The following is a 56504-nucleotide window of genomic DNA, read 5'->3' as shown; positions in this document are numbered from 1 at the left end:
CCGGCTCGTCGACCGGTGAGAAGAGACTGACTGCGGAGACGGCCAGCACGAGCAGTCCGGTGGCCGCGGTGACGATGTTCCAGCGGTCCGCCGGGGAGGCGCTCACCTCCGCTTCCGCCGGTGCGGACGGCGGCGGGGGTCTGCGGGCCGCCAGGCGGACCGCGAGCGCGAGGACGGCAACCGCGGCGACCAGTCCGTCCACGCGCAGGACGCGCGTACGGCCGTAGAGGACACCACATTCCACGAGCCCGATCCGGCCCGCGAGCAGCACGATGCTCGCCACGACCAGGAACCGGAAGAGCCCCTTGCGGTACACCACGCGCGGCCGCGTGGAGGCTGCCCGCCTCTCCTCCGCGCGACCTGCATGCCCCGGCGACCTCGTGTACCGCCCCATGCGCGTCCCCCCACCCAGGATGGAGAGGGGACGATAGCAGCCGCCGGCGGCCTGCGGGCGGGAAAGCGAAAGCCCGGCAAGATCCCCCGGTGTCAGAAGTCCCAGACCTGGAACTCCGAGAGCTAGCCGGTCAACCCAAACCGGGCGGCCTTGCGCGGCCCGGACTCTGACGGCTCGCGGACGGCGCAGGTCATCAAGCCCATCACGGATTTTGACTGTCGAGGCTCGCGAGGGGTAGGTGCGTACCGCCTTCCAGCACCGTGCGAGGCCGGGCCTACGACTTTGTTCCCCGCCAACAGGCGGTGATGACCGGGCAGTTGCCCGCGCCCGAGCCGGCTGATCCCGAGCCCGACGACCAGGGGCAGAAGCCCGGTGGCCGCGAGGCGGTGGACATGACGGGCTGCGGGCCCTGCGGGAATCGCGCACACAGATCGCCCGGCACTCTCCGCAGACGGAGGAGTAGGCCACTCGCGGGGCGGCCGCTCTCGGCTGGCGTGCCACTCGGTGAGCGTGAGGCGGGAACCGGCGTGTCTGCGTGCTCCATGCGAAAGCTGTCGCGTATCTGGAGTCGTGCCGCCCCGCGCCGTTGAGACCGCGTGGGCGGTGTTTCGACGAGATCCCGGAGATCTTGGACACGACGTCCAAGAAGGACATCGTCGGCCGCATCGAGCGAGCAGTGAAGGTGCGTGAGTGGATGGAACGGACGGCCGCCGATGCGGGTTCATGAGGTCCGGCGCAGCCGGATGGACAGTCTGAGGAATTGACACTGATCTGAGACAGCCGCCAGCCGACACAGCGTGAGACTGAACGGGAACGCCCAGGTCAAAGCGTCGGCACATGACACCGAAAGCGAGAACCTACACCTGTAAGCCCGCATTTCGCGTGTCCCTTTCTCGTTGATCGTGGCCTTTGTCCGAGCCAAGGGGCAGCGTGGTGAGACGCACTCGCGTCTGATCGTTCACCCGTCGCAGTGCTGATCCTGGTCTCGGTCCATGCGGCGCCCGTCGCCCCACCACCGGCCGCGGTCAGCCGATGCCGCACCTCTGCGATCACGTCAGGTCGTCCCGGGTGCCCGCAGTACGCGGCGAACAGCGTTGCGGAGCCAATGGTGGGCTCCGTCGGCTGTGTGGCGGGGGTGCCAGGCCATGCCGATGGCCAGGGGCGGCAGCGGCAGGGGTACGTCGAGGAGGCGCAGGCCGAGGGCGGTGGCGGTGTGGGTGAGTGGTGATTCGGGGTTGCCGGGGAGTGCGGCGGGGACGAGGCATACGACGTCGCTGCGGGCCGCGAGGGCCATCGCCGCCAGGTGGCTGGGAAGGACGGCAGTGACGCGCCGCTGGAGGTTGCGTTCGGCCAGGGCGCTGTCGAGAGGGCCGATGAACCGGCCTCGTCGGCTGACCACGACATGTTCGGCGGCAGCGAGCCGCACCGGGTCCAGGGCTTCTTCGGCGAGGGGGTGCCCCGGGCGGACGGCCGCCACCATCCGAAGCGTGGCCAGTTCTTCGACCTGGGTCTCCGGGTCCACGTGGTCGATGGATCCGATCTCCAGATCGATCCGGCCGTCGCGGAGGGCCGGACCGGCCTCCAACTCCTCGGCCCGGAGCCGGAACGAGACGCCCGGCGCCTCCTGCCGGGCCAGGTGCAGCAGTCCAGGGGTCAGCGCCGCACCGACCAGGTCGGCGGTCTGGAGGGTGAAGGTGCTGCTCAGGGTGGTGGGGTCGGCGCCTTCGCCGGGGCTGAGCAGCGATTCCAGACGGCGCACCACTGCGGCGGTTTCGTCGCGCAGAGCCAGGGCTCGAGGGGTGGGAACCATGGTCTGTCCGGCCCGTACGAGGAGCGGGTCCTGGAGGGTGCGGCGCAGGCGGCCGAGGGTGCGGCTCATGGCGGCGGGGGAGGTGTGCAGGCGAGCGGCGGCGCGGGTGACGCTCTGCTCGGTCAGCAGGGCGTCCAGTGCGACGGCGAGGTTGGCGTCAAGGGTTGGACGTGGGCTTTTCACCAGCGTAATTCCATTCCAGACAATACCTCTTTGCTGAAGTTCCCATTGTGGCATCACCGTGGCGTTCCCCAGGATGGGCATACCGATCCGACACGGACTCCTGGAGTTTTCATGATCGTCATCACTGCCCCCACCGGGAACATCGGCCGTCACCTGCTCACCCGGCTCCTTGAGTCCGCTCCCGCCGCCGGTGAGGAACTGCGCGTGATCGTGCGTGACCCGGCACGGCTGCCGGACGCGGCACGCGGACGCGTCGAGGTAATCACCGGTTCGCACGGCGACGCCGAGGTGGTCGACAGGGCTTTCCAGGGCGCGGACGCCGTCTTCTGGCTCGTCCCCCCGGACGCCTCTTTGGCCCCGGAGGACGCCTGGTCCGGCTTCACCCGCCCCGCCGCGAAGGCGCTCGCCGCCCACGGGGTCGGCCACGTCGTCGGCGTTTCCGCGCTCGGCCGCGGCACCCCGCTCGCCGGCCGCGCCGGACTCGTCACCGCCTCATTGGCCATGGACGACCTTCTGGCCGGCAGCGGCGTCGCCTACCGGGCCCTGGCCAACCCGTCCTTCTTCGAGAACCTCCTGGAGGAGGCCGCCTCGATCCGCGAGCAAGGCGTCTTCACCGACACCGTCGATGCCGACCGCAAGGCGCCTCTGGTCGCCGTCGCCGACATCGCGGCCGTCGCCGCCAGCCTGCTGCTGGACCGCTCATGGACTGGCACCGGCAGCGTCCCGGTCCTCGGGCCGCAGGACCTGTCACCCAATGACCTGGCCCGCATCATGACCGAGCAGCTCGGCCGCCCCGTCCGCTATGAACGCCAGCCGCTCGACGAGCTATACGCCACCCTCGTCGGCTACGGCCTCAACGAGGCATTCGCACAGGGCGTGATCGACATGAAGCGGGCCAAGGACGAGGGCCTCGATGCCGGCGTTCCCCGCACCCCGGACACCGCCGGTCCCAGCGCCTTCGAGCACTGGTGCGCCCAAACCCTCAAGCCCGCCGTCCTCTCCTGAAAGCCACCAGTCTCTACGCCATCGCAATTGGCGCCCATGGCGTCAACGGACCCACCACCTGGGAGACACCACCATGCCCGTTAAGGAAAACGAACCGCCGGTCACCGCGTTCATGCTCGTCAAGACCACGCCCGAGTGGCTCGCACTGACCGTCCCGGAGCGGATCGCCGCCTTCACCACCCAGGTCCTTCCCACGATCGAGGCCAGGACCACCGGCGTCCGGTCACGCTTCTACGACACCGAGTTCTACTCCGCGCGCGTCACTGATGTCTGGGTCTGGGAAGCGGACGACCACCACGCCTACCAGCTCCTCATCGACGCCCTCCGCGAAACCCCGTTCTGGGACCGCTACTTCGAGGTCGTCGACATCCTCGTCGGTACCGAGAACGGCTATGCCCGCAACTACCACGTCGACCCCGTTGCCACCATCAGCACCTGACCGCCAGCGGTTGCCGCGCACCGGGCTCAGCTACCCGGTGTGCGTCGCAGGTCTCTCGGACGTCGCACCGCCTGAGGACAAGATCGTGAGCCGGAATGGCGCAGCCCCTGAATGAGACGACCGGGAACGGCCCAGGTCCCTGCTGCGGAATGGGACATTCCAAATGAGGACCTACAGTTCCCCCACGGTCAGGATGTCTGCGCCTCTGCGGGCGTCGGGTCCAGGGAGTCGAGGAGCTCCCCGAAGGTGATTTCCTCGTCGTCGTAGTCGAAGGTTATGGCGGTGGCGAGCGTCTCCCACCGGCCGGTGTTGCGTCCGCAGCGGTCCAGCAGAATCTTCAGGGCCACGTCGGGTTCGTGGTTGGCGAGGACTTCGTAGGCGGGGATCTGGCGCAGGTGTTCCAGGGTGCGGTAGCGGGACTTCACGACGGCGCGGTAGACCTCGGAGCGGGAGAGGACCTCCCCGGTGGCGGGGGAGTCGAGCCAGGAGTGCAGGACGGCTGCGGGGTCGGGGTGCTCGTGCTGTCGCCACCAGGTACGACAAGCTTGCCGTCCGCTGCGAGTCAACCGTGCTGGTCGCAGTCCTCAACGAGTGTCTATGAAACGCTTGAGCAGCGCCTGTGCCATGTAGTGGTCGTAGCGTTCAGCCATCTGCAGAGGTGTAACTCCATTGCTGGTTGGGAGCAGGGGGTCTGCACCGTAGGCGAGGAGAATGGCCGTCGCCGCGGTGTTCCACGGGTGTCCCGTCTGCAGGTGGCCATCGCCTTCGATATCAAGAGCGTGGACGAGTAGCGTGAAGCCCCAGCATGTTTCGTTCGGGTCTGTTCCAGACGCCAGATGAAAAGTGAGCAGCTCATGGTCACTGGTCTCCACGGCCCTGTGGGCAGGCGTCCAATTCGAGTCGTTGGGCATGTCGGTCACCCGATGAAGCTTACGAAGCCGTCGGGCAGGCACAGGCGTGGGGCTGCACTCTCACAACGTTGTACGCGTGTCTGACCGCTCGGGGCGACGCGTTGTTCGAGTTGTGCGATGCACTGTTGTGTACGGACGGACCGGTGCGGACGCTGGTCGACGTCGCGCTCGCGCCGGAACACCGTCATGGCCATGGAGCTCTGTACGGAGGGCTCAACCAGGGGCGGATCGACGTCGACCGGCTTCGCCGGGCCCTGGCCGGGGTGCCGCTGCCCCGGGCTGCGGACGGTCGGCTGGTGCTGGCCGTGGATGTCTCACCGTGGCTGCGGCCGGACGCCGGCACCTGTGCTGGACGCGCCTTTTGTCACACGTTCGGCCGCGGCCAGGGCAAGCACCAGATGGTCCCGGGCTGGCCGTACTCGGTGGTGGCCGCGCTGGAGACCGGCCGCATCTCGTGGACGGCAGACAGTGGCAGGAGGGTGACCCGGAGATTCTGGTGGTGCTGGACGCCGGCTACGACGCACCGCGCATCGCCCACCTGCTGGACGGTCTGCCGGTGCAGATCCTCGGCCGTCTCCGTTCCGACCGGGTGATGCGGCGCCCGACGCCGCCGCCCGACCCGAAGGGCGGCCGACCGCCCAAGCACGGCGGTGAGTTCGTCTTCGGTGACCCTGCCAGCTGGGCCACCGAGCGAGCCGTGACCACCACGGACACCCGCCTCTACGGCAAGGCGACCGCGCGGGCATAGGACCGGCTGCACCCCCGGTTGACCCGCCGGGCGGCCTGGCTCGACTACGACGGGCGGCTGCCCGTCATCGAAGGCACCGTCGTCCGCCTGGTCGTCGAGAAGCTGCCCAGCGGCGGGGTGAACAAGCCGGTCTGGCTGTGGTGGTCCAAGACCGGGGCCCCTCAGAGGACGTGGATCGCTGTTGGCAGTCGTTCCTTCGCCGCTTCGACCTAGAGCACACGTTTCGGCTGTTCAAGCAGACCCTCGGGTGGACCAAGCCCCGGCTTCGCAGCTCGGAAGCGGCCGACCGCTGGACGTGGCTGGTGATCGCCGCCTACGCCCAGCTCCGGCTGGCCCGCCCGCTGGCCACCGACCTCCGGCGGCCCTGGGAGAAGCCGGCTCCGCCGAACGGGCTCACGCCCGCCCGAGTCCGCAGAGGTTCAGAAACCTGCGCGCGAAGACCGGTTCACCGGCCGGTGCACCGAAACCGTCCCGCCCCGGTCCCGGAAGGCCACCTGGCTCGCCCACCACGCTGTCGGCACGAAGCCCCGGCGCCGGACGCTACCTGCACCCCGGAGCTGAACGCTTCCACACCTTCGGATTGGATTGCGGCATCGCGTGACGCGACTGCGGTCACGAGCAGGGGGTATGGGTTGTTCATCTTTGGTGTGCTGGCCCTGATGCTGTTCATCCTGGCCATCGTCTGGGCCGTCCTCGGAGTACACGGTCTGCTTCTTGGCCGCATGCCGGGCCACTGGCTCCAGCAACGAGTTCGGCAGCCCAGGCTCTGGGGAGTGGGCGCCCTGCTGATGCTGGTCAGCTGGAACGTGGACTCACCATCGCTTCTCGCCGTGGGAATCGGCCTCGTCGTACTAGGACATGTCGTGAAGCCCACGCGGTGACTCCGTTGGCCGTGCACCCTCCCGAAGTCAAACGACAAGCTGAGGGAGCCCCGGTCCAGCCGACCGAACGTCGCCACGGCCATGGGTGGAGCCCTGCTGGGCAAGACTCCTGCCGAGCGCACCGCGACGATCGAGACGAACGCCGGCAAGAGCACCCGTCAGGGGTCCCGCATGACAGATGTCATGCGGGACTCGCGACGCCGGACACTGCCACCCGGCCCCGCCGACCGGCGACGATGGGAGGCATGAACACAGACGCAGCGGTCACCTTCGCCGCCGTGACGAAGTCCTACGGCGCCGTCAAGGCCGTCGACGGCCTCAGCCTCACCCTGCACCCGGGGGAGACCGTCGCTCTGCTCGGCCCCAACGGCGCCGGCAAGTCCACCGCCCTCGACCTGCTGCTCGGCCTGCGCCCCGCCGACAGTGGCGACGTCCGGGTCTTCGGCGCCGCCCCGCGCGACGCGATCGTCCAGGGCCGGGTCGGCGCCATGCTGCAGAGCGGCGGGCTGATGGACGAGGTGACCGTGCGGGAGCTGGTCCGGCTGGCCTGCGCCCTGCACCCCAAGCCGTACCGGGCCGATGACGTGCTCGCCAGGTCCGGCGTCACCCAGATCGCCGACCGCAAGGTCAACAAGCTCTCCGGCGGCCAGGAGCAGCGCGTCCGCTTCGCCCTCGCCACGGCGGGCGACAGCGACCTCATCGTCCTCGACGAGCCGACGACCGGTATGGACGTCTCGGCCCGCCAGGCGTTCTGGGCGACCATGCGGGAGCAGGCCGACCAGGGCCGCACCGTGCTGTTCGCCACGCACTACCTGGAGGAGGCCGACGCGATCGCCGACCGCGTCCTCGTGCTGCACCGCGGCCGCCTCCTCGCCGACGGGACCGCCGCACAGATCAAGGCGAAGGCGGGTGCCCGCAAGGTCTCCTTCGACCTGGAGGGCGAGATCGACGCCGCCGCCATCAAGGCGCTGCCGTTCCTCACCGCCGTGGACATCTCGGGCCAGATCATCCGCATCCAGTCCACCGATGCCGACGCGACCGTGCACGCGCTCTACGGGCTCGGCGTCTACCCGCGCAACCTCGAGGTCGCCGGACTCGGTCTCGAGCAGGCCTTCGTGGCCATCACCACAGCGGAAGAAGCCGCCGAGGAGGCGAACGCAGCGTGAACAGCCTCATCAAGCTGGAGATCACCCGCGCCCTGCGCAACAAGAAGTTCCTGTTCTTCTCAGTGATCTACCCGTCGGTCCTGTTCCTGCTGATCGCGGGCAGCGCCGACAGCACCACGATCGTCGACGGCACGGGTCTGAACCTGCCCGCGTTCATGATGGTCTCCATGGCCTCCTTCGGCGCCCTCACGGCCGTACTCATGGGCAACAGCGAGCGCATCGCGAAGGAGCGGGAGAGCGGCTGGGTACGGCAGTTGAGGCTGACGACGCTGCCGGGCCGAGGATACGTACTGGCGAAGACAGCGAGTGCCGCGGTCGTCTCCCTGCCCTCCATCGTGATCGTCTTCGTCGTGGCCGCCGCCTTCAAGGACGTACGTCTCGACGCCTGGCAGTGGTTCGCGCTCACTGGCGCGATCTGGGCGGGCAGTCTCTGCTTCGCCGCGCTCGGGGTCGCCATCGGTTACCTCGCATCCGGCGACGCCGTCCGCCCGATCACGATGATCGTCTACTTCGGCCTCTCCATCCTGGGCGGCCTGTGGATGCCGACCACGACGTTCCCGCAGTGGCTGCAGAACATCGCCGCATGGCTGCCCACGCACGCCTACGCCGCTCTGGGCCGGGCCATCGAGCTGGGGAACGCGCCGCACGGCAAGGACGTCATGCTGATCGTCGTGTACTTCCTGCTCTTCGCGGGCGGCGCGGCCTGGCTGTACCGGAAGGACACGTTGAAGGCGTGAGCACGCAGATGGACGGTCCGCCCGAGGTCCCGGGGATCGGCAGACCGCCGGAGACCCGCCGTGAGTCCTACGTGAAACTGGTGTGGATCGCGATGTGGCTCGCCTTTCTCGGCAGCCCGGTCGCCGACCTGCTGCGGGGCGACCACGGCCCGGTGGGCACGGTCCTCGGCTGGCTGGGGCTCGTGGCGTTCGCCGGCTGCTACGTGGGCCTCGTCCTGCGGCAGACCGGCAGGCCGACGGAGCCGGTCGTGGTCCGCGGCTGTCTGACCGTGCTGGCGGTCTTCGCCATCGCCCTGCCCCTCACGCTGGGGGACGAGTGGCTGGTCCTGTTCGTGTACGTCTCCGTGGCCTGCGGCGCCGTACTCCCGCTGAAGTGGACCCGTACGGCGATCCTGACGACGACGGCCGCCCTGATCGCCACCGGGCTGCTGCTCGGCGCCGACCCGCAGTACTGGCTCCTCATCCCCACGCTGCTGGGCGGCTTCTCCATGATCGGGGTGCGCGAACTGGTCCGTACGACCCGCGAGTTGCGCGAAGCCCGCGCCCAGGTAGCCCAGCTCGCCGCGAACGAGGAGCGGCTGCGGCTCGCCCGCGACCTGCACGACCTCCTCGGCCACTCCCTCTCGCTCATCACCCTCAAGAGTGAACTCGCGGGCCGCATGCTGCCCGATCACCCCGGCAAGGCGGCCGGCCAGGTCGCCGACATCGAGAAGGTGAGCCGCCAGGCACTCGTCGACGTGCGCGAGGCCGTCACCGGGTACCGCAGACCCCGGCTGGCCGCCGAACTCGGCGGCGCACAGGCGGCGTTGGCGGCAGCGGGCATCGCGGCAGAGGTGCCCGCCGACGTCCCCGACCTGCCCGGGACGGCGGAGGCGACGCTTGCCTGGACGCTGCGCGAAGCCGTCACCAACGTCGTACGGCACAGCGGGGCGCGCCACTGCACGGTCACCGTCACCCGGCGCGAGACCCTCGGCGGGCCGGTCGTCGAGCTGAGCGTCGAGGACGACGGCGCGGGCCCGTCCGGGGCGCCGCCCGGCAACGGCCTGAACGGCCTCGCCGAACGCCTGGCCGCGGTCGGCGGCACCCTGGAGACAGGGACCGCGCCCGCGCGCGGCTTCCGCCTGGTGGCCCGGGTCCCGGCCGCCTCCGTAGGATCCGCCGCATGAGCACGGAGAACGGCAAGGGCGACGGGATCAGGGTGCTGCTCGCCGAGGACCAGTCGATGGTCCGTGAGGCGCTCGCCGCGCTGCTCGGCCTCGAGCCGGACATCGAGGTCGTCGCGCAGGTGGCACGCGGCGACGAGGTGGTGGCCGCCGCCCTCGCGCACCGGCCGGACGTGGCCCTGCTCGACATCGAGATGCCGGGCTGCACGGGCATCGAGGCGGCGGCCCGACTCCGTGCGGAACTGCCTGAGTTGAAGGTGGTCGTCCTCACCACGTTCGGCCGCCCCGGCTATCTGCGCAGCGCCATGGAGGCGGGCGCCAGCGCGTTCCTGGTGAAGGACGCCCCCGCGGCCCAACTCGCCGAAGCCGTCCGCCGAGTCCTCGCGGGCGACCGCGTCATCGACCCCACGCTCGCCGCGGCGGCCCTCGCGGAGGGCGCCAATCCGCTGTCGGATCGCGAGCGTGAGGTGCTCCGCGCGGCGGCGGACGGCCGCACCAACGCCGAACTGGCCGCAGCCCTGCATCTCTCACAGGGCACGGTCCGCAACTACCTGTCCATGGCGATCCAGAAACTGGCGGTCCGCAATCGCGCGGAGGCGGTACGGACCGCGCGGGACAAGGGCTGGCTGTAACCGTTCGGTTCAGCTTCGACCGGGCCGGACCGCCGGGCAGACCCGCCGCCACGAGGACACAACAGTCACTAGTACTCCACACAGACTTCGGTATATGTCCTGGTCATCGGCGTGAGCGTGGAGATCACCGGCCCGGAACATGTGATTGTATGGGAGTTGTAAAGAACAAAACAGCCCATGCGACGCGCTTCGGGGCGTGCGGGGCTGTGTATCGGAAAGCAGCACGAATGAAGAGCACTTGGCGTGTCTGGCCCATAGGCACCGCCGGCATAGCCGTCCTGACCGCAGGGGCAGTGCTTGTCTCCACCCCCAACGTCGCCACGGCAGTGGGGAAGCCGAACGCCGCGGAGAAGGAAATCGACTCCGTCGCCACACAGTTGGAGCGGACGCTCGCGGCCCTCGATGCTCATCCCATCACGGAGGCCGAGACGGTGGAGGCGGCGCTGGAGGCCGCCAAGACGCAGGGGCGCCGGGTGGAGGTCCTGCAGATGCGGACCGAGACGGACACGGTGTACGCGAACCCCGACGGCACGTTGACGACCGACGTGGCCGCCGGCCCCGTGCGCATGGTGCGCGACGGGAAATGGGTCGACGTCGATGTCGACCTCAAGCGCTCGGCCGGCGGTGGCGTCGAGGCCGTGGCCCACCCTGAGAACCTGAAGCTGGCCGGCAAAGAGGGCACGCCGGCCAGGTCGCTGGCAGCCGTGGCGGAAGCAGCCCCGGCACAGGCGAATGACCTGGTGTCCATCGGACAGGGGCAGGGCAAGATCGCCCTTCAGTGGAAGGGCGGGCTGCCGGCGCCCCGACTGGACGGAAACCGGGCCACCTACAAGGACGCCGTTCCCGAAGGTGACCTGATCGTCGAAGCCACCCGTACGGGCTTCGAGCAGTTCCTGCGCCTCAACGAGGTGCCCAAGGACGGCGCACCGATGGTCGTTCCGATGACCGTCCCCGACGGCACCAAGGCCCGGCAGAACCCTGACGGGTCGGTCACCTTCAGCGACTCCTCCGGTGAGAGGACCGCGGTGATGCCCGCCCCGACCATGTGGGACAGCCGGCGCGATTCCCGGTCGTTCGAGCGGACCAACAGCCGTCGCGTCGACACGGAGATGAGCCAGGACGGCAATACCGTCACGCTCACCCTCACCCCGGACGCCGATTGGCTGAACGACCCCAAGACGCAGTACCCGGTGACGATCGACCCCGCGGCCGACGCGCTGGACGTACTGTTCGACACCTTCGTCCAAGGCGGCGACACCACTGACCAGTCGGCGAACACCGACCTCAAGCTCGGCTGGCCCGGTGACTACGAGGGCAGCACCAAGCGCATCGCTCGCTCCTTCGTCACCTTCAGGACCTCGCCCTTCGCGGACTCCCTGGTGTCGAAGGCGAATCTGAAGCTGTGGAACTACCACTCGTGGTCTGCCGGGGCACGTGGCTGGGAGGTCTGGGCGGCCGATCCCGCGGACCGGAACACCCGTTGGACCAAGCAGCCGGCCATGACGGAGAAGATCGCCACCTCCACCGAGACCAAGCCCGCCACCAGCCCCGGCTGGGTCAACGCGGACGTCACGAAGCTCGCCCAGACCTGGGCCTCCATGAAGGCCGACACCGGCTCGGTGGCCCTCAAGGCGGTCGACGAAGCCGACACCTACGGGTGGAAGCGCTTCTACTCGGCCAACGCCACCGACCAGGACAAGATCCCCACCCTCGAAGTCACCCACAACTACCGGCCCGGCGCGGGGAGCAACCTCCAGGCCGGCACACCGTTCATCTCCAGCGGCGGCATCTTCAAGGTGGACTCCACCACCCCCACGCTGCGCGCCTCGATGACCGACAGCAACGCCGACGACAGTGTTCAGGGCACCTTCCAGATCACCGACGACGCCACCGGCAAGGTGGTCGCCACCGTCAACTCGGAAGAGGTGCCGTCCAACACCACCGCCTCCATCAAGGTGCCCGCCGGCAAGCTCACCTCCGGTAGGACGTACAGCTTCCGCACCACCGCGTTCGACGGCACCCACTACGCCACCGGCTGGTCTCCGTCGGTGAAGTTCTACGTCGACACCGCGTGGAAGCCGACGGACGCCGAGAACACGCTGGGCCTGGCCAACCTGTACTCGGAGGCGGCGGACGTCACCGCGGCCACCTCCTCCGACGACACCTACGCCTCCATCGCCGCCACGGAGGAGAACACCGTCCGCGTGCCGTGGGACGGCCAGAACAAGCCCGTGGACGTCGAGAACGAACAGATGCCCACCAAGCTCACCGTCCCCGGGGCGACATCCAAGGGAACCCGGGTGGGCGGCAACGTGGTGTACACATCCAGCGGTGCGGTCGACACCGTGGTCCAGCCGACCGTCGACGGCGGATCGCGCACCCTGACCATCATCAAGAACGGCTCCGCGCCGCACGACTACGAGACCGGCTACACCATCCCGGCCGGCATGAAGGCTGTCGTCCACGAAGAGGACGGGTCCGTCTCGCTCTACTCCGAAGGCGACGAGGACACCTCCAAGGCGCCGACCAAGGAGCCCGCCGGCTTCTTCGAAGCCCCTTGGGCCAAGGACGCCAACGGCAAGGATGTACCCACCAGCTACAAGGTCGTGGGTAACAAACTGGTGCAGCACGTCGAGTTCGACAGCAACAGTGCCTTCCCCATCGTCATCGACCCCTCCTGGTGGTCCACCACCAAGAAGATCTTCAACTGCGCCGTGCGGGGTATCGCCCCGATCGCCCTCACCTTCACCCCGTCGGGATCGACATACCGTGTGATCACCGCGATCCGGCTGGCCAAGAAGATCGGTTTCAAGAAGGTCGCCAAGCTGATCTACAACTACTCCAAGCGTCGCAAGATGAAGCTCTCCTTCCGCAAGATGGTCGGAACGCTCATCGGTATCGACGGCATCAAGAAGTACTGCAAGTTCTGACCACCGGAGATCCACGTTGCTCAACGTCATCGCAACAGCCGTCCTGCTGGCGGAGCTGGGCGTCCTGATCCGGTACCGCTTGGTGCGCCGCCGCCAGGAGCGCCCCTCCAACTGGCCTGAGCTGACCGACTATCGGTACGGCCACGTGGCCGCGGCCCTGGCGGCGGCTGTCGTCGGATGGGCGCTCGCCGGGCGGGACGTGAGCTGGGGCCCCATCGTCGGCACCCTGTTCGTCGGAGTGATCGTTCCAGCGGTGGCCGCTCTCGCCGCCACCGTGCTGTGGAACGCGCCGACCGCTTGGGCCGTCTGCCTCGTGGGCGGCTTCACCAGCGGTCTGGCCCTGTCCTGAGCTGACGACAGCGGCAGGCACTGATCGCCCGTTGCGGCATACGCGAAAGCGGCTGCCGCAACGGGCGATCACGCGTGGGGGGCCGGGCGCAGACCGGCAGCGGCCGGGTGCCTGTGCCGGCCGGCGCCCGACCGTGTCCGGTGTACGGCGTGGGCGCGCCCGGGGTCAGCCGCGGACGCCGAAGTCGAGGCGGTCGGCGAGCCCGGCGGTGGCAAAAGCGGCGACGAGCTCGTCGCCGCCCTCGGTGAAGTGGGCCCAGCTGTCGTAGTGGAGGGGGACCACGCGGGCGGCGTCGAGGATCTTCGCGGCCTGGGCGGCCTGGGCGCTGTCCAGGACGATCAGCCCACCGTCGAAGAGATCAGGGAAGCGGGGCGCTCCGGCGAAGAGGAGGGCGGTGTCCACCGGGGCGAAGCGCTCGGCGATCTCCTTGACCGCGCCGAGGGAGGCGTTGTCGCCACTCACGTAGACGGTGGGCAGTCCCTCGCCGGAAAGGACGAACCCCACGACCTGGCCGCAGATCGGCTCGACCTCCTCGCGCTTCCCGGGTCCGTGGATGGCGGGCACACCGGTCACGGTGACCGTGCCGGGCCCGCCGTCCCGGCGCTCGAACTCGACCGACTGCCAGTCGGCGAGGCCGGTGGCCGTCTCTCCGAGACGTTCGCCGCCGCCGGGGGTGGTGAGCGTCAGGGGGACGTCGGTGAGCAGGGCCCGGCCGGAGGTGTCGAGGTTGTCGGCGTGTTCGTCGTGCGAGAGGAGGACCACGTCGACGCGGCCGAGATCGGCCGGGCTGCCGTCAGGCCCCGCCGTCTTGGTCAGCACGACGGCCGGTGCCGGGTGGTCGCCGGGGCCGTCGAAGGTCGGATCGGTGAGAAAACGCAGGCCGGCGTAGTCGAAGAGGGCGGTGGGGCCGCCGAAGACCCGAACGGGGAACGGGGAGGTCTGCACGGACGGGGAAGTCACGGAAGAAGTTCCTCACGGATAGATGGCTCGTCAAACGTGAGTCGACTGTAGGCGTGCCTCACGGATGAACGCAACCCATACCATGAGGAGCATGGAAGAGCTCGTGATGGAAGAAGTCGCCCTCCCGTCGGCGCCGGGGGAGACGGAGCACCCAGCCCTGGCCCTGGCCAACAGCGCCGTCGCGCTGCCCGGCGGGCACACGGCCGACCTCCTGGGCACCCCGGCGCGGGCCGAGCAGTGGCTGGCACGGCATGAACTCGCCCCGGCCGACGCCGGCTTGGCGGAGGCGTGCGCGACACAGCTGCGCTCACTGCGCGAACAGGTCAGGTCCCTTCTGGCCTCCCGCGTCACCGAGCAACCCGCCCTGCCCGCCGCCGTCACGGCGATCAACGACGCGATGACTCGCGTCCCGACCGCGTCGCTGTTGCAGTGGGACGAGAAGACCGGCCCCTACCGCGCCGCACCCCACCCCACCACCGCGATCGTCGAGCACGCCCTGGCAGCCATCGCGGCCGACGCCGCCGACCTGCTCACTTCGCCCGACGCCGCCCGCCTGACCGCCTGCGCCTCTCCGCCCTGCACCCGCTTCCTGCTCAAGCACGGCCGCCGCCAGTGGTGCTCCACCCGCTGCGGCGACCGCGCCCGCGCCGCCCGCGCCTACGCCCGCCGCACCGCGACGCAGTGATGACGCCGCAGCCCCGACCCTGCCGGCCGCCGTGCGGAACGTCTCAGCACACGATCCTGGGGGGACCATGAAGACCCGCGCCGCTCTGGCCGTCATCGCCACACTTACCGCAGCGCTCACCGCATGCGGGAACGCCGTCCTCGACAAACAGGCCGAATGCCAGAAGGCCCTCAGCTCCACTGCAAGCCAGTTCGAAGCCACCGAGACCAACAGACCCAGCGGCTGCGAAGACCTCAGTCGAGAGGACTACGAGGCTCTCCTCAGGGCCTGGGCCCTCAAAAACGGCGTCACCGACAGGGAAGGCGACACCGACCCGAAGGCGATGTTGTAGGGCCCCCGGTTCTCGGCGTACTCGCGTAGCACCTGGCGTCGGTCTGCTCGCCGAGCGCGCCCCCGGCCTGTACAGACAAAGGGTGTGGGCTCGTTGCTCGTTGCTCGGTACAGTCGCGTCCATGGCAACCGTGGGGGCTCCGGGATGGATGGTGCAACGTGCGGGCGCGGGCGACGTGGCTGGGCCCGCGACGGACGGCGACCGTCGCCGATGAACCGGCCGAGCGACTCAGCAGGTGAAGAGCGGATCCGTGACCGCCGACCCGACGGCCCGCACGAGCGGACGAGCCTGGGCCCGGCTGCTCGTCCTGTGCGGAACGATCTTCCTTGAGGGCAGCGACGTCGCCATGCTGGCTGTTGCCGTGCCCACCATCCGCGCCGATCCCGGTCTGAGCACCGGCACCGCGGCGTGGGTGATGAGTGGCTACGTGCTCGGCTACGCCGGTTTCACCCTGCTCGGCGGCCGCGTCGCCGATCTGCTGGGCAGGCGGCGGATGTTCCTCACCTGGCTCGGCGTCTTCCTGGTCTTCTCCATGCTGGGCGGCTTCGCGACCGACGGCTGGATGCTGGTCGTGGCCCGGTTCGCCACCGGCGTGGCGGCGGCCTTCATGACCCCCGCCGCCATGTCGATCATCACGACCTCGTACCCGGAGGGGCCACAGCGCGACAAGGCCCTGCTGGTCTTCGCCGGTGTCGGCGCCGGAGGCTTCTCGCTGGGCCCGGTCGTCGGCGGGCTGCTGACCGAACTCGGCTGGCGCCGGCCGCCCCGAAGAACCGGTCGTGGAGGGCTGGTTCTTCCCGGCGGGGTACTGCCGTGTGTCCATGGCCTACGGATTCATGATCGGCCTCGACGGTGCGTTCGGGATCGATGGCCATCGCTGGACGCCCCTGCACGCGAGCACGGACGGATGGGTGGAGTCCCTGGCGCTCGCCGCGTACGCCCGCCGCTGGGCCAGGACCGTCACACGGCTTACCGGCAAGGCCGCCGCGGCACTGGGCCTGGGCGGTTACGAGCCGGTGCCTGAAGTACAGGGCGTGATCGACACCTGGTGGCGGGGCCAGGACTCGCTCGTGGCCCTGTACAGGGGCGAGGCCGTGGGGCTCGATGCCGTGCAGACACCACTCGTCGAGGCCGTCGAAGATGTGCTTTGCCGGTCCTGGCCGACTGCCTGGGCCTGGCCGATCCCGCCGTCGGCGAGCGTTCCTGACAGCTCACCCTGGATCACACCGCCGCCTCCTTCGACGCCCGCCAGCACGCCCAGGCAAGCTCGTTGCTCGATGGCCCGGCGGGCCGACCGCCGAGAGGCGGCGTTCGTCAGCGAGTGAAGCGAGCGCTCGCGGCGACGCCGTGCTCCCGCGGAGCGTGCCCGGTGACGTCGTCCGGCCCGGTGCCCGTGAGGATCGGTCCTGCAGCTTCAGGGTTGTCCCGCGGCGTGGGTGGCCGCGGGACAGGCGGACTTCTGAAGCGGAGATAGGCCGGCGTCATACGGCCTTGCTCGCGCCTCGGGGTGCTCGCAGCGTCTGTCGTCGCCGCTTCACGCCAGGTGCTGTGATGAGCGGTGGCGGTCTCAGGCAGTGCGGAGGCAGAAGGGATGTCCGGCGGGGCTGGCGTAGACGCGGTGGCCGGCCCCGCCGCCGGGGGTGGTCTCCGCGGTCGGTCGCAGGCGGGTGGCGCCGGCGTCGGTGGCGGTGCGGTCGGCGGTCGCGAGGTCTTCGACGCCGAAGTCGAGGTGCATCTGCTGGGGGGCGCCGTCCGGCCAGTTCGGGGCGGTGTGGCCGGGGGCGGACTGGACGACGACCACGGGCAGGCCGGGTGCCTGGATGAAGTGGTGGGTGGGTGTGGTGGTGGTCGAACCGCCGAGCAGACGGTGCCAGAAGGCGCCCTCCGTGTCGATGTCGGCGGCGTCGATGATCACGGAGGTCAGGGTGATGGGCATGGTCGGTTCCTGTTCTTCACGTTGATCGGTGTTCAGACGGTGGGCAGGATGCCGCCGTCGACGCGGAACTGGGCTCCGGTGAGCCATTTCGCGCGACTGGAGGCAAGGAACGCGATCATCTCGGCGACGTCCTGGGGGTCGCCGGGGCGGCCCATGGGGACGTTCAGGTGGTCCACGATCTGGCGTGTGATCTCGTCTTCGGTCACGCCCTGCTGTTCGGCCATGTGCCGCAGGTGGGCGGTGGCGCCGTCGGTGACGACGAAGCCGGGCAGCACGCAGACCACCCGCACGCCGTGCTTGCCGACCTCGGTGGCCAGTGCGCGGCTGTAGGTGTTCAGCGCGGCTTTGGCGGCGGCGTAGGAGGCTTCCGCGCGCTGGGGCAGCTGGCTGGCGATCGAGGAGACGTGCACGACGACGCCGGAGCCCCGCTCGACCATCCCTGGCACCAGCGCCCGGTCCAGGCGCACGGCGCTCATGAGGTTCATCCCCAAATCCGCCTGCCAGGACTCGTCGGACCGGCTCAGAGTCGGCACCGGAGGGCTCGCCGCGCCGGCGTTGTTCACGAGGACGTCCACACCGCCCACGTGGTCGATGACGCGCCGGCCGAGTTCGGCCACCCCCTGCGGTGTGGAGAGGTCCGCCGGTATGAAGGTGGCGCCGTCGTCCTTCGCGGGCCGGCCGCGGGAGGCCGTCAGCACGGTCGCACCTGCGGTGACGAAGCGGCGCGCGGTCGCCGCCCCCAGGCCCCGGCTGCCGCCGGTGACCAGGACACGCAGACCCTTCAGCTCTTCTCCGGTTTCCGGCATCGGTCACTCCTTCCATAAGATGAACCTGACTCCGGAAACGGTACACCTAAACGGAACCGGACTCACCTTATGGAGGTTTCCTTGTCGCCATCACGCCCGCTGCGCGCCGACGCGCGCCGCAATCGCGAAGCCTTGCTGGCCGCCGCCCGGGCAGCATTCCTCGCCGGTGACACCGACGCGCACGTGGAGGAGATCGCCCGCAGCGCCGGGGTCGCCGTCGGCACGCTCTACCGCCACTTCGAGACCCGCGAAGCGCTGATCGAGGAGGTCTACCGCAAGGAGGTCGACGACCTGTGCGCCGCGCCCGAGCAGCTGCTGGACCACCACCCCCCGCAGGAGGCACTCTCCCGTTTCCTGCTTCTCCTGGTCGACCACGCGGCCGTGGGCAAGGGAATGTCCGTCGCACTGGCAAGCATCATGGCCAGCGACTCGCCGGTCTTCGACGACGCCCGTGCCCGCATGGGTGACGCCCTCACCCGCCTCCTCGACGCCGGATCCGCGGCCGGCGCCATCCGCGGCGACGTCACCGGCCCCACCCTGCTGAGAGCCCTGGGCGGCATCTGCGCCATGGGTGTAAGGGACGGGTGGCTCGACGAAGCTCGCCAGATCACCAGCCTCCTTCTCGACGGCCTGCGCCAAAGTGCCCCCGCGCGGCCTGTGCCGAGAGCCGTCCGTCGTGCTGCACCTGCCAGGGGCCAAGATGTCCCGTGAGATTTAGACGGTGTCCTATGGTGAGGCGGAGGAGTCGTTTGTAGCAGCACAGGGCGGCGGCGAGACCGAGAATGGCCAGGTAGTTACGGGGATGGCGTTCGTAGCGGGGGCTGAGTCTGCGGTAGCCGGACAGCCAGGAGATGGTCCCGCTCGATGACCCATCTGCGGCGGCCCGGGCGTTCGCTGGACTCGATGCCTATGCGGGCGATGCGCACGCCGATGCGCTTGCCCCGTAACCATTTTCGCAGGTGTGGGATGTCGTATGCCTTGTCTGCATGGAGTCGTTGGGGTTTGCAGTGACGGCCGCGGTGGGGTCGTGTCTCGTTTGGTGACCCGCCACCATCGGCTTCAGGCCTTCGCCGTCGTGGACGTTCGCGGCGCAGACGCCGACGACCAGGGGCAGTCCGTTCGCGTCCGGCAAGACGTGCATCTTGGAACCCGGCTCGCCCCGGTCCACGGGGCTCGGACCTGTGTGTTCGCCCCTTTTTCAGCGCGTACGTGCGCGGAGCCGAGGACGACACGGGAAACGTCGATGAGGCCTGCGTCGTCGAGTCGGTGCAGGACCGCTTGGTGGAGCCGGCCGGCCCCAGACACCGGCTCTGGACCAGATCATGAACCGGCGGTGGGCCGTCGACTTCGATATGCCGAGCACGGCGGTAAAGCCCGCCAGGCGCAATCGCTGACCAGCACGTAAATGATCGCCGCGAACAGCGGCTCATCAGGCGTGTCTTGCGTGCCGCCGCCCTGCGGCCGCACCTTCGACTGTGGGATCAGCGGCTTCGCGATCTCCTACAGCCCATCCGGAACAATCCAACTCCACGTACCCCGCCGTGCGATATATGGAGGTCGTCCAGGTAGCAGCGACCAACGAGTGGCTGTAGTCGACCCCATACGATGCTGACCTGATCGGTTGCCGACACAGGGAGATGACCATCCGATGGGGGCCAGGGGTTACGGCGTGGTCAGCGAGAACGGCGACCACATTGAAGGTGCCTCCGAGGACGCCTTGTTCGAAATGGTCAGCGCCCTCAACGACACGGACAACACGTTCATCGTCATCGAACCCGATACGGACGATCCCACCTGGTTCGCGTCCGTGGCCGTTCTGGAAGAGGGCGGGTACGAGATCGTCTGCCGCGACTCGGCCCGCCACGAACACAAGGTTCACACGGAATCCGACATCAGCCGCATCGCGCTTGATCTCATCGTCTGGCTGGCTGCACGTAACATTGCGGGGCAGCGAGCCAGACGGGGCACCGACTTCCAAGACACGGCCTAACGCGCAGACCTTAGCCAGCGCGCGACCTGGCCCAGCAAGGGGCGCCACCCCCCTGGCGGCGCCTGCAGGAAGTACTGCGGCGACGACGGCCCGTAGGGGCACCGGACCCAGGAGTCCGAAGCCAACTGCTCATACCGGCGGCCCGGGTAGCCAATCCCGGCACGTCGGGCACGGCCGAGGCGACCGTGCCTATCACGTCGAGACCGTCACGCAAGCGCCGCAGCGGCCTGCGCGGCCACCACGACGGTGTGGCCGTGGCCCGTCAGCGCCAGGTCCACAACACATTCTTCAGCAGATCGTTCGTGCGGTCCTGGTCGGTCGGGCGCAGGCCGGACTTCGTGGAGTTCTTCCAGGTCATAGAGACCATGGGGGTGTCGCCGTCACCGACGTTCACCGTGGACCCGGCATACCGCTCACCGGTGGCCGTCCTGGCGCGCAGCTTCTTCGCGATCTTTCCGGCGGTGTCCTTCGAGGTGCTCAGAACGCAGAGCTTCTCGGTCGACGCAGATCCGTGGGCGCGACCGCCGATCCCGGCCAGGGTGACGCCCTGCTTGCGGTAACCGGGGCGCTTGCCGTACAGGCTGGCCTCGTACACGTCGTCGCCGAGGCAGGCGCTCACCGACTTGTACGCGGCGTCGTCCGCGACGGAGTGCTCGGGCCTCTCGAGCGGGAGGACGGGACCGCTGTCGAGCCACTTCGTGATGCGCACGGAACCGGACACGTCGAAGGTGGCCTGCCCCTGCTTGCTCAGGCGCACGCCGCCATCCTTGTCCGAGGACCGGTAGCCGTCCTTTTCCAAGGCCCTGCGTGCCGCCTCCACGTCGAACGTACCCGTAAGCCGCTGCGCCTGGCCCGCGCCCACCATCAGTGAGGTGTCGACGTCCTTCGCGGTGAAGCCGTACGACTTCTTGGCGGTGGCAGCGGTCGTGCGCCTGCCGCTCAGCTCCCAGATGCCGAAGTCGCCGAGCCCGGCGTACAGCGCCTTGTCCGCGGCGACGAGCCGGCGCCCGGCATCCACGTCGCGGTACGTCAGGGTCTGCTCGCCCGCCGACGCGGGGACACCGGACAGGGCCGAGGTGAGTCCGGTGCCCCCCTCGCCACTCTCTTTGCCGTCGTCACCCTCGGCTCCACAGGCCGCGACACTCATGCCGAGCATCCCGGTGAGCACCAGCACCACACACCTCTTCGTCCCCATCCGCATACGCGGCAGTCTGACATGCACCGGCGTGGGCCGGTGCATGTCAGCGCCTCCACGAGGTGGCCGGGGGAGTGCCAGCTGTCAGGTCTACTTGGTGCCGCTGCCTCCGAACGTCCACACGGCGTGGTCACCCGGACCGACGACGAGCCTGGAGTGGCCGATCCGTTCGACGTGACGGTGGGTCACGGACCGGTTGAGCGACAGGTCGATCCGCTGCAGACCCGCATCCTCGCGCGTGACGGTGTCGAACCGGATCGAGGTGGTGCCGCCTTCCGCGACGACGCCGCCGGGAATGCTCGTGACGTCGAAGCCGCCGGCCCCTAGCAGCGGTACGGTGTCGGCGAGGTCGCCTTCGGTCACTGCGAGGCGGACGGAGGTCACGTCCCGCATCAGATGGGTGCGGTAGTCGTCGGACAGGTAGCGCTCCCGGCCGACGTCACCGGGGAAACGTGCCGGCTCGGTGTTGCCGCGCGGGTCGGCGAAGTACTCCGGCCGGTACTCCATCGCCCAGGCCCCGAACGCGTCGTACTCGGGGGTGGTGAGGAGGGCGTCGAACCACGGGACCGGGATGCCGTCACCGAAGTCCCGTGTCTGGAGGAATTCGACGGGATCGGCGACGCCCTCGTCCTTCAGCCGGCCCGCGACCGTCGCGATGTCACCGGCACGCTCGGTCGACAGGCCCAGCCCGGCAGAGCCGAGAGTGCCGTCCTGGCCGGCGATGTCACCCACTCCGAGCAACTCGAGATAGGTCTCACGGCCCATCAGGTACCGGCCGGTCCACGTCTGTCCGTCGGCACCGGTGGTGGTGCGTATTTGGAAGTTGGCGAAGGCACGCAGGTAGTCCGAGTGTTCGATGGCGTCGGCGGTCTCCCGGTCCAGGACACCGTAGGAGTGGTTGTAGAACAACAACTGCCGAGCGTGCGACGACCGGCCGTCCTCGGCCTGCGCTGTCCCCACGCCACCCCCGATCGCGCCGGAGAGGGCCACAGCGAGCACGGTGATCATCCGTATGGTGCGGCGAATCAGCATGCCATCGATCGTAGGGCGGTCAGCACGGGGTCGTGGAGCTTTTCCGGATCAGACTGAACTGACGGCGGCCCACGGGGCGGTGCTCCCAACGTCCGGGCGTGGCAGGTGTTTTCGAGGTCACTGCAGGGCGATCGTGACGGCCTCAGCGTCGGCGGGAGAGGGCGACACCTGCAGGCAGAGCACACCCCCGACGAGTCCGTACGCGGTCGGGATCTCGGTGCTGACTCTTGCTCTGATGTCCGGCCGGCTTCTCAGTCCAGCGTCGTAAACCTCTTGCTATTATGGCTGTTAACGATGGAGCGCTGCGACAGTATGGTGAGGAGAGAGGTGCTTCGCAGTGAGGAATTGCTGTTCGTTTTGTCGAGAAGCGCAATAGGAATGCTGCACTGACCTGTGGAAATTGGACCGCGAGGGGCGGAGAAACGTGGCGTCCCTCCGCGAATACTGAGTGGGCTGCGCGTGCTGGGCATGCACCCGGGACGCCATATTGGACTTCTACACGGGCATCATTCCGCTCACCCTCATCATGGCGGGCATTGCCTTCCTCTACGAATGGTTGATGATCGCCTTCATTGGCGCCACCCTCGGCAAAGGGCGTGGTCGTCGTCCAGGTGAGGGGCTGACCCGCAACACGAACCGGGCGGTCGTCCAGCGAAGTGGACCCGTCATGAGGTACTGGCAAGCTCGCGCTGGTTACCGGTATGTCCGGAGTGGCCGGGTCAGCAGGGACCCGCTGCTGACCGGCTCGTTCGAGGTGGTGGCCCTCACCGGCCGCCGCGTGCTGGAGGGCACCGGAGCAGGCCGCGATCGACCTGAGAGCTCCCCGGCCCGGCCTGCGAGGCAGTGTCATCACAGCGTTGCCAAGCGTGCTGATGTGGTCGTGCATATGGCCAGGAGCGTGGACTACACCGCCTCGCCGCAGGAGTTGCACGCCATCAACGCCGACGGCGCAGCACAGGTGACCGCGTTGGCCGAGGCCGTTGGCTGCTCTTTGGTGTTCGTCTTGGCGGCGTTCGCGGAACGCTCCACCCAGGCTCCCCGTGAGCCGGAGGTCGGTGCGCTGAGCCCCGCCCGGCCCTCGGCCCATCGCCGCCGTCCGGGGCTCCCGACTCGTAACCCCGCCAGCCGGGGCAGCAGTTCATCGATGGTGACGTCACACGCCAACCTGGGGCCGGCCGTTCGAGTCATGCTGCCGATCGTCCGCACGATCAACGCCTTCATCCGGCGACGAGCAGACAGCCATACCCGGAGTCCTCGGGCGCACCGGTGCTACGAACCACCGGCGTGGACCGTGCCGAACGGTAGGACATGCCGGGCCCCCAGCACGCGCTGTGCCTTCAACACGGCGAGGGCGCCCGAGTGGTTGGCGTGGTGCGGTGAGTGAGAAGGAAGCTGTCTCCTCCCACAGGTCCGCCCGAAGCCAGTGCCCGGGGACCTGTGGGTCAGGACTTGCGGGCGCGGTAAACCGTACGGCAGGGGATCTCCGTCCGTGAGCAGGAGCCGGAGTCGCACTTGAGGTCGGCGCCGCCGAAGCCGTGCGGCAGCGGCTCCAGGCCCGCCGTCCGCAGCGCCCCGGTGACGTCGGTAGGGTCGAAGTACCAACTGGTGAGGGTCTGGTCCACCCGCTGGACGCTCTCCCCGGTGCCGTGGGCCCCAGAGACGCGCAGCATGCCGCAGCGGGTCTCGGTGTCCCAGACACCGCGCTTGACCACGGTCGATTCGGGGGTGTCGGCGAGTGTGACGTGGTTCCAGTGCAGGAAGTGCGACTGCTCGTACAGGTCGAAGACGAACTCGCCGCCCGGCTTCAGCGCGGCCGCCACCGAGGCGAAGCACTGCTGCAGATCGCCGGTGGAGGGGAGGTGGTTGAGAGCGCCGTCGAGGCTGACGCATGCGGAGACCCGGGTGGGCAGTTCGAAGGTACGGGCGTCGGACTCGATCAGGGTCAGTCCGCCGTCCTCGATGCGGTCGGCGTGCCGCAGGCGCGCGAGGTCGAGCATCGCCTTGGAGCCGTCCACCCCGTACAGCGTCCAGTCGCCGTCGAGGAAGTGGCCCGCGGTCACGCCGGTGCCGCAGCAGATGTCCGCGGCGGTGCGGTCCCCGCCGGACACCTCCGCCAGGTGTGCCACCAGTTTCGGCGAGAAGCGGTCGACCCAGCCGGTGTAACTGGTGTCGAAGAAGGCTGCGAAGCCCTTGGAGTAGTAGTTGGGCATGGGGTCTCCTGACGTGTTTCGTGGGTGGGCGGAGCGGTCGGTTCAGGCCGGGACGGTGGTGGGACGCAGCCGCGGGACGACGCGTTCGGCGAAGAGCGTGAGCGTGTCCCAGTCCACGGGTGGGCGCAGGCCCAGCGCGAAGTCGGTGACGCCCAGGTCGCGGTAGGGCAGCAAGGCCTCGACGCACTGCTCGGGCGTGCCGAACACCAGGTACTCGGGCCACACCGGGGAATCGGGCGGGTAGACCGCACGCAGCCTCTCGAGCCTGCCCGGCAGCTCCGACAGGTCCTCGACAAGCAGGGCGCGAAAGGTCATCGAGCGGCGGATCTCCGCGGGGTCGCGGCCCACCCGCTCACACGCGTTCGCCAGCAGTTCGGTGCGTCGGCGGTACCGGTCCGGGTCCGTGAGCAGGCTGTTCCACACGTCGCCGTGTCTGGCGATCACGTCGAGGACGGGTGCGCTCGCACCGCCCACGACGAGCGGCAGCCGGGACTGCACTGGTGCGGGCCGGCAGTACCCGTCGGTGATGCGGACGTGTTCTCCGGTGTAGGAGAACCGTTCGCCCGACCACAGGCCCCGCAGGACGGCAGCGGTCTCCTCCAGCAGCTTCAGCCGCTCGGCGCGAGGCAGCCGCGGGAAGCCGTACTGGTCGTGCGCGAGGTCGGCGCCGCCGACGCCGATACCCAGTTCCACCCGTCCGCCGCTGACGTGGTCGATGGTCGCGGCCACCGCGGCCAGCATCGCCGGGTGACGCCAGGCGACCGGCGCGACCATGAGGGCGCCGCGGATCCGCCGGGTCCGGGCGGTCAGCGCGGCGAGCAGGGTGGTGCTCTCGAAGCACGGACCGTCCGGGCCGCCCATGGGCGGACGCAGGTGGTCGAAGACCGAGCACCAGTCGTAGCCCAGCTCCTCGGCCCGCTGCCACAGGGCCAGGATGTCTCCGTACGTCTCGTACTGCTGTCCGGAGTGGACCCCGAACCTGACGCCTGGCTCAGACGGCGGCATCATCGGTCCCCGCAGGGGTTCCCGGGGCAGCATCCGCCGCGGCCTTCCGGGCTGCCGGCATCGAGGCGACCGCCCTGGTCAGAGTGGTCAGATTATGGAACGTGTCCGGGGTGATCAGTTCCTCGGGGAAGGTGACACCGAACTCGGTCTCGATGGCCACCATCGTCGCGATGGTGCCCAGAGAGGTCAGGCCGGCCTCGTGCAGCGGGAGGGTCGGCGTGAGGGGGCCCGTGTCGGGGGGAAGCTGGCGGGTGACGAGGTCACGGACGCTCGCGTACACCTCGTCGTCGGTTCGTTCGGCCTGCGGAAGGCCCATGGTCCTCTTCTCCTTCGTCGGCGGGCTCGGCACGTCGTTCTCAGTGCCGGTCGAGGCTCACGGTGACGGTCTTGGGCCGCTGGTACTCGCTCAGGGCGAGGACGCTCATGTCCGTGCCGTGGCCCGAACTGCCGCGTCCGCCGTGCGGCAGTTCGGCGGTCTGGTCCAGGTGGCAGTTGACCCAGACCTCCCCGGCGTTCATCTCGTCGGCGATGGAGAGCACCGTGGAGGTGTCCGAGCCCCAGACGCTGGCGGCGAGCGCCTGCGGCACGGAGTTGGCCAGGGCGACAGCCTCGTCGATGTCTCGGGCCGCCTGCACGGTCAGCACCGGTCCGAACACCTCCTGGACGATGGCCGGGTCGTCGGGGGCCAGATCGGCGAGGATCCGGCCGGGCCGCCAGAAGCCGTGCTCCTCGCCCGGCCGCGGGGCGACGTCCGCCACGTGGTCGACGCCCGCCCGGCTGCTGTCGAGAATGCGGTCGTACCGGGCCGCCTGATCCGCGTTGTTGAGGGGGCCGAAGTCTGCTCCGGCGCGCCGGTCGCCCATCGCCTTGGCCAGTCCCTCGACGACCCGGTCGTGGTTCTCCCGCAGGGTGATGACCCGCGCCGGCGCCGCACAGCTCTGACCGGCGTTGTAGGTGACCGCGCGTACCAACGCCGCACAGGTGTCCCCGAGCGCGTCCGGCAGCACCAGCGCGGGGCAGTTGCCACCCAGTTCGAGGCTGACCCGCCGCAGTGCCGCGCGGACCATGACGTCCTGGCCGCCCGCCTCGCTGCCGGTGAACGCCACGGCGTCGACGTCCTCGCCGACCAGCAGCCGGCCGGTCTCGCGGTCGCCCGGCAGGGTCACGAGCACATCCGGACCCAGCGTCGTGGCGGCGTCCCGCGCGAGTAGCAGAGCGGTGTCCGGCGTGGTCAGCGCGGGTTTGAGTACCACGGTGTTGCCGGCGGCGAGCGCCGGGGCGATGCGCCAGGCGGCCATCATCAGCGGGTAGTTCCACGGCACGATCGCGGCGACCACTCCGATGGGTTCCCACCGCACCCAGCTCTCCCGGTCTCGCATGCGCCGCCCGGCCGCGGGCGCGGTATCGGCGCGGTGGGCGCCGGCGAAGAACCGCAGCAGGTCCGCGCAGTTCTCCACCTCGCCCCGCGCCTCCTCGGTGGGCTTGCCCGTGCCGGCCTGCTCGGCCCGGGCATAGGCGGCGAGGTTCTCCTCCACGAGGTCCGCGAACCGCAGCAGGCGCCGGGCCCGCTCGCGGGGCGTCAGCCGGGCCCAGGCGGGCTGGGCGCCACGTGCGGCGGTCACCGCTGCGCGGGTGTCGGCGGCGCGGCCGACGGGGACGGCAAGCCGCTCCTGTCCGGTGCGCGGGTCGTTTATCGGTGCGGTGAGCTGGTCGTGCGGCATGGCGTGCCTCCTGTCCGGGATCGTGCGGTGCTCTTCGATCAGCCGAAACGGTGAGGGGAGTGCGGGCAGCCCTTCGCCGCCAGTTCCTCACCGCCGGAGGCCTCGATGTCGCAGAGGCGACAGGTGATCCGGCCGAGGTCGCCGAGGAGCGCGGCGTACTCGGTGAGTTCCTGCCGCTCGGGGCTGTCCAGGTGGCGGTGTGGGGCGCCCACGGACAGGATCATGTGGTCCGTGATCGCGCCCACCGCGTGGGTGATGGCCCCCTCGACCATGTACACCTGGCCGGGGCGCGTCTCGATGATCTCCCCGGCGACGCTGATGGTCCCGCTGCCCGCCAGCACGAACAGCAGGTGGTCGCCGGGGTGGGTGTGCGGGGCGAAGCCGCTGCCTGCCGGTACGTGCAGGATGTCGGCGCCGACGTGGCCGCTGGAGAGCAGCGAGCGCCCGGTGGCGTCGGCGGTCTTGGACACCCGGGTGGGGCCGGGGCCCATGGGGATGCCGAGCTGCTGGGTGGTTCCGTCGAGGCCGAGGTCGGTGGCCCAGTCGCAGATCAGGAGAGGCTTGCGCCCGGTCGTGTCACCGGGCATCGGTACGGGTTCCTCGGCCGCCTTGCTCCGGCCGAGGACCGTCAGCAGTTCCACCGCCTTGGCCTCCCGTTCGGCCGGCGCGAGGCTGTGCAGCTCCTCGCTGAGTACTTCGAGGGCCTGCTCGACGGGTACGCGGTGGGTCGTTTCGGTCATGTTCTCAATTCCTTCGGGTCTGTTGAAGGTCGTCAGGCGCCCGGGTGGCGGTCGTCCTGACGGTGCAGGACAGGGATCGGTGGGGCGGAGCGGTCAGGGCCGCCCGGCCGCGAACGGGGTGCGGTTCAGGGTCTGGGCGAGGTGGCAGGCGAGGGGGGCGGCGAAGAGTCCGTGCAGCAGCGGGGAGAACTCCTCGCGCGTCCGGCCGTGGACCGGCAGCACCTCCCGGGTGTCGAAGGAGCCGAGGTCGTCCCGGGCGGCGACGGCGATGACCCGGCGGCCCAGTTCGGTGGCGCGCCGTGCGACCCGGCGGGCGTCCGCGAGGCTGCGGCCGGGCGGAGCCACGACGAGTACCGGCAGGTCCCGGGGGCCGGCGAAGCGCTCCACGTGGCACCACTCCTCCAGGTCCCGGCCGACGGCGAAGACGCCGGAGGTCTCGATCACCTTTGCCGCCGCGTGCAGGGCGGTGCCGTGGGAGGGCCCGCTGCCGAGCACGGTCAGCACGGGTGCGTCGGCGATGCGCCCGGCCAGCAGCCGGGTCCGGGCGACGGCCTCGCTCACGGTGGCCTCGACCGGGTCGGCCAGCGCCCGCAGTTCGCCGCGCAGCTGGTCGGCGTCGGCGCCGGTCAGGTGTCCGCGCGCCGCGCCCAGCGCCGTCGCCAGCAGCAGGGCGCCGAGCAGACTGGCCTGGTAGGTACGGATGCCCGGCGAGGGCTCCTGGTCCGGCAGGTCGAGGTGGATCGTGCCGTGCGCGGCGCGGGCCAGCGGACTCGTGGCGTCACCGGTGAGGGCGACGACCGTGGAACCGTCCGCCCGTGCCCGCTCCGCTGCCCGGACGACGGGCGGGGTGCGTCCCGAGGCGGAAACGGCGATGGTGAGCACCCGGGGCGCGGACCCGGCGGCCGGCCGCCAGTAGTGGGCGAAGGGCAGTGCGCTCACCGGTCGGCAGTCCACCCCGGCGAGGGAACGGTACGCCATCTCCACGGCCCGCGCGGCGTGGTCGCTGTCCCCGTCTCCGACGAGGACCACCGACTCGACGTCCGCGAGGCGCGCGGTGCCGGCCAGCGCCCGCGCCTGCTCGTCGAAGGCACCGGCGTGCACACGTATGTCGTCCGCCAGCCGCCCGGCCTGACGCAGTGTCACCTCTGCGTCGATGGGTGCGGGGGCGGGTCGGGTGCGCGACGTCGTCATCGTCCGGACTCCCGGACGATGTCGACGTAGCGGCGCACCCGGTCGGTGTCGACCTTGCCGCCCCACCCCCCACTCTCCAGGCACGTCCCGACGAATGCGCCGTCGGCGGCGGCGAGCAGACGTGCCGCGTTGCCGTGGTCGGTGTGTCCGGCCAGGATCACCGGCAGTTGCGGAACAGCCTCCCGGACGGACTCGATCATGCGCAGGGCCGTACGCTCGTCGGGGTGGGACAGCGCCACCGCGTCGGCGCCGACGGTACGGGCTGCGCGCGCCACCTCCGCGCAGGTCTTGTCCTCACCGAACCACTTGAAGTGCATGGAGTCGATGTCCGCCACGATGCCGACGCTGTCCGCGTCGATCGAGCGGCGGTAGGCCATCACCTCCAGTGGGTCGGGCCGCACCATGCCATGGGCGGTGAGGGTCTGGCCCACCAGTGCGCCGGCCCGCACGAAGTCACCGCCGGCCACCTTCGCGACAGCGAGGGAGGCCCGGGTGGCGTTGCGCATCATCTGGACGCCGACACGGAAGTCCGCACCGGTCGCCTCGGTGACCGCGCGCACGATCAGGCTCATCGCCGCGGTGCGCGCCGGGTCGGAGTCGTCGGTGACGCCGTAGACACGGTCGACGGTCTGCACAAGGCAGCCGTCGGCGCCGCCGTCGTACAGGGCCCGGGCGGACGCCACCGCCGTGGCCAGGAGCTCGGGGAAGGTGTCGGGGCGGTGGAAGGGGGTGCCGGGCAGCGGCGCCAGGTGCACCATCCCGAGGATCAGCGCCTGTTTGCCCTTGGAGGGATACCAAGTACTCATGCGGCGTCCCGCAGGTACGCGTCGAGCCGGTCCAGGGCCGGCGCCATGTCCTGCCAGGGCCGGGCGGTGGTGATCCGCATGACGGATCCGGAGAAGCAGAAGGTGAGCAGGCCGGGGAACATCGATACGCCCGTCTCGCGCAGCACGTCACGGAAACAGTGGTAGGAGTCGTGCTTCCCGGGCAGCTCCACCGCGGTGTTGATGGAGAAGTGCGGGCGCAGTACTCGTGCCGGGGTGTCCGCCAGACGCACGGTCGCCGCGTCGCGCAGCGCGGTCAGGTCCGACACCCGCCGCAGCCGCTCCGTCCGGTAGGTGCGGAAGGCATGACGCAGCTTCTCCAGGTCGAGTCCGTAGGACGCCTCGAACTCCTTGAGTTCGCCGTTGCCGGGCTCGGTCAGTCCGGTGATCAGCCAGCGCTCCATGCGGGCCAGCACTTCCACGATCGTGTAGAAGAACGACGGCGGCCCGCCGAAGGACGACGAGGCGTACTCGTAGTACTCGGCGATGAACGCCGGGTCGGCGAGGAACCAGCCCGCCTTGAGGCCGGGTGCCGACCAGGTCTTGGAAAGGCTGGAGACCCGGACCACGTTCGGTGCCGCGCGCTCGGCGCAGCGCTCCTCGTACTCGCCCAGCCATTCGTGACACTCGTCCAGGACGATAACGGTGGAGGGGGAGGCCGCGCGGATGAGCCGGCGCAGACCCGACTCGGTGACGGCCGCCCCGGTAGGGTTGCCCACGGTCTGGAGCAGCACCAAGGGTGTGTCGGGGGTGAGCGCCGCGATGAGCGGGTCGATGTCGGTGCGGCCGTCTGCGCTGTCCAGCGGCACCAGTTGCACACCGTGCCGGCGGGCGATCGTCTCCACCAGCGGCGGGTAGTTGGGGACGGCGCACAGTGCGGGTGCGGTGGCCGGGGAGACCCCGTGCAGCACGAAGTCCGCGATCGTGCTGACGGCGAAGGTCCCGCCCATGGTCATCGCCACGTGCTCCGGCAGGTAGCGCACGCCGTCGAGCCGGGCGCTCTCGTAGGCGGCGATCGCCTCACGTGCCGGGTAGCGCCCCCGCGAGTCGGAGTAGCCGTACCAGTCGCGGTCCAGGGCGAAACGGATGCACTCCTTGAGACTGTGCGGCAGACCCCACCGCTCCTCGTCGACGGCGCCGCCGGAGAGGATGTACTGCGCTTGGTCGCGCAGCCCGCCGTACAGGTCGTCGCGGAAGTACCAGTTGAACAGTTCCTTGACGAACCGGACGGTGGCCCGGGAGGACAGCACCTGCGCCGGTTCTACCGTGCGCAGGGGACGGCTGCCGCGCCAGGCCTCGGCGAGAGCGGTGTGGGAGGAGTGCTGCCCCAGCTCGTGCTCCACCCGGCCCAGCCACAGGTCGCGCAGTTCCAGCGGGTCGTCGGGACGACGGGCGCGGGCGAACACGTCGAGCACACGCTCGTCGACGCGGTTGATGAAGGCGGGGGACAGGCCGGTGGGCCGCGGTATGCGCCGGGATGTCGCCAGGGCCTCCGGGGATGCGTGGGAGGGCCGCGGGACGGCAAGGGAGTCGAACAGTGTCATCAACTTCTTCGCCTTCGTTCAGTGGGGGTGACGGGCCTGCAGGTGACGACGACGGCCTGGCCGGGTCCTAACGGATACGGAGGCGCTGGAGGTGCCGTTGCCTCCGTGGCGGCGCGGCAGCGCCGGCGGTCCGGCCGTGGAAGTAGTAGGTGTTGTCGATCACCACGAGCAGTCCCCGCCGCCAGGACACACCGACGGCCTCGTCCGGCGCGTACATGGCGGTGAGCAGATCGCGCAGCGCCGCGTTCACCGTCCCGGGATCGGTGTCCGGATCGCTGTGCGTCCAGCGCAGCTCCTGGTCGAGGAAGTCCCGATAGGAGAACACCCACCGGCCGTCCAAGTGGCGCGCGACAGCCGGCGCCTTCGGGCTGTCGCGGTAGCGGGTGTGCGACAGCACCTGGAGCGTGCCGGGCGACAGCCGGCGTGCCACTGCTCGCATCGGTGTCACCACGGTTTGGGCGAGATCGCTCCGGTCACCGGGCTCGGCGCACATCAACACGATGTACCGGGGCTGGTCGCCGACCGCGGCACCGCTGCTCTCGGAGTGCAGGCTCAGCGAGTTGCGGGCGAAGGGCTGCAAGGCCACCTCGGCGGTGGGGGCGTGCTCGCTGCGCAGGTTCAGGACGACACCACCCTGCACGAAAGGCTGCACGGCGGGGTCGGACTCCGGTATCGCGGTGCCCAGGAAGCGGCCCAGCTCGGTGTAGCGGTCGTGCGGGAGTGGTTCGGCGAGCTGGACGGCGGCCAGGCCCCGGTCCCACAACTGCTCGCTGATCTCCTGGTGGAGGCCGTCGGCGTCGTCGCTCCGATGGCCCGGCAGCCGCCGCACCGTCGGAGCGGGCAAGGGCGTCGCGTTGCTCAGCAGCCGCTCCCGCAGCGCGACGTGGGGATCGGACAGCGACGTCCGGAAGCTCCCTCGGGTGGGACGGGGATGCGTCGTGGACAGGACGCCTGAGGGCGCGGAGACAGATCGTTCCATGGCTGTTTCCTCTGCTCGGACGTACGGCACGGATGCCGATGGCCGCTTCGACTTCGGCGGCCGGCGGAGCCGGGGCCGAAGCCGGTGGTTCACGCCGCCGGAGCGACTGTAGGGACCACGCCGGAACCGCCGGGCAACTGGACGGTTCCCCACCGGACCGGTAGCGATAGCCGGCCGGTTAACAGCGGATTCTCCTGAGCGCCTAACGTGGCGGCCGCTTTGAGCCGTAGCCGGCATCCGGCGGGAAATGAGGCGTTCATGGGATTCACACACGGGCGCCGTTTCGCGCATTGCCCGTACTGCGGCACCGCCTACGCGGAGGGTGCTGACTGGCCGCTCGACTGCCGTGCTTGCGGAGAGACGCAGTGGCGCAATCCGCTGCCGGTAGCGATCGCGCTGCAACCCGTGACAAGGGAGAACGGTTCCCGCGGGCTCGTCGTGATCCGCCGCGCCCTTCCCCCGGGGCTAGGCCGGTGGGCGCTGCCCGGGGGATATGTGGAGACCGGCGAGGACTGGCGGGACGCGGCCGTGCGGGAGCTTCACGAGGAGACGGGCTTCGAGGCGTCGGCGCGCGGCGCGCGGCTGTTCGGGGCGTACAGCACCCGGGACACCCTGGAACTGTTCGTGTTGCTACCGGAACGTGCGGAGGCGCAGTTACCCGAACCGGCCCGGACCAGCGAGACCCAGGGGTGTCGTGTGCTCAGCGAGGTCACGACACTCGCCTTCGAGGGACACACCCGTGCGATGGCCGCCGTTCTGACCGGACACGCGGAGATGGACGGACCGGGAGCCGGCGCATTTCCCAGGCCCTGCCGCTGATTCCACTTTCTGGTCCGGTCCTCGGCGGGGACGTGCACCCACGCCGGCACCGCGGACAACGCGAGCTCCGCATTCTGGCCAACGGGATGCGACGCGTCCACACAGCCATCCTCGCCGCCCTCACCACCACCGACACCTCAGGAGCGGTCGACGGCAACGTCACCGGGAACGAACCGCTGAAGAGTCAGGTGTACGGACGGGCCACCTTCGGCGTACTGCGACGACGCCGCATTCTCCTGGAGCCACGCGGGCCCTACGGTCCCGCCGGAGCCGGTAACGCACACGGCAACGGGGTGGAGTAGTACCGGCGGCAGGCGTTGACGAGGGTCCGCTCGGACAGCGTGAACACGTCGGCGAAATCCACGCCGTCCGCGCCGTCCTGGTCGCGCCCCACCACCCGTCCCAGCACCACGACCGTGTCCTCGGCCGCGATGACGCTCTCCAGTTCGTGCCGTCCAAGTGAAGCGGCCTGCGCAGCTTGGGCGTCGAGTACTGCATCGCGGCCGCTGCGCAGCGGGCTGCCGGGGTGGCTGAGGGTCACATCCTTCTCGGTGAGAGAGGCGTACCCGTCGATGTCCCCGATGTCCAGGTAGTGGTAGGTGAGCAGCACGTGTTTCACACCGGCCGTCACCGCCACCGCCGGGCCGGCATACGACATCCGCAAGAGGTCACCCTTCATGACTGGAAAGCCCTTTCGGAAACGGCAAGGGTGGCGACGCCCCCTCGAGACGCCCCCAAGTCATGATTCGACACCGGATTAACTCCCCGCTATCGCGCCGGTATCCCAGGCGGCCGACCGGCCGATGTCCACCGCCGTGGTCACCGTTGGTCCTGGTGCCCCGTCGGCGCCGTGCCTACCTGCCGAGCGTTGTCACCGACGAGGCGGTCGCTTTTATCAGGATCTCGATCGTCTGCCGCGGTGCCTAAGGCGTCGACGAGCACGATGGTGTACCCGCTTCGTGGACTTGCTTTCCACCTGGTGCGACTTCTTCTAGAACCTCGGGTCCCAGTCTTTAGGTGTCCATGATCAGGGGATGGTTCAACCTACACTCACGCCTGAGCGTGTTGGGTTATGTTGCACGTTGTGCGGGTTGAGGAGGGTGCATGGACGGGTGCATGGGCGCTGCGCAGGTCCAGCTTCGCGACCGGGGGGCGGGCTTCGCCTTTCAGGTGCTGGGCGAGCTGGTGGTGAGCAACAGCCGGGGCGTCGTGCGCGTCACGCCGGGCCGGCAACAGGTACTCCTCGCTGCCCTGTTGCTGGAGAGCGGGCGGTTGCAGAGCGTCGACCACCTCATCCGGTTGCTCTGGGTGGAGGAGCCGCCCGGGACGGCCCGAACCCAGGTACAGATCTGTGTGTCGCGGGTGCGCAAGACCCTCGCGGACGCCGGAGTCGAGGCAACCATCGTGACCCGTGCGCCGGGTTACGCCCTGCACATCGACGACTCCGCCCTCGACCTCACCATCTTCCGGCGCGCCGTGTCCGAGGCCGACACGCTGGCCCGGCAGCACCGGGGCGCCGAGGCGGCCGCTACCCTGCGCGCGGCGGTCGGGCTGTGGCGCGGTCCGTGCCTGAACGGTACGCCCAGCGACGCCCTCGCGCGGGTCGCCCAGCACATCGACGAGGAGCGGCTGACCGCCACCGAGTCCTACCTCGAACTGGAACTGGGGCTCGGCCGCCACCACCAGCTCACCGCCGAGATAGCCGCTCTGGTGCGCGAGGAGCCGCTGCGTGAGCGGCTGCGCGGCCAGCTCATGCTCGCCCTGTACCGCTCCGGCCGGCAGGCGGAGGCGCTGGAGACCTACCGGGAGGGACGCAATCTGCTCAGAGAGGAACTGGGCCTGGAGCCCGGCGAGGACCTGCGCAGACTGGAGCAGGAGATCCTCAACGGGGACGCCTCGCTGCGACTGGAACAGCCCACGGTCGCCACAGCCGCCGCCTCCCGGCTCGCCCTGGTCCGGTCGGCCGAAGAAGCGCCCGCGGAGACAACGTTGCCGGACGATCCCTCTTCGGCCAAGCGTGACCACGTACCGCGGCAACTGCCCATGGACACGGCCGACTTCGTCGGCCACCAGGACTTGATCGCGGAGGTGGAGTCCGTACTCACCAGCACCTCCCCCGACCGGGCCACGGGCATCGCCGTCATCGCCGGACGGTCGGGCATCGGCAAGAGCACCTTCGCCACCCGGGTCGCACACAAGCTGGCCGACACCCACTTCACCGACGGTCAGCTCTACTGCCAGTTGCGCGGCGGCCGCGCGGACCCGCTCACGCCGCGGGAGGTTCTCGGGCGCTTCCTGCGGGCACTTGGCCTGCCCGGACCAGCGATACCGGAGTCTCTGGAAGAGCGCGGCGAGACCTACCGCAGCATGCTGGCGGACCGGCGGATCCTGGTGGTCCTGGACGACGCGGTGAGCGAGGAGCAGATCTTGCCACTGCTGCCGGGCAGCCGCTCGTGCGGCGTCCTGGTCACCAGCAAGGCACGGCTGACCGCCCTGCCCGGCGCCCACCGCGTCACTCTCGACGTTCTCGACCAGCAAGAGTCGCTGCACCTGCTCGAGAAGGTCGTCGGCGAGAGCCGGGTACGCGGTGAACAGGAGGCGGCCGCGGCGCTGATCGACACCGTGGGAGGACTGCCGCTGGCGCTGCGCATCGTGGCCGCCCGCCTCGCGGCCCGCCCGCACTGGCCGCTGGCGTCCATGGCGCAGCGCCTCGTCGACGAGAACCGCCGTCTTGACGAACTGACCCACGGGCAGCTCACCGTACGGGCCAGTCTGTCCGTCACCTACGACAACCTCGCCGACGCCGACCGCAGGCTGCTGAGGCTGCTGAGTCTGACCAAGGGATCGACGTTCCCCGGCTGGATCGGCAGCGCCCTCCTCGACGCCCCCAACGCCAGCCCCTACCCGTCGGACCTGATGGAGCCGTTGGTCGACGTGCAGATGCTCGACGTCGTCGGCGCCGACGCCACCGGGGAGCCGCGCTACGGGTTCCACGACATCATCCGCCTGTTCGCCCGCGACCGGCTGCTTTCGGAGTCCGACGAGGGCGAACGCAGAGCCGCCATCCGGCGGATGGGCGGCGCGTGGCTCCTGCTGGTCACCAAGGCGCAGGAACGCATCTTAGGCACCAGCATCTACAACGGACCGGCCCCGCGATGGCACCCGTCCGAGACCCATGTCCGCCGCCTCCTGTCCGCACCGCTGGAGTGGCTGCACACCGAACTGGAGAATCTGAGCCTGACGGTGGAGAGCCTGGTGCAGGAAGGCGAGGACGACTACGCGTGGGAACTCGCCGTCAATCTCGCCCCCCTCTTCGAAGCCCGCGGCTACCTCGACCATTGGGCGCGCACCCACCGCAAGGCGCTGACCGCGGTGCGCCACCGCGGCAACCGCCTGGGCCAGGCGGCCCTGCTGGCCTCCCTCGGCACGCTGCACATCAACCACCACAACCTGCCTGAAGCGCGTAAGGCGCTGACGGCGGCGCTGGAGTTGTACCAGAGCCTGGAACACCACCACGGCATCGGCATGTGCCGCAGGGACCTGGGCATCCTGGAACGGCTCTGCGGCCGCGACGCCTCCGCGCTGGGGTACTTCCAGGAGGCGGAGGCGGAGTTCGAACGATGTCCCGAGCCCTGGGCACGGGCCTCCGTGATCGTCCAGCGCGCGGCCGTCCTGCTGCGACAGGGCGACGCCGAGCGGGTCGAGACGGAACTCGGCGAAGCGCTGGGGATCTGGCGCGACCTGAACTATCTGGGCGGACAGGCCCGCGTGCTCCAGCGCATGGGCCAGCTCCACCTCCACCGGGGGCAACTGGAAGACGCCAACAAGGCCCTCGCCGGGGGCCTGGACATCGTCCGCGACGACCGGGACGTGATCGGCGAGGGCTACATGCTCCTCGAACTCGGCCGGGTCCACGCCCGCCAGGGCGACCTCGCGCGGGCCGCCGGCCTCTTCAACCAGGCGCTGGACCTGCGCGCCGGCATGATGGACCGGGCGGGCGTGGCCTCCGTCCGGGTGGACCTGGCCGACCTGGCGCGGCGGGCCGGCGACCCCGCCGCGGCGCGCGCCCTGCTCGCCGAGTCCATGACGGTGTTCACGGCCACGGGCATGATCGAGGAGCACGATCGGGCTGCGGCCCTGGTGGCCAGGCTGCCCGCCCCAGGCCTGGCAGCGGAGCGGTGAACCGGGCACCGGTGCGTCGGCGGGTCAGTGGGCCAGGCCCAGTTCCTCGGAGAGTGACGAAGCCAGCTGTGGGCGCAACACCTTCCCGGTCGCGGTGCGCGGGATGCGCGGCACCGCCACGATGTGCGAGGGCACGAGCGCTCGCGGGAAGCGCGAGAGCAGCGCGTCCCGTGCGTCGGCGGTGTCCCCGGGCCCGTGCAGCGCCACCGCCGCGATGATGCGCTCACCGGTGAATCGGTCCGGGACCGTGACACAGGCCGCGTCCCGGACCTCGGGGAGGGCGCGCAGAACCCTGTCCATCTCCTCCAATGAGACGGTCTCCCCGGACACCTTGGCGATGTTCTTCAGCCGGCCGGTCAGCACGATCAGGTCACGGCCTTCGTCCGTCACCTGGTAGCCGAGGTCCTGGGAGTGGAACCACCCGTCGCGGAAGGCGTCGGCGGTGGCCCCGGCGTTCCCGGCGTAGCCGGACATGACGTTGAACCCGCGCATGCACACCTCGCCCACCTGCCCGGGTCGCACGGGCTGGCCGTCCTCGCCGAGCACCGTCACCTCGTTGCCGTACACCGGCACGCCCACCGACGGGATCTCCGCCTCCAGCACGAACCGCCGGTAGGCCGCCTCCGAGAGGTCCGTCGGCATCGTGGTGGAGAAGTTCGTGGTCTCGGAGAGGCCGTAGCCCTGGAGCACCCGCGCCCCGAGACGGTCCGCGACCGACCGTGCCGTGCGGGCGGTCAGCGGCGCCGCCGCCGAGACGAAGTAGTCGAAGTCCGCAGGTACTTCCACCCCCCGCCAGGCCTCCACGATCGCTTCCAACACCCCCGGAACCACACTCGCGATACGCGGACGGTACTGCCGCAGCGTCGTCGCGTACGTCAGCGGCGAGAACGACTCGGCGAGCACGGTGTGCGCCCCGGCCGCCATGGTGCCCAGCACCGTGAAGTGCGCGCCGTTGACGTGGTGGATGGGCAGACAGGCCAGCACCCGGTCGCCGGGAGCCAGACCGTGGTGGCGGCGCACCGCTTCGGCGTTGGCGACGGCGTTCACGTGCGACTGGGCGACCAGCTTCGACGCCGCGGTCGAACCGGAGGTCGCGAAGTACAGGGCGTCGGCCGCCGGGTCGAGCACCGGAAGGGGCCGGTCCTGCTCGGCCACGTCCTGCCAGCGGGGCAGCACCGTGCAGCCGGGACCGAATGTGTCGGTGTCCGGGGGGCACAGTACGGCCAGCGCGCCCGCGGCCTCGATCTGCTGCGCGCGGCGCTCCGGCGGATCGGCCGGCCCGAGCACGAGCAGCCCGAATCCGGCGCGCAACACGCTCAGCAGTGCCAGCACCGACGGCACGTCGTTGGCCGGGGCGAGGGCCAGCACGGCCGGCCGGCGGGTGCCGAACTCGGCGCACAGCCAGCTGGCGAGGGCGCGGGTGGCGATCTCGGCGGTGCGGTAGTCGAGGACGGTCTCGGTGCCGGCGTGGGACACGGCGGTGATCAGCGGGGCATCGCCCCGGCGGCGGGCGAAGAAGCGCAGCGCGTCGAACGGGGTGCGCCACGTCGAACAGGGGAAACCGGGGCCGGCCCCCAGGTAGGTGTGTGCGCGCAAGTGGTCGGTGGACGTCATGGTGATGGCAACTCCTCGTAAGGCGCGGCGGGAACGGGCGGGTGGGCGGTCCCCGCCGGACGGCTCAGGCTCAGGAACGGGTGGGGACGCGCAGGGCACCGGTTCGGGCGGGCCGTTGCGCCCAGGCCACCACCGCGCCGGTCGGCAGGGCCGCGAGCAAAAACGCCCCTCCCAGCACGAACCAGCCGGGCGTCCCCCAGTCGATCAACAGGACGGTCAGCGCGGTGGGCGCCAGCATCATCGCGGTTCCGTAACCGGTCATCGCGAACCCCTGGTACTGCCCCTGTTTGCCGGCGGGGGCGAGAGTGAAGGTGATGTGCCACGACGCCGCCGACACCAGCAGTTCGGCCCAGACGTGCAGGGCGCCCGCGGCCAGCAGCAGCACGTTCGAGGCGAGGGAGGATCCGCCTGCCGAGAGGGCGAAAAGCGAACAAGCGGCGAACAGCACCAGCCCGGAGGTCCGGCAGGCCCGGACCGCGCCGGGCATCGTGCTCACCCGGGAACCGACGCGCACCTGGAACAGCACGACGCTGACGGTGTTCAGCACGAACAGCACGGTCACCATCGCCGTCGAGGCACGGGTGTGGGTGGTGATCCACAGCGGCAGCACGATCTCCAGGAGCATCGAGTGCAGCGCGAGCACCGCCCCGAGCGCCGTGAACAGCGCGAACGGCCCGTCGCGCAGCACCGCCCACTTCGGCTCGCCGGGCGGCGACGCGGGTGACGGTGCCACCGCCGGCAGCGTCGCGAGCAGTGCCGCGGAGGCCAGGGACCCCAGCGCGTTCCCGCCGATGACGACGGCGAACGCCGTGGGGGTCGCGTGGTGCAGGGCGAGGCTTGCCAGCGCGGCGCCGGCCGCCATCCCAGCGTTGTTCGCCGAACGGATCATCCCTTGCGTCCGCACCAACCCCCGGCCTTGCGTCAACCCGGCGATGAGCGCCTGCTGCGCCGCCCGGGCCCCGCGCTGGAACGCCGTGAACGCGCACGCCACCACCACGAACGCCAGGAACGAGCGGACCAGCAGGTACCCGGCCGCGGCGAGCCCGTTGAGCGTCATGAACAGCACGGCGATGCGCCGGGGACCCCGACTGTCCGCGAGGTGCCCCAGCGGCACGCCGGCCAGCAGGCCGACCGCTCCCGCGATGGTCAGACCCAGCCCCATCGCGGTGGGTGACAACCCGGCGATCCGGGTGAAGTACAGCGCCGAACAGGTCAGGAACGCGCCGTTGCCCGCGGACATGAGGACCCCAGCGGCGATCAGCCGGTGCGCGGGGCCGGAGGTCGCTGACATCTGTGTGGAGCTGCCCTTCTCAAGTGATCGAGCGGCCGGTTCAGGACAGCAGCAGTCGGGGCCGGTGGACATCGAGCCAGGCCGCGAGGTTCAGACAGCGCTCCAGCCCGCCGCGCACGGCCGGGACCGTCTCGTCGTTCACGGCGTTCTCCAGCCACGCCCTGCTGACCAGGTCGAACACCGGGTGGTCCGCCGTGGCGAGGAGCTCCTTCGCCTGCCGGCGCAGCGCGGTCGTGTAGCCCGGGTCCTGGATGGAGGGGTACGCGCTCTTCACCCGGTCGACGACGGACGCGGGCAGCAGGTCCCGGACGGCCGCTCGCAACAGGCTTTTCTCCCGGCCGTCGAAGCTCTTCACGGCCCACGGCGCGTTGTGCACATACTCGACCAGACGGTGGTCGCAGAACGGCACCCTCACCTCCAGGCCGACGGCCATGCTCAGCCGGTCCTTGCGGTCCAGCAGCATGCGCATGAACCGGGTGATGCCGAGGTAGGAGGTGACCCGCCGCACACGGGTGTCCTCGTCGTCCCCTGGCAGGTGCTCGACCTCGGCCACCGCGTCGGCGTACCGGTCGCCGATGTAGGCGGGCAGTTCGAGGGCCGTGAGCAGTTCGGGCCGCAGCACGCCGCCGTCCCGGCCCTGGCTGCCCGCGGCCACCCCGTTGGCGGGGGACATCCACGGGAAGGTGCCCGCACGCTGCGCCGCCGCGGAGCGATGCCAGTGGTAGCCGCCGAAGACCTCGTCGGCGCTCTCCCCGGACAGCGCCACCGCGGAGTGCCGGCGGACCGCATGGAAGAGCCGGTAGAGGGAGACGTCCGTGTCACCGGTGCCGCTCGGCATGTCCCGGGCGGTGATGACCGCACGGCGCACGGCCGGATCGACGAGGGAGCCACTGTCCAGCAGGATGTCCGTGTGGGCGGTGCCCACGTGCGCGACCATGTCACGTACGTAGGGGGCGTCCGGTGTGGGCCGGGCCGCATCCGGTACGTAGTTGTCGCTCTGCCCGGCGAAGTCGACGCTGAAGCTGTGCACCTTGCCGCCCCTGCCGCCCAGCTCTCGTGCGGCCAGTGCGGTCACCGCGCTGGAGTCCAGTCCGCCCGAGAGCAGCAGGCACAGCGGCACGTCGGCGACCAGTTGGCGGGAGACGATGTCCTCCAGCAGCCCCCGCACCCGGGCGACGGAGGTGTCCAGGTCGTCGGTGTGCTCCGCGGTGGCCAGCGCCCAGTAGACGTGTTCACGCAGGCCCCGGTGGTCGACGGTGGTCACCGTGCCCGGCCTGGCCTCGCGCATCCCGGCCCACACCGCGTGCCCCGGTGTCTTGACGAAGCCGAACAGCTCCCGCAGCCCGTCGAGGTCGACGCTCCGGGTGGCCAGCGGATTGGCGAGCAGCGCCTTGGGCTCGGAGCCGAACAGCACACCGTCCGCCGTCGGTTGGAAGTAGAGGGGCTTGACACCCAGCCGGTCGCGGACCAGCACCAGCTTCGCCGCGCGGGCGTCCCATACGGCGAAGGCGTACATGCCGTTCAGCCGATCGGCGACCCCCTCGCCCCACTCCAGATAGCCGCGCAGCACCACCTCGGTGTCGCCGGCCGTCCGGAATATGTGTCCGCGGCCGCGCAACTCGTCGCGCAGCTCCCGGTAGTTGTAGACCTCACCGCTGTAGACCAGGGCCAGGCTGCCCGCGGGAGTGTCCAGGGTCATCGGCTGCGTGCTGTCGTCGAGGTCGATGACCGCGAGCCGCCGGTGGCCGAGGCCGGCGTGTCCGCGGGGGTCGGTCCAGGTGCCGACCGCGTCCGGACCGCGGCAGGCCATGGTCCCGGTCATCGACGTCAGGGTCGGCTGCTCCTGGTGCAGGTCGCGCTCGAACGCGACCCATCCGGCGATACCGCACATGTCACTTGTCTCCAGTGGGAAGGCGCGGGGGCTGGGTGGGCGGGCAGGGTCTCCAGAGCCGGCGGGCGGCTAGCGGCGAGCGCGGCGCCCGGCGTCGAGCGCGCGCCGGACACGGCGCAGGCTGCTGTCGCGGCCCAGCAGCGCCAACGTCTCGTACAGCGGGGGCGTGATCTGACGCCCGGTCAGGGCGATCCGCAGCGCGGCGTATGTCTGGCGTGCGTCGGTGCCCAACCCCTCCTTCAGCCGGAGCCGTACCGTGTCCGCCGTCCACTGCGCCAGGCCGGCCAGGAGGTCTGCGGCCTTGCCCAGCGCGATGGTTTCCGGGTCGCCGAGGTGCGCGGACACACCGTCATCGGGCAGGAACAGGAATTCCAGGGACTCGGCCGCCTCGACCAGCGTCTTGGCGGCGTCCTGCACCAGCGGGACGGCACGCTCCAGCAGCTCCCGCTGGTCCGGGGAGGGGTCCGGCGGGAGCGCTCCGGTGCGCACCATGAAGGGCAGGAGCGCCGCCGTGTAGCCGGCCGTGTCCATCCGTTGCAGATGCGCGGCGTTCAGGTCGGTGATGACGGCCGTGTCCAGCCGGACCGGACGCGTGCGGATGCGGCTGACGTCGTAGTCCTCGATCAGCTCCTGCCGGGTGAAGACGGTGCTCCCGGAGGAGTGCGACCAGCCGACGGAAGCGAGGTAGTTGACGACGGCCTGCGGAAGGTACCCGCGCTCCCGGTAACCGAGCACCTCCGCCTCAGGGACGGCTCGGGTGAGTTTCTTGCCCCGGGAGTCCAGGACCGCGGCGATGTGCCCGAACCGGGGGGTGAAGGTGCTGACCGCGATGCGTCGCAGCGCCGCGTACACGGCCAGTTGACGGGGCACGGAAGGCAGCAGGTCGTCGCCGCGCAGACTGTGCGTGATGCCCATCATCGCGTCGTCCACCGGATTGGCGAGGGCGAAGAGCGGGTCACCATTGGCCCGCACCATCACCGGGTCGGGAGTGCTGCGCGCCGGGAAGACGATCCTCCCGCGCACCAGGTCGTCGTAGACGATCTCCTCGTCCGGCATCCGCATCCGCAGCACCGGGGTGCGGCCCTCGGCACGGTAGGCGGCCTTGCGCCGTTCGGACAGTTCCCGGTCGCCGTTGTCGTACCCGGCCGTCGCGGCCCGGCCGGCCGCCAGATTGCGGGCCTCGATCTCCTCCCGCGAGGAGAACGACTCGTACAGCTCGCCCGCCGCGAACAGCTTGCGGGCGACCTCCAGGTGTATCTCCCGGCGTTCGCTCTGCAGGTAGGGCCCGTGATCACCTCCCACGCCGGGACCTTCGTCCCAGTCCAGACCCAGCCAGTGCAGCACCTCCGTCAACGGTTCGTAGTACTCGGCCATGCCGGTCGCCGCGTCCGTGTCCTCGATGCGGAGCACGAACCGGCCACCGTGGTGACGGGCCAACGCCCAGTTGACCACGGCCGCACGGATCAGACCGATGCTGGGCGGCCCGATCGGCGAGGGGTTGAAAGTGGTGCGCACGCTCGCGGCCGCCCCCATGGATGTGGGCTGCTGAAGGGGCATCACGGTCTCGCTTTCTGTCTGCCTGACTGACTTTTCTACCGGCTGTGCAACCGTCGCCGGTAACGGTGGGGCCACCGGCCGGTAACGCCGGGATCGGGGGCGACGCGGCGGCGGGGAGCGGTCCACGAGGGGCTGGTTACCGGGGCGTGCGCGCGGATTACCGGACCCGTTCGGCGGTGGCCGACACAATGGCGGCCCCATCCGGACGTGAGGAGATCAGGATGCCGGGAAGCGTGTTGACGACACACACCTGGGAAGTCGCCGCGGATGCCGACGAGGTCCACGAACTGCTGTGTCTGAGCGACCGGTACCAGGGGGAGCGGTTCGGCTCCCCCGTGCCCCGGCGCAACGTCGCCACCACCGCCTCGCTGGTCCGCGACGGCCTGGTGCATCTGATGCGCAGCGAGGGCCGGGCCGCCGCCATGTTCACCCTCACCCGGGTACCGGCCTTCGAGGAACCGCCCGGCACCTTCCCGTGGGCCCAGGCGCCCGCCTACCTCAGCAGGCTCGCAGTCCGGCCCGACCTCGTCGCCGCCGCCTCGCTCGCCGGACCGCTGTGCGTACGGCGGGCCCTGAAGCTCGCCGCCGACAGCGGCGCGGACGTTTTGCGGGCCGAGGCCAACCCCGATCTCACGGCCACCGTGGACTGCCTGGAGCTGCTGGGCTTCCGCCGCTGCGGCACGGTGTTCGGCGACACCGCAGGGCTGCGGCGGACCCACCTGTACCGCCCGCTGCCGTGACCCGTCAGTCGGTGTCACAACCGAAGCGGTAGACGGTGCGGTGCCGGTGGACCTCGCCGGGGTCGAGCCGTGCGGAGGGGTAGTCCGGGCGGTTCGGCGCGTCCGGCAGCGCCCCGGTCTCCAGGCAGATCCCACAGCGCGGCCGCTCGGGGAACCAGTCACCGGTGTAGACGCCGACGGCCGGCTGGTCCGTGGCCACCCGCAGCACCCGGCCGCTGCCCGGGTCCGACAGCTCCGCGAGGACCGGGCCGCCCCCGGCGAAGAAGCAGTTGTCGACGGTGACACCGTCGAGCGGGCGTTGCACGGTGAAGTCCCGCGCGGTGCCGCGCACGTCCTCCGCGGGACCGGGCAGCGGGATCAGGTCCGCATCGAAGCGCACCGCGTGCGTCGAGTCCAGCCGCAGGCGGTGCCCGTCGATGGTGCCCGCGCCCGCGAGATTCCAGAAAGCGTGGTTGGTCAGGCCCACCACGGTGGGCGCCGTGGTGGTCGCGGTGTACTCGACCACCAGCGTGCCGTCGGGACCGACGCGGTAGCGCGCGCCCGCCGTCAGCTCGCCGGGATAGCCCTGGTCGCCGTCCGGGCTGCGCACGGACAGCCGCACCTCCAGGGCCTCACCGTCCCGCGACGCCTCCGCCGACCACACGCGCCGGTCGAACCCCTCGGAACCGCCGTGCAGATGGTGCGCGCCTTGGTTGCGGTCCAGAGTGTGGCGCTTGCCGTCGAGGTCGAACTCACCGCCCGCCACACAGCGGCAGTAGCGACCCACGGTGGCACCGACGTACTGATTGCGCGAGCGGTCGAGGTATGCACCGAGGTCGGGCAACCGCACGCAGACGTTGGCGTACCGGCCCTCCCGGTCCCGGGCACGGACATCGACGAGGGTGGCGCCGTAGCTCCACACCGTCACCGCCGGCCCGGCGCCGGTGTACAGCGTGTACGACTCCACCTCCGCCGCGGGATGTCCGACGCGGGCGGGTGCGACACCGACGGTGGTGCGCTCGATGTGGGGACCTACGGCCACAAGGACTCCTTCCGGCACCGGCGACACGGTGCATGTCTACCCAGAGCGACGGGCGGGCCGTGCCCGGCCCGGCCGTTCGACGGTAGCCACGAACATCCCGCGCCCTGCCCACTGCGCGGTAACCGCGGCGCCGCGACCCGCACCGTGCCGGCAACCAAAGGGCCGCAGCACACCGGCCACGGCAGTTCCCGCGGCGATGGCGCCGCAGTTACCCGGCTGGTTTTCCCCCCGCGTTAGCTTTCGGAGCACGGCGACGGTCCGATTCCCGGCAGCACGTCCGATCGAGACAGGTGAGACGAGACATGAAAGACGGCCTTGCGCCCACCCAAAGCGCGGTGTTCGACCGCGTGCACACCCTCCTGTGCGACCTGTTGTTGTGGGAGTCGCTCCCGGCCGACTACGACCTCGGGAACAGTGGCGTCTTCAACTCCGCGAAGTTCCTGGAGCTGTTCGTCGCGCTGGAGACGGAGTTCGACATCTCCATTACCGGCGCCGACATCAAGCAGGACACCTTCCGCACCCTGAACTCGATCACCCGGTTCGTGTGTGCCAAGCAGGCGGTGGCCTGACGTGGTCGCCGGTATCACCCTCAGCAGTTGCACCCCCGCCGACCATGCCGAGGTCTGCGCCCTCCAGGAAGGGCTGTGGGCGGGCGGGCCGGCGAGCAACCAGGCGTACCTGGAGTGGAAGTACCACGCCAACCCCTTCCTCGACGACCGCTACACCGTGCTGGCCCGCACCGGCCCGGCCGACGGCTCCGCACTGGTCGGCGTGGTCGGCGTGTTCGGCTCCCCCTGGGAGTACCGGGGACGCCGCCTCACCCTGCCCTGTCTGACCGACACGATCCTCGCGGACAGCCACCGCAACAGCCCGCTCTTCCACGAGATGGTCGACGAGGTGCTCACGCGGCTGCGCCGCGACGGCATTCCGTGGCTGCTCGACTTCGGCGACCAGGGCACCGTACCGGCGCTGCTCATCCGCGGCTGGCAGCAGGTCGGCGTCTGGGGACAGTCCGTGCTGACGCGGACGACCGACGCTGACCCCGGCGGCCCCTGGGACGACCTGCCCGTCCTGCGCGGGGCGCGCTCCGGGCTCCGCATCACCGCCTCACGCACCCCGGACCTGAACGCCATGACCGAGGTCGTCCGCGACGTGCCCGACGACGGCCGGGTCCGCGTGGCGCGCGACGCCTCCTACTTCGCGTGGCGCGCCGCCAACCCCCTGGCCCGCTACTTCCACCTCGTCGCCCGTTCGGAGGAGGGAGGCGCGCAGGGCTACCTTGTCGCCCACCGCTCCGGCGTGGACGGCGACGACGGCCCCACCCCCACCACGGTCGTGGAGTGCGAGGCCCGCACCGAGGAAGCCTACGCCGACCTGGTACGCGCCGCCCACGAGACCCTGCCCGGCACCCGCGTGCTGATGTGGACCCGGGACACACCGGAGGCGGCCGCCAAGGTCCTGGCCGACCTGGGCGCCGAATTCGTCGAACCGACCGGCCGCCCCACCCGGGACCGGCCGCTTCCCGGCCTCCTGATCCGCGAGACCGGTGCCGCACCGGACCCGGCTGGACTGCCGGACCTCATTCGGCTCGACGCCTGGGACTTCCGCGGTGTCTCCGGCCGGGGCTGGCGTTAGGGCCCTTGTGACAGATACCCGCGGCGTCGTGACGCCCGGCGCCGGTTTGCGGCCGACCCGGGCCGTTCCACGAGACGAAGAAGGGCAATGACGTGACCGGTCACCAAGCAGGCGTGTTCCCGGGCGCCACTCTCGTCGGCGAACGCCGGCGACTGGCGGCATCCTCTGTGGTCGAGCTGATCGCCCGCCGCGCCGCCGACACCCCCGAGGCGGTGGCACTGGAGTGCGACACAACCACGGTCACCTACCGACAACTGTGGCGGCGCAGCATGTCCATCGCCGCCGGACTGCGCGAGAGCGGCGTGGAGGCCGGCGACATCATCGGTGTCATCGCCCGCCGCGACGCGGAGACGGTGGCGGCGATGATCGCGGTGATGGCCAACCGCGCGGCCTACGCGCCGATCGACCCGACCAACCCCCTGGGACGCGTGCGGCTCATCCTCGACCAGGTCCAGCCCCGCTGCGTCCTGTGGGACGGCACCGGTTCCGTCGAGTACGCCTCCGGTTCCCCGACGGTGGACACCACACACCTGCCCGACCTGCCGCCGGGGTCGACCGCCCCGCTGCCGGACGGCGGCCCCCGCCACGACGACCTGGCCTACGTCGTCTTCACCTCCGGCTCCACCGGAGTACCCAAGGGCGTGCTGGTGGAGCACCGCTCCCTCGTCAACTACATCGGCTGGGCGGCGACCCACGTCCTGCCGGACGCCGGCGGCGCCGCCTGCCCGCTGTTCGCCAGCATGAGCTACGACCTCGCGCTCACCACCCTCTGGGTGCCGCTGGCGCATGGCCGCACCATCGTCATGATGGACGGCTCCTGGGACTACGCGCGCCTGTACGCCGAACGGCCCCGCCCCTACGACTTCATCAAGGCCACTCCCAGCCACTTCCGCCTGTTCGAGCGAATGCTGCGGCCGCAGTACCGGTCGGCCGCCAAACGCCTGATGATCGGCGGCGAGCCCCTGGAACCTGCCATGCTGCGGGAGATGGGCGACCGGCTCGACGGTGTGGAGGTCGTCAACCACTACGGACCCACCGAGACCACCATCGGCTGCTGCGCCCACCGCTCCACCGTGGACCGCCTGCCCGACCTGCCCACCGTGCCCATCGGCTCCCCGGCCTGGAACACCGGCGCTTACGTGGTGGACGACCGCGGCGCCCCGGTCGGCGTGGGCGGCCACGGCGAGCTGATCATCAGCGGATTCGGCATCGCCCGCGGTTACCTCGGCGGAGGCGGCGGCGACCGCTTCCTCCATGATCCCGAATTCGGCGGCAGGTCCTACCGCACCGGCGACATCGTCGAGGTACTGCCCGACGGGGTGCTGCTCCACCTCGGCCGCAAGGACGGCCAGCTGAAGGTGAGCGGCCACCGCTTCGAACCGGCCGAGCTGCGCCGCCACGCACTGTCCCTGCCGCACATCGCCGACGCGGCGTTCGACATCATCCGCGGCGGCGTCCTGGACGCGGTGGAAGCCTTCGTGGTCCTCGACGAGGAGGGCACGCGGACCCCACCCACGGAACGCGCCATCCGCACCCAGCTCGCCTCCCTGCTGCCCGGTGAACTGGTGCCGCGGCGCGTGCACATGGTGCCCGCGATCGAGGTCAACGCCAACGGCAAACGGGACATCCAGGCCACCAGGGCGCTCGTCGAGGCGAGGACGGCCGTCCCCGGGGCGTGACGCCTGTCCGGGCCCGGTGTCCCGGTCCGGACACACGAAAGGAGAAACCATGCGGAACGTTCCGGCGCAAGCCGACCCGCGACCACCCGAGCACGACGTCGTCGTGCTGGGAGTGACGGCCAGCGACGCACACGCGGTGGCCAACCAGCTCATCGCGCACCACCTGCGCGCCGAGGGCTACACCGTGATCAACCTCGGTGCCTGCACGCCCGTGTCGGAGTTCGCCCGCACCGTGCGCGAGAACCCCGGCGTTCTCGCCGTGCTGATCGGCAGCCTCAACGGGCACGCCCACCACGACCTGCACGACCTGCCCGCCGCCCGCGCCGCCGGCGACCTGCGTTGCCCCGTCGTACTGGGCGGCAACCTCTCTGTGGGCAGCCACAAGCACCCGAGCGCGCTGGACGACCTCCGCAAGCTCGGCGTCGACCACATCCTCACCGACCTGGACGAACTGCTCCCCTTGCTGCGCGAACTGGCCCAGCGGCCCGCGCGGCCCCACCTCCCTGAAGCCGCATGATGAGCGACACGCACCGTCCCGCAGCCGCGCTCCTCGCGGCCGACATCGCCGACACGGACCTCCCCTCGCTCGCGGACACCGCCCGGCACGTCCGCGCCCGGGGCACGCCGACCGTCCGCGATGTCCTGGCCCGGTCGGCGAAGGACCAGGTGGTGGCCATCCAGCCGCGGTGCGGGGTGGGCGGGCACGCCGAGATGCGGGAGCTGCTGCGCGCCCTGGACACCGGCGCACAGCCGGACATCCTCACCATCACCATCGACTCCCACACCCGCTTGGGCCGCTTCGAGGCGGCCGCCCGGCTCGCCGCCACCGACCCGGCCGCGCTCAACGGCTACCCGCTGGTCGCCCACGGCTGGCGGCGCGGCCGGGAACTCGTGGAGGCGGTGTCCGTGCCGGTGGAGATCCGGCACGGCTCCCCGGACGCCCGGCGGCTGTTCCGCACCGCGATGGCCGCGGGCGCCACCTCCTTCGAGGGCGGCGGCATCTCCTACAACCTCCCCTACTGCAAGGACGTGCCGCTCGCCGAGTCCCTCGCCCACTGGCGCGAGGTCGACGCCATGACGGGCGACCTGGAACGCGCCGGGCTCACGGTGGACCGCGAGTTCTTCGGCAGCCTCACCGGGGTCCTGACCCCACCGTCGATCAGCCTGGCCATCGGCATCATCGAAGCCGCCCTCGCCGCCGCCGAGGGCGTCACCTGCCTGTCGCTGTCCTACCCGCAGGGAGGCAACATCGCCCAGGACGTGGCCGCGCTGCGCGCCATCCCCGAGCTGGCGCGGCGCTACTTGCCGACGGGCGTCGAGGTCTACCCGGTGCTGCACGAGTTCATGGGCGTCTTCCCGGTCCGACGGGCCCACGCCGAGCAGCTGATCTTCTACGGGGCGCTCACCGCCAGGCTGGGAGGCGCGGCCAAGCTCGTCACCAAGACCCACCAGGAGGCGCTGGGCATCCCCGACGCACAGGCCAACATCGACGGCATGCGCCTGGCCGCGCTCGCGAACTCACCGCTGCTGGATTTCGTCACCGTCAACACCGAACGAGTCGAGGAGGAACTGGCCTGGCTGCTCGACGAGGTCGACGACCTGGTCGCCCCGGTGATGGGCGCGGCCGACCCGGCATGTGCCGTCGTCGCTGCTTTCGCCGACGGCACACTGGACGTCCCCTTCAGCGCGAGCCGGCACGCCCGCGGCGACGTGCTGCCCTGCCGGGACGCCTCCGGCGCCGTCCGCTACGCCGTGACCGGTGCGCTGCCTCTGTCCGACGCCGCGCTGAAGCGGCACCGCGACGGGCTCGGGCTCGCCGACGGTGCGCACTCCATGCGAACCCTGGTCGAGCGGGTCACGCACGACATCAACCACTTCCCGCGCCTCTTCGGCGAGAGCGGGCCGTAGAGGTCCCCAGTACCTCCGGGCCGTTCGGCGCCACCGGCCGCATGTCGTCCAGCTCGTGCACCGCGGCGGGCCGGACACGGACCGCCTCCCAGCCCTCGGGGGGCTCGGGACCCACGTGGTAGGTGATGCCGGCCTCGGTCGCCCGGCGCGTCTCCTCGCACACCCGGACCTGCCCCCGGGGGGCCATCGTGACCAGTCGCAAACCCCGGTCGAGTGCGCCACCCGTGACGGTCAGATCGCCGCCCGACCCCGCCGGGGGCGAGAGCAGGGCCTGCCCGGTGGCCACGGCGACGTTCACCTGCACACCCGGGGCGTCGGCCGCGGGGCGGCCGCCGCCGAGCCGTTCCAACAGCGCGAAGGCGGCGCGCACGGCCCGGGTGGCGTCATCCCGGTGGGAGTCGTCAGCGCCGAACACGGCACAGAACAGCGGCGCGGCCGATGCCACGAGGCCCCCGTAACGGGCGCTCTCCTGCCGCAGCACCGCCTCGGCGTCCGCGAGGATCCGCTGGACACCGTCCGCGCCCTGCTCATCGGCCAGGTCGTGTCGGACCCACAGCAGGACGACGCTGACCCGTCTGCATCCGAACTCCGTGCTGTGCCGCCGGTGGCCGGGATCCATCAGCGACACCGTGCGGCTCGCGGGCGCGTCGCCGGGGGCATCGGCCGGTTGGCACGCTGGCTGCCGTGCCACGAGGGACGCGACCCGCAGACGCTCGGGCATCCTTCGGCGCTCGACCGCCGGGGAGGCGGGCCCTTCCAGACTGTCGGCGTGCGCCAGGATGGCACGTTCCAGTTCCTGGAGTTCACGGGACGGTTCGAGGCCGTACTCCTCCACGAGCTCGTGCCGTATGCGCCGGAACACCGACAGTGCCTCGGTCTGCCGGCCGCACCGGTAGAGGGCCAGCATGAGCTGAGCGCTCAGCCGTTCCCGCAACGGGTTCTCGGCGACGGCCTGTTGCAGGGGGCGCAGGACCTCGTGATGGTCGCCCACCGCCAATCCGCTCTCGGTGTACTCCTCGAAGGCGCTCAGCCGCTCGCTCTCCAGACCGGCCAGTTCGGGCCAGTTCAACCCGTCCTCGGCCATATCGGCCAGCGCCGCTCCCCGCCACAGCCCGAGGGCCTCGCGCAACGTGCGGGCCGCGGCCGTGTGCCGGTCCGCGCCGGCCTCGGCCCGCCCCTGTTCGACGGCTTCCCGGAACCGGAACAGGTCTACGGCTTGGGGGTCGACACGCAGTTGGTATCCCGGAGCACGCGTGAGCAGGTGCGCCCGGGCGTCCGGGTCCCCCTGGGCGAGGTCGAGCCGCAGGCCGCGGACGGCGTTGCCGATCATTTTGCGCGCGGTGCGGGGCGTCTCATCCGGCCACAGCACGTCGAGCAGTTTGTGCGTGGCCACGACCCGGTTGGCGTTCAGCAGCAGACAGGCGAGCAGTCGACGTTTGATCACCCCGCCGATCGGAACGGCCGTGCCGTCCACGCTCGCCTGGAGCGAGCCCAGTATGCGGAATTCCACTTCCACTCCATCTCCGCTGGGAGAACCCCCGTCCGCCGCGGCACCCGGGGCCGCGGCGCGGATGAGACCACTGCTTCAGGACCAGGGGTTGGTGCTGTTGTCCGACAGACGGCCCTCGGCCCGGGCGATGGAGACGTGCTGCGGCTTGGCGGTGGTCTCGGCGACCGTCACCGCTCCCAGCAGCGCAACGGCGGTGGCGATGACGGCGGCGACCCTGACGGACGCAGATGTGCCCACGAAGTTCGGCTTCATGACTGTTCCCTCACTTGTTCCGCCGCTGTCGGTTGGTTCGAAAGGAAGGTAGGAGATGCTGCAATCCCGCTCCTTTAACGTCGCTATCTCCGGCGGATACTGCTGCTATCAGTCATGAGAGAGGGACGCCTGGCTGTCGCCCCGCACAGCGGTGGCCGGTTCGCCACGACGCCGATTCCGATAGAGGGACTGAGCTTCTTCCCGGGGCCCGATCCGACGGGCCGTCATGGTGAGGAGAATAGGCGGGTACTGCCGTGTGGTGTGAGGCGGCGTGCGCGCTGCTGCGGCGGTTCAGTGGTATGCCGACCGCCCGTGGGACAAGTGGCATCGTCACCACAGCTGACGCTGGACCCGTGACGCACGCCTGACGTGGGTACATCTGGTGCATGGAGGTCAAAGCCCAGTGATGGAGGAACTGCTCCCCGAGCCGGTGGTGGCTGTGGAGAGCTACGGTGATGAGGGGGCCGAGGCCGCGTCGCTGTATCCCGAGGAGCAAGCGCTCATGACACAGTTCGCGGCGACGAGGCGGCGCGAGTTCGCGACCGTGCGGTTCTGCGCCCGACGAGCCATGGCGGAGTTGGGCGTTCCTCCGGCGCCGGTGCTGCCCGGTGAGCGCCGTGCCCCGCAGTGGCCGGCCGGTCTGATCGGCAGCATGACGCACTGCGAGGGCTACAGCGCCGCCGCTCTCGCCCACGCCACCGACCTGGCATCGGTCGGCATCGACGCCGAGCCCCACGACGCTCTTCCGCAGGGGGCCCTCGAAAAAATCGCACTGCCCTCTGAGTCGGCCCGGCTCGTCCGCCTCCAGGCACAGGGTCTCCCCGTGCACTGGGACCGCCTCCTCTTCAGCGCCAAGGAGTCGGTCTACAAGGCGTGGTTCCCGCTCACCGGCGAGTGGCTGGACTTCTCCGAGGCGGACATCGACATCACGGTCACTCCATGCTCCGCCCCCGCCCCTACCGCCCTCTCCGGCACCTTCCGAGCCCGGCTCCTCATTCCCGGCCCTGTGGTGGACGGGCTGCGCCTCGCAGCCTTTGCGGGCCACTGGACGATCAAGGACAACCTGGTCGGCACAGCGGTGACAACCCCGCGCGCCGGGAGCTGATCAAACCGCGCGGGACCTCGGCCGGCTGCATGCGACAGCCGACGTGGGCGCAGCGGCGGCGGGCCGCGGCAAGGGCCCGGCCGGGCCGCGCTACCTCGCGCCGGGCACCGAGCACCGGTACGGGCGTCACCCAAGAGGAGTTGGACGACGACGTACGACGGCCCGCTCCCCCCGTTCTGTTGCGACATGTGCCAAGTGGTGTCCGACGCCACCTCGACGAGCCGGCTCCTGGCCAACGCGGCGTATCCGCGGTGCGTGGTGCCTTCACCGTGCACGTCTGGGCGGTGGTGGTGCCGGGCTGTGCGAGGTGCCGGGGTGGCTGCACGGCGACGGCGGTACCTATGAGCAGTGCGTGCACTACAACCCCGGCCCCGCGGAAGATTTCAAGTCCAGTGAGAGGGTCGTGGCGCTATGAGGTGTGTGGTGCGGGCTCCTGGCGCTTGGCCGGGTCGTTGGTCCATGCCTTCTGGGGTATCTCGGGTGGTCGGGGGCGGCGGCCGAAGCGTTCGGGGTGGCGGGCGTATGCCTCGGCGAGTGTCACAGCGCGCTGGTCGCGGACATCCTCGGCGGTCCCGAAGTGGACGGAGGCCGGAGTGTGCCAGCCGATCCCGGAGTGCCGGTGCGCGTGGTTGTAGTACGTGAGGAACGCGTCGAACCACTCACGGGCGTGGGCCAGGGAGTCGAACCGTTCGGGATAGTCCGACGTGTACTTCGTGGTCTTGAACTGGGCCTCGCTGCAGGGGGTGTCGTTGGAGACCTTCGGCCGCGAGTGCGACCGTGTCACTCCGAGGTCGATCAGCAGCTGGGAGACCTTCTTGCTCGTCATCGAGGTGCCCCGGTCGGCGTGCACGGTCTGGGGCACGATGCCGTTGCGTGTGATGCTCTCGCGGATCAACTCCTCGGCACGCTCGGCCGATTCGGCCGCCTCGACGGTGTGACCGACGATGTAGCGGCTGTAGATGTCGATAATGACGTAGGCGTGATACCAGAAGCCCTTGGCCGGTCCGGCCGCCCTGGTGATGTCCCAGGTGAACACCTGCGACGGGGCGGTGGCGACCAGCTCGGGCACTGTCTTGGCGGGGCGGGTGGCCTGTCGGCGGCGTTCTCCGCACTGGCCCTGCTTGCGCAGGATCCGGTACATCGTGGAGATGGAGCAGTGGTAGCGGCCGGCGTCCAGCTCACGGGCCCAGATCTGGACGGGCGGCAGCGCGGCGTACTCGGCCGAGTTCATCAACTCCAGTACCGCCGCCCGGGCTTTTGCCGTCAGTGTCGAGGGCTGGAGGCCCGCCTTCCTGGGCTTTCGCTCCGAGGGGGGCGCATCCCGCGGTAGTGGGTGGCCCGCGAGCGGCCGGTCAGCCGGCACGCGGCGGTGATGCCCAGCTGGCGCTCGACACTGGCGAAGGCGTCGCCCGCGACCGGGCTCGGCGTCACGTGTCAGTCCGCGCTCTCGGAGATCATTTCCAAGAGCACGGAAGCTTTCCCCATGACCTCCAACGCGGCTTTGTTCCGCGCCAGTTCCTTCTGGAGGCGCACCACCTGGCGGCGCGGTTTCTCGTTCTCCGTCTCGGCGGCCGACTTCTTCGGCCGGGCGGGGCTCGTGCGCTTGTCGACCAGCTTCTCCAGGGCCCCGGCGTCCCGGGCGGCCCGCCATTCCTTGACGTGCGAGTGGTAGAGACGCTCGTGGTGCAGGACCGCACCCTTCTCGTTCTTCGGGGCGGCGCTTGGTGCGGGGCGAGATCAGCCCGCGCTCGATCGCCTCGGAGAGCGTGAGTTTGCAGGCGACGGGTCCGAAGACGGGGGAGTCCTCGCTCATGCCTGCCACCAGCCGCGGCTCCCCGCCACCCTGGCCCTCAGCACCGCCTGGAGGGACCCACACGCGCGGGGTTGCGGTCATGTACAGCCACCGGGCCGCATGCAGCTTGTCCTGGGCGTGCACGGCCGCCCACGGCTTCAGCCCATCCCCGCTCGTTCTGTGGGCCTCGTCGACCACTACCAGGTCGAACTCCTCAAGACCGAGCGCGTGCGCCTTGCGCACCACGTCGACGGACGCGTACGTGCCGAACAGCGTGACGGTCTCCAGGTCCCGCACCCAGGCGGCCAGCTCGTGCTCGTCGGTCGCGCAGGGCAGGCCGCCGGAGTCCTTCGCGGGTAGTGAGCACACTCCGACCATTGCCCCGCTCCGGCCGCCGTCCTGGCGCCAGGCGGTGGCCATCTGCACCAGCAGATCCAGCGTGGGCACCAGTACCAGCACCCGTTATTTGGTGGACCTCACCGACTGGTGAGGTTTGGTTCCAAGCGGGGCCCCAGAGCGACATCTCCCTCACCAACGCATACCGAACTGGTCGAGGTCGTCGCGTCGGCGCACGGTGAGTTTGTCGGCGCGGCGGCGGGTGTTGGCGAGGAACATGCCCAACGCGACGGGCACTCCCTCCCCGACGCGCTCGGCTCTGTGCGCGCTTCGGCCGGCCTCCGCGAGGGGTACGACTTCGGTGTGCTTGCGCGGCACGTTCAGGTGTCCTTCGCGGGCGTGGAAATAGTGCGCGGCACTCAGGTCGAGGTTCCATTTGTCGTCCTGGGTACGCCGCAAATGCCCTCTGGGTCCATGGCGCAGTACTCGGCGAAGCGTTTGGCCGGCCTGGGTGTGCCGGTCACCGTCAGGGCCTCGGAGTTGCCGTTTGCACCATGGGAATGCCCTGACCGGGGAGCCGTGGCGGGGCCGCAGCCGGGTCAGCCAGCGGCCCCCCGGCACGGTGAGCGGTCGGGGGGCTGCCCGCAACCCCGAGGGTGTGTGCGCGCCCGGCGG

The 56504-nt window shown here is 70.4% G+C and carries 52 protein-coding genes and 5 pseudogenes (1 of these 57 running past the window's edge); 27 read left to right on the top strand and 30 right to left on the bottom strand.

Annotated features, from left to right (window positions below):
- A protein-coding gene (locus ABZY33_RS25710) for a hypothetical protein (RefSeq protein ID WP_356494027.1) crosses the window boundary here: on the bottom strand, window positions 1–319 show its 5' end (the start). Its footprint begins 875 nt before the window's first position; only the first 319 of its 1194 coding nucleotides appear in the window; the start codon lies at window positions 317–319; its stop codon lies beyond the left edge, outside the window.
- A 1129-nt stretch (window positions 320–1448) separates the two neighbouring features.
- Window positions 1449–2396, bottom strand: a complete 948-nt coding sequence (locus ABZY33_RS25705; RefSeq protein WP_356494035.1) for a LysR family transcriptional regulator — start codon at window positions 2394–2396, stop codon at window positions 1449–1451.
- Between the two features lie 102 nt (window positions 2397–2498).
- Here ABZY33_RS25705 and ABZY33_RS25700 point away from each other — a divergent pair, with 102 nt between their 5' ends.
- Together ABZY33_RS25700 and ABZY33_RS25695 are read left to right on the top strand one after the other, a co-directional pair.
- Window positions 2499–3392, top strand: a complete 894-nt coding sequence (locus ABZY33_RS25700; protein ID WP_356494026.1) for an NAD(P)H-binding protein — start codon at window positions 2499–2501, stop codon at window positions 3390–3392.
- Window positions 3393–3465: 73 nt separating this feature from the next.
- A complete protein-coding gene (locus tag ABZY33_RS25695) occupies window positions 3466–3831 on the top strand; it encodes a darcynin family protein (protein WP_356494025.1) in 366 nt (121 codons plus the stop codon).
- A 188-nt stretch (window positions 3832–4019) separates the two neighbouring features.
- Here ABZY33_RS25695 and ABZY33_RS25690 read toward each other — a convergent pair whose 3' ends face one another.
- Both ABZY33_RS25690 and ABZY33_RS25685 read right to left on the bottom strand, forming a co-directional pair.
- A complete protein-coding gene (locus tag ABZY33_RS25690; protein ID WP_356494024.1) occupies window positions 4020–4397 on the bottom strand; it encodes a hypothetical protein in 378 nt (125 codons plus the stop codon).
- Window positions 4398–4415: 18 nt separating this feature from the next.
- Entirely contained in the window at window positions 4416–4742 is a 327-nt protein-coding gene (locus ABZY33_RS25685) for an ankyrin repeat domain-containing protein (RefSeq protein WP_356494034.1), read from the bottom strand.
- Between the two features lie 68 nt (window positions 4743–4810).
- Between ABZY33_RS25685 and ABZY33_RS25680 the strand changes: the two are divergent.
- The 9 genes and pseudogenes from ABZY33_RS25680 to ABZY33_RS25640 all read left to right on the top strand — a co-directional run bounded on the left by ABZY33_RS25680 (window position 4811) and on the right by ABZY33_RS25640 (window position 13348).
- Window positions 4811–5490: pseudogene (locus ABZY33_RS25680) on the top strand (transposase).
- An 18-nt stretch (window positions 5491–5508) separates the two neighbouring features.
- Window positions 5509–5703 (top strand): hypothetical protein, encoded by a 195-nt coding sequence (locus ABZY33_RS25675; protein ID WP_356494023.1) that lies wholly within the window; start codon window positions 5509–5511, stop codon window positions 5701–5703.
- A gap of 419 nt (window positions 5704–6122) precedes the next feature.
- Window positions 6123–6371 (top strand): hypothetical protein, encoded by a 249-nt coding sequence (locus tag ABZY33_RS25670; protein WP_356494022.1) that lies wholly within the window; start codon window positions 6123–6125, stop codon window positions 6369–6371.
- Window positions 6372–6616: 245 nt separating this feature from the next.
- Window positions 6617–7537, top strand: coding sequence for an ABC transporter ATP-binding protein (locus ABZY33_RS25665; RefSeq protein WP_356494021.1), 921 nt, complete (start codon window positions 6617–6619; stop codon window positions 7535–7537).
- Window positions 7534–8274, top strand: a complete 741-nt coding sequence (locus ABZY33_RS25660; RefSeq protein ID WP_356494020.1) for an ABC transporter permease — start codon at window positions 7534–7536, stop codon at window positions 8272–8274. Before ABZY33_RS25665 ends, ABZY33_RS25660 begins: the two co-directional genes overlap by 4 nt.
- A gap of 8 nt (window positions 8275–8282) precedes the next feature.
- Complete coding sequence (locus ABZY33_RS25655) at window positions 8283–9440, top strand: sensor histidine kinase (protein ID WP_356494033.1); 1158 nt, start codon at window positions 8283–8285, stop codon at window positions 9438–9440.
- Entirely contained in the window at window positions 9437–10069 is a 633-nt protein-coding gene (locus tag ABZY33_RS25650; protein WP_356494019.1) for a response regulator transcription factor, read from the top strand. The genes ABZY33_RS25655 and ABZY33_RS25650 overlap by 4 nt, the downstream gene beginning before the upstream one ends.
- Window positions 10070–10296: 227 nt before the next feature.
- The gene (locus ABZY33_RS25645) at window positions 10297–12999 is read left to right on the top strand and encodes a DNRLRE domain-containing protein (RefSeq protein ID WP_356494018.1); all 2703 of its coding nucleotides are present in this window, start codon (window positions 10297–10299) and stop codon (window positions 12997–12999) included.
- Between the two features lie 16 nt (window positions 13000–13015).
- Entirely contained in the window at window positions 13016–13348 is a 333-nt protein-coding gene (locus ABZY33_RS25640; protein ID WP_356494017.1) for a hypothetical protein, read from the top strand.
- A 165-nt stretch (window positions 13349–13513) separates the two neighbouring features.
- Here the strand turns inward: ABZY33_RS25640 and ABZY33_RS25635 are convergent, their stop codons facing one another.
- Window positions 13514–14308, bottom strand: a complete 795-nt coding sequence (locus ABZY33_RS25635) for an MBL fold metallo-hydrolase (protein WP_356494016.1) — start codon at window positions 14306–14308, stop codon at window positions 13514–13516.
- An 82-nt stretch (window positions 14309–14390) separates the two neighbouring features.
- Between ABZY33_RS25635 and ABZY33_RS25630 the strand changes: the two genes are divergently transcribed.
- The 4 genes and pseudogenes from ABZY33_RS25630 to ABZY33_RS25615 form a co-directional block, all read left to right on the top strand.
- Window positions 14391–14993, top strand: a complete 603-nt coding sequence (locus ABZY33_RS25630; protein WP_356494015.1) for a CGNR zinc finger domain-containing protein — start codon at window positions 14391–14393, stop codon at window positions 14991–14993.
- Window positions 14994–15060: 67 nt separating this feature from the next.
- Window positions 15061–15324 (top strand): hypothetical protein, encoded by a 264-nt coding sequence (locus ABZY33_RS25625; protein WP_356494014.1) that lies wholly within the window; start codon window positions 15061–15063, stop codon window positions 15322–15324.
- A gap of 250 nt (window positions 15325–15574) precedes the next feature.
- Window positions 15575–16081: pseudogene (locus tag ABZY33_RS25620) on the top strand (MFS transporter); the annotation flags it as partial.
- Window positions 16082–16106: 25 nt separating this feature from the next.
- Window positions 16107–16439 (top strand): annotated as a pseudogene (locus ABZY33_RS25615) (hypothetical protein); the annotation flags it as partial.
- 452 nt (window positions 16440–16891) lie between these two features.
- Here ABZY33_RS25615 and ABZY33_RS25610 read toward each other — a convergent pair.
- Window positions 16892–17260 carry a VOC family protein gene (locus tag ABZY33_RS25610; RefSeq protein WP_356494013.1) on the bottom strand — a complete coding sequence of 123 codons (369 nt, stop codon included), beginning with the start codon at window positions 17258–17260 and terminating at the stop codon, window positions 16892–16894.
- A 32-nt stretch (window positions 17261–17292) separates the two neighbouring features.
- Window positions 17293–18066 (bottom strand): SDR family oxidoreductase, encoded by a 774-nt coding sequence (locus ABZY33_RS25605; RefSeq protein WP_356494012.1) that lies wholly within the window; start codon window positions 18064–18066, stop codon window positions 17293–17295.
- 81 nt (window positions 18067–18147) lie between these two features.
- Here ABZY33_RS25605 and ABZY33_RS25600 point away from each other — a divergent pair, with 81 nt between their 5' ends.
- Window positions 18148–18777, top strand: a complete 630-nt coding sequence (locus tag ABZY33_RS25600; protein ID WP_356494011.1) for a TetR/AcrR family transcriptional regulator — start codon at window positions 18148–18150, stop codon at window positions 18775–18777.
- A gap of 19 nt (window positions 18778–18796) precedes the next feature.
- Here ABZY33_RS25600 and ABZY33_RS25595 read toward each other — a convergent pair.
- Window positions 18797–19563, bottom strand: a pseudogene (locus ABZY33_RS25595) (IS5 family transposase); the annotation flags it as partial.
- A gap of 151 nt (window positions 19564–19714) precedes the next feature.
- Here ABZY33_RS25595 and ABZY33_RS25590 point away from each other — a divergent pair.
- Entirely contained in the window at window positions 19715–20056 is a 342-nt protein-coding gene (locus ABZY33_RS25590) for a hypothetical protein (RefSeq protein WP_356494010.1), read from the top strand.
- 262 nt (window positions 20057–20318) lie between these two features.
- On the opposite strand, the gene ABZY33_RS25585 is transcribed toward ABZY33_RS25590, so the two are convergent.
- Both ABZY33_RS25585 and ABZY33_RS25580 read right to left on the bottom strand, forming a co-directional pair.
- On the bottom strand, window positions 20319–21257 hold the full coding sequence (locus ABZY33_RS25585) for a hypothetical protein (protein ID WP_356494009.1): 939 nt from the start codon (window positions 21255–21257) through the stop codon (window positions 20319–20321).
- Between the two features lie 84 nt (window positions 21258–21341).
- Complete coding sequence (locus ABZY33_RS25580; protein WP_356494032.1) at window positions 21342–22259, bottom strand: DUF5829 family protein; 918 nt, start codon at window positions 22257–22259, stop codon at window positions 21342–21344.
- 511 nt (window positions 22260–22770) lie between these two features.
- Here ABZY33_RS25580 and ABZY33_RS25575 point away from each other — a divergent pair.
- Entirely contained in the window at window positions 22771–23667 is an 897-nt protein-coding gene (locus ABZY33_RS25575) for a hypothetical protein (RefSeq protein WP_356494008.1), read from the top strand.
- A 58-nt stretch (window positions 23668–23725) separates the two neighbouring features.
- On the opposite strand, the gene ABZY33_RS25570 is transcribed toward ABZY33_RS25575, so the two are convergent.
- From ABZY33_RS25570 to ABZY33_RS25530, 9 genes are all read right to left on the bottom strand, one after another.
- Window positions 23726–24493: a class I SAM-dependent methyltransferase gene (locus tag ABZY33_RS25570; protein ID WP_356494007.1), complete on the bottom strand. Its 768-nt coding sequence runs from the start codon at window positions 24491–24493 to the stop codon at window positions 23726–23728.
- Window positions 24494–24535: 42 nt separating this feature from the next.
- The gene (locus ABZY33_RS25565; RefSeq protein WP_356494006.1) at window positions 24536–25498 is read right to left on the bottom strand and encodes an LLM class flavin-dependent oxidoreductase; all 963 of its coding nucleotides are present in this window, start codon (window positions 25496–25498) and stop codon (window positions 24536–24538) included.
- The gene (locus tag ABZY33_RS25560) at window positions 25485–25814 is read right to left on the bottom strand and encodes a phosphopantetheine-binding protein (protein ID WP_356494005.1); all 330 of its coding nucleotides are present in this window, start codon (window positions 25812–25814) and stop codon (window positions 25485–25487) included. The genes ABZY33_RS25565 and ABZY33_RS25560 overlap by 14 nt, the downstream gene beginning before the upstream one ends.
- Window positions 25815–25854: 40 nt before the next feature.
- Window positions 25855–27219, bottom strand: a complete 1365-nt coding sequence (locus ABZY33_RS25555; protein ID WP_356494004.1) for an aldehyde dehydrogenase family protein — start codon at window positions 27217–27219, stop codon at window positions 25855–25857.
- A 38-nt stretch (window positions 27220–27257) separates the two neighbouring features.
- On the bottom strand, window positions 27258–27959 hold the full coding sequence (locus tag ABZY33_RS25550; RefSeq protein ID WP_356494003.1) for a cupin domain-containing protein: 702 nt from the start codon (window positions 27957–27959) through the stop codon (window positions 27258–27260).
- A 93-nt stretch (window positions 27960–28052) separates the two neighbouring features.
- On the bottom strand, window positions 28053–29150 hold the full coding sequence (locus ABZY33_RS25545) for an SIS domain-containing protein (RefSeq protein ID WP_356494002.1): 1098 nt from the start codon (window positions 29148–29150) through the stop codon (window positions 28053–28055).
- Window positions 29147–29956 (bottom strand): BtpA/SgcQ family protein, encoded by an 810-nt coding sequence (locus tag ABZY33_RS25540; protein WP_356494001.1) that lies wholly within the window; start codon window positions 29954–29956, stop codon window positions 29147–29149. The genes ABZY33_RS25545 and ABZY33_RS25540 overlap by 4 nt, the downstream gene beginning before the upstream one ends.
- Window positions 29953–31518, bottom strand: coding sequence for a pyridoxal phosphate-dependent aminotransferase (locus ABZY33_RS25535; protein ID WP_356494000.1), 1566 nt, complete (start codon window positions 31516–31518; stop codon window positions 29953–29955). Before ABZY33_RS25535 ends, ABZY33_RS25540 begins: the two co-directional genes overlap by 4 nt.
- A gap of 67 nt (window positions 31519–31585) precedes the next feature.
- Window positions 31586–32497, bottom strand: a complete 912-nt coding sequence (locus tag ABZY33_RS25530) for a TauD/TfdA family dioxygenase (RefSeq protein ID WP_356493999.1) — start codon at window positions 32495–32497, stop codon at window positions 31586–31588.
- 258 nt (window positions 32498–32755) lie between these two features.
- Between ABZY33_RS25530 and ABZY33_RS25525 the strand changes: the two genes are divergently transcribed.
- Window positions 32756–33316, top strand: a complete 561-nt coding sequence (locus ABZY33_RS25525; protein ID WP_356493998.1) for an NUDIX domain-containing protein — start codon at window positions 32756–32758, stop codon at window positions 33314–33316.
- 253 nt (window positions 33317–33569) lie between these two features.
- Here the strand turns inward: ABZY33_RS25525 and ABZY33_RS25520 are convergent, their stop codons facing one another.
- A complete protein-coding gene (locus tag ABZY33_RS25520) occupies window positions 33570–33995 on the bottom strand; it encodes a nuclear transport factor 2 family protein (RefSeq protein WP_356493997.1) in 426 nt (141 codons plus the stop codon).
- Between the two features lie 437 nt (window positions 33996–34432).
- Between ABZY33_RS25520 and ABZY33_RS25515 the strand changes: the two genes are divergently transcribed.
- Entirely contained in the window at window positions 34433–37498 is a 3066-nt protein-coding gene (locus ABZY33_RS25515; protein WP_356493996.1) for a BTAD domain-containing putative transcriptional regulator, read from the top strand.
- A 24-nt stretch (window positions 37499–37522) separates the two neighbouring features.
- On the opposite strand, the gene ABZY33_RS25510 is transcribed toward ABZY33_RS25515, so the two are convergent.
- The 4 genes from ABZY33_RS25510 to gltX all read right to left on the bottom strand — a co-directional run bounded on the left by ABZY33_RS25510 (window position 37523) and on the right by gltX (window position 43851).
- Window positions 37523–39112 carry a class I adenylate-forming enzyme family protein gene (locus ABZY33_RS25510; protein ID WP_356493995.1) on the bottom strand — a complete coding sequence of 530 codons (1590 nt, stop codon included), beginning with the start codon at window positions 39110–39112 and terminating at the stop codon, window positions 37523–37525.
- 70 nt (window positions 39113–39182) lie between these two features.
- Window positions 39183–40403, bottom strand: coding sequence for an MFS transporter (locus tag ABZY33_RS25505; protein WP_356493994.1), 1221 nt, complete (start codon window positions 40401–40403; stop codon window positions 39183–39185).
- Window positions 40404–40443: 40 nt separating this feature from the next.
- Window positions 40444–42294: an asparagine synthase (glutamine-hydrolyzing) gene (gene asnB, locus ABZY33_RS25500; RefSeq protein WP_356493993.1), complete on the bottom strand. Its 1851-nt coding sequence runs from the start codon at window positions 42292–42294 to the stop codon at window positions 40444–40446.
- A 69-nt stretch (window positions 42295–42363) separates the two neighbouring features.
- Entirely contained in the window at window positions 42364–43851 is a 1488-nt protein-coding gene (gltX, locus tag ABZY33_RS25495) for a glutamate--tRNA ligase (RefSeq protein ID WP_356493992.1), read from the bottom strand.
- Window positions 43852–44084: 233 nt separating this feature from the next.
- On the opposite strand from gltX, the gene ABZY33_RS25490 reads away from it, so the two are divergent.
- Window positions 44085–44591, top strand: a complete 507-nt coding sequence (locus ABZY33_RS25490; protein WP_356493991.1) for a hypothetical protein — start codon at window positions 44085–44087, stop codon at window positions 44589–44591.
- Window positions 44592–44595: 4 nt separating this feature from the next.
- Here ABZY33_RS25490 and ABZY33_RS25485 read toward each other — a convergent pair whose 3' ends face one another.
- On the bottom strand, window positions 44596–45612 hold the full coding sequence (locus tag ABZY33_RS25485; protein ID WP_356493990.1) for an aldose epimerase family protein: 1017 nt from the start codon (window positions 45610–45612) through the stop codon (window positions 44596–44598).
- 302 nt (window positions 45613–45914) lie between these two features.
- Here ABZY33_RS25485 and ABZY33_RS25480 point away from each other — a divergent pair, with 302 nt between their 5' ends.
- From ABZY33_RS25480 to ABZY33_RS25460, 5 genes are all read left to right on the top strand, one after another.
- Complete coding sequence (locus ABZY33_RS25480; protein ID WP_356493989.1) at window positions 45915–46181, top strand: acyl carrier protein; 267 nt, start codon at window positions 45915–45917, stop codon at window positions 46179–46181.
- Between the two features lies 1 nt (window position 46182).
- On the top strand, window positions 46183–47247 hold the full coding sequence (locus ABZY33_RS25475; protein ID WP_356493988.1) for a hypothetical protein: 1065 nt from the start codon (window positions 46183–46185) through the stop codon (window positions 47245–47247).
- 92 nt (window positions 47248–47339) lie between these two features.
- Window positions 47340–48926: an amino acid adenylation domain-containing protein gene (locus ABZY33_RS25470; protein WP_356493987.1), complete on the top strand. Its 1587-nt coding sequence runs from the start codon at window positions 47340–47342 to the stop codon at window positions 48924–48926.
- A 49-nt stretch (window positions 48927–48975) separates the two neighbouring features.
- On the top strand, window positions 48976–49443 hold the full coding sequence (locus ABZY33_RS25465) for a cobalamin-dependent protein (protein ID WP_356493986.1): 468 nt from the start codon (window positions 48976–48978) through the stop codon (window positions 49441–49443).
- On the top strand, window positions 49443–50834 hold the full coding sequence (locus tag ABZY33_RS25460) for a methylaspartate mutase (protein ID WP_356493985.1): 1392 nt from the start codon (window positions 49443–49445) through the stop codon (window positions 50832–50834). The genes ABZY33_RS25465 and ABZY33_RS25460 overlap by 1 nt, the downstream gene beginning before the upstream one ends.
- Here ABZY33_RS25460 and ABZY33_RS25455 read toward each other — a convergent pair.
- Both ABZY33_RS25455 and ABZY33_RS25450 read right to left on the bottom strand, forming a co-directional pair.
- Window positions 50794–52344: a BTAD domain-containing putative transcriptional regulator gene (locus ABZY33_RS25455; RefSeq protein WP_356493984.1), complete on the bottom strand. Its 1551-nt coding sequence runs from the start codon at window positions 52342–52344 to the stop codon at window positions 50794–50796. The two genes, ABZY33_RS25460 and ABZY33_RS25455, sit on opposite strands and share 41 nt — an antisense overlap.
- A gap of 75 nt (window positions 52345–52419) precedes the next feature.
- The gene (locus ABZY33_RS25450) at window positions 52420–52596 is read right to left on the bottom strand and encodes a hypothetical protein (protein WP_356493983.1); all 177 of its coding nucleotides are present in this window, start codon (window positions 52594–52596) and stop codon (window positions 52420–52422) included.
- A 403-nt stretch (window positions 52597–52999) separates the two neighbouring features.
- On the opposite strand from ABZY33_RS25450, the gene ABZY33_RS25445 reads away from it, so the two are divergent.
- The gene (locus tag ABZY33_RS25445; RefSeq protein ID WP_356493982.1) at window positions 53000–53701 is read left to right on the top strand and encodes a 4'-phosphopantetheinyl transferase superfamily protein; all 702 of its coding nucleotides are present in this window, start codon (window positions 53000–53002) and stop codon (window positions 53699–53701) included.
- 409 nt (window positions 53702–54110) lie between these two features.
- Here ABZY33_RS25445 and ABZY33_RS25440 read toward each other — a convergent pair whose 3' ends face one another.
- The 3 genes and pseudogenes from ABZY33_RS25440 to ABZY33_RS25430 form a co-directional block, all read right to left on the bottom strand.
- Window positions 54111–54932 carry a DDE-type integrase/transposase/recombinase gene (locus ABZY33_RS25440; RefSeq protein ID WP_356494031.1) on the bottom strand — a complete coding sequence of 274 codons (822 nt, stop codon included), beginning with the start codon at window positions 54930–54932 and terminating at the stop codon, window positions 54111–54113.
- A gap of 705 nt (window positions 54933–55637) precedes the next feature.
- Window positions 55638–55913: pseudogene (locus ABZY33_RS25435) on the bottom strand (helicase); the annotation flags it as partial.
- Between the two features lie 108 nt (window positions 55914–56021).
- The gene (locus ABZY33_RS25430; RefSeq protein ID WP_356493981.1) at window positions 56022–56288 is read right to left on the bottom strand and encodes a helicase associated domain-containing protein; all 267 of its coding nucleotides are present in this window, start codon (window positions 56286–56288) and stop codon (window positions 56022–56024) included.
- Window positions 56289–56504 lie beyond the last annotated feature (216 nt).

The sequence above is a fragment of the Streptomyces sp. NPDC006552 genome (assembly GCF_040611655.1).
GTDB lineage: Bacteria > Actinomycetota > Actinomycetes > Streptomycetales > Streptomycetaceae > Streptomyces.
This window is presented reverse-complemented; position numbering and strand designations above follow the sequence as displayed.

Excerpts from the sequence above, each read along its gene's own strand:
- ABZY33_RS25700 (WP_356494026.1), top strand. The coding sequence starts at position 2,499 with ATGATCGTCATCACTGCCCCCACCGGGAACATCGGCCGTCACCTGCTC.
- ABZY33_RS25695 (WP_356494025.1), top strand. The coding sequence starts at position 3,466 with ATGCCCGTTAAGGAAAACGAACCGCCGGTCACCGCGTTCATGCTCGTC.
- ABZY33_RS25685 (WP_356494034.1), bottom strand. The coding sequence starts at position 4,742 with ATGCCCAACGACTCGAATTGGACGCCTGCCCACAGGGCCGTGGAGACC.
- ABZY33_RS25665 (WP_356494021.1), top strand. The coding sequence starts at position 6,617 with ATGAACACAGACGCAGCGGTCACCTTCGCCGCCGTGACGAAGTCCTAC.
- ABZY33_RS25655 (WP_356494033.1), top strand. The coding sequence starts at position 8,283 with ATGGACGGTCCGCCCGAGGTCCCGGGGATCGGCAGACCGCCGGAGACC.
- ABZY33_RS25650 (WP_356494019.1), top strand. The coding sequence starts at position 9,437 with ATGAGCACGGAGAACGGCAAGGGCGACGGGATCAGGGTGCTGCTCGCC.
- ABZY33_RS25645 (WP_356494018.1), top strand. The coding sequence starts at position 10,297 with ATGAAGAGCACTTGGCGTGTCTGGCCCATAGGCACCGCCGGCATAGCC.
- ABZY33_RS25630 (WP_356494015.1), top strand. The coding sequence starts at position 14,391 with ATGAGGAGCATGGAAGAGCTCGTGATGGAAGAAGTCGCCCTCCCGTCG.
- ABZY33_RS25625 (WP_356494014.1), top strand. The coding sequence starts at position 15,061 with ATGAAGACCCGCGCCGCTCTGGCCGTCATCGCCACACTTACCGCAGCG.
- ABZY33_RS25610 (WP_356494013.1), bottom strand. The coding sequence starts at position 17,260 with ATGCCCATCACCCTGACCTCCGTGATCATCGACGCCGCCGACATCGAC.
- ABZY33_RS25605 (WP_356494012.1), bottom strand. The coding sequence starts at position 18,066 with ATGCCGGAAACCGGAGAAGAGCTGAAGGGTCTGCGTGTCCTGGTCACC.
- ABZY33_RS25590 (WP_356494010.1), top strand. The coding sequence starts at position 19,715 with ATGGGGGCCAGGGGTTACGGCGTGGTCAGCGAGAACGGCGACCACATT.
- ABZY33_RS25585 (WP_356494009.1), bottom strand. The coding sequence starts at position 21,257 with ATGCGGATGGGGACGAAGAGGTGTGTGGTGCTGGTGCTCACCGGGATG.
- ABZY33_RS25580 (WP_356494032.1), bottom strand. The coding sequence starts at position 22,259 with ATGATCACCGTGCTCGCTGTGGCCCTCTCCGGCGCGATCGGGGGTGGC.
- ABZY33_RS25570 (WP_356494007.1), bottom strand. The coding sequence starts at position 24,493 with ATGCCCAACTACTACTCCAAGGGCTTCGCAGCCTTCTTCGACACCAGT.
- ABZY33_RS25565 (WP_356494006.1), bottom strand. The coding sequence starts at position 25,498 with ATGCCGCCGTCTGAGCCAGGCGTCAGGTTCGGGGTCCACTCCGGACAG.
- ABZY33_RS25560 (WP_356494005.1), bottom strand. The coding sequence starts at position 25,814 with ATGGGCCTTCCGCAGGCCGAACGAACCGACGACGAGGTGTACGCGAGC.
- ABZY33_RS25555 (WP_356494004.1), bottom strand. The coding sequence starts at position 27,219 with ATGCCGCACGACCAGCTCACCGCACCGATAAACGACCCGCGCACCGGA.
- ABZY33_RS25550 (WP_356494003.1), bottom strand. The coding sequence starts at position 27,959 with ATGACCGAAACGACCCACCGCGTACCCGTCGAGCAGGCCCTCGAAGTA.
- ABZY33_RS25545 (WP_356494002.1), bottom strand. The coding sequence starts at position 29,150 with ATGACGACGTCGCGCACCCGACCCGCCCCCGCACCCATCGACGCAGAG.
- ABZY33_RS25540 (WP_356494001.1), bottom strand. The coding sequence starts at position 29,956 with ATGAGTACTTGGTATCCCTCCAAGGGCAAACAGGCGCTGATCCTCGGG.
- ABZY33_RS25535 (WP_356494000.1), bottom strand. The coding sequence starts at position 31,518 with ATGACACTGTTCGACTCCCTTGCCGTCCCGCGGCCCTCCCACGCATCC.
- ABZY33_RS25530 (WP_356493999.1), bottom strand. The coding sequence starts at position 32,497 with ATGGAACGATCTGTCTCCGCGCCCTCAGGCGTCCTGTCCACGACGCAT.
- ABZY33_RS25525 (WP_356493998.1), top strand. The coding sequence starts at position 32,756 with ATGGGATTCACACACGGGCGCCGTTTCGCGCATTGCCCGTACTGCGGC.
- ABZY33_RS25520 (WP_356493997.1), bottom strand. The coding sequence starts at position 33,995 with ATGAAGGGTGACCTCTTGCGGATGTCGTATGCCGGCCCGGCGGTGGCG.
- ABZY33_RS25515 (WP_356493996.1), top strand. The coding sequence starts at position 34,433 with ATGGGCGCTGCGCAGGTCCAGCTTCGCGACCGGGGGGCGGGCTTCGCC.
- ABZY33_RS25510 (WP_356493995.1), bottom strand. The coding sequence starts at position 39,112 with ATGACGTCCACCGACCACTTGCGCGCACACACCTACCTGGGGGCCGGC.
- ABZY33_RS25505 (WP_356493994.1), bottom strand. The coding sequence starts at position 40,403 with ATGTCAGCGACCTCCGGCCCCGCGCACCGGCTGATCGCCGCTGGGGTC.
- asnB (WP_356493993.1), bottom strand. The coding sequence starts at position 42,294 with ATGTGCGGTATCGCCGGATGGGTCGCGTTCGAGCGCGACCTGCACCAG.
- gltX (WP_356493992.1), bottom strand. The coding sequence starts at position 43,851 with ATGCCCCTTCAGCAGCCCACATCCATGGGGGCGGCCGCGAGCGTGCGC.
- ABZY33_RS25480 (WP_356493989.1), top strand. The coding sequence starts at position 45,915 with ATGAAAGACGGCCTTGCGCCCACCCAAAGCGCGGTGTTCGACCGCGTG.
- ABZY33_RS25465 (WP_356493986.1), top strand. The coding sequence starts at position 48,976 with ATGCGGAACGTTCCGGCGCAAGCCGACCCGCGACCACCCGAGCACGAC.
- ABZY33_RS25460 (WP_356493985.1), top strand. The coding sequence starts at position 49,443 with ATGAGCGACACGCACCGTCCCGCAGCCGCGCTCCTCGCGGCCGACATC.
- ABZY33_RS25450 (WP_356493983.1), bottom strand. The coding sequence starts at position 52,596 with ATGAAGCCGAACTTCGTGGGCACATCTGCGTCCGTCAGGGTCGCCGCC.
- ABZY33_RS25440 (WP_356494031.1), bottom strand. The coding sequence starts at position 54,932 with ATGAACTCGGCCGAGTACGCCGCGCTGCCGCCCGTCCAGATCTGGGCC.